The 57,671-nt window shown below is 43.1% G+C and carries 56 protein-coding genes, 1 tRNA gene, 1 pseudogene and 1 riboswitch (2 of these 59 cut by a window edge); of the genes and pseudogenes, 18 read left to right on the plus strand and 40 right to left on the minus strand.

The genetic code is table 11. The features are described 5' to 3' along the window. Positions 1-748, minus strand: partial view of a bifunctional phosphopantothenoylcysteine decarboxylase/phosphopantothenate--cysteine ligase CoaBC gene (coaBC, locus tag HMPREF9243_RS07560; RefSeq protein ID WP_013669165.1) — the 5' portion only. It extends 491 nt beyond the left edge of the window; 748 of the gene's 1,239 nt are visible here — the first part of the coding sequence; it begins with the start codon at positions 746-748; its stop codon lies off the left edge, out of view. A gap of 9 nt (positions 749-757) precedes the next feature. After that, entirely contained in the window at positions 758-2,233 is a 1,476-nt protein-coding gene (thrC, locus tag HMPREF9243_RS07565) for a threonine synthase (protein ID WP_013669930.1), read from the minus strand. A gap of 285 nt (positions 2,234-2,518) precedes the next feature. Between thrC and HMPREF9243_RS07570 the strand changes: the two genes are divergently transcribed. Then, on the plus strand, positions 2,519-3,151 hold the full coding sequence (locus HMPREF9243_RS07570; RefSeq protein WP_013669364.1) for a 50S ribosomal protein L25: 633 nt from the start codon (positions 2,519-2,521) through the stop codon (positions 3,149-3,151). 60 nt (positions 3,152-3,211) lie between these two features. On the opposite strand, the gene HMPREF9243_RS07575 is transcribed toward HMPREF9243_RS07570, so the two are convergent. From HMPREF9243_RS07575 to pyrR, 7 genes are all read right to left on the minus strand, one after another. Beyond that, entirely contained in the window at positions 3,212-4,201 is a 990-nt protein-coding gene (locus HMPREF9243_RS07575) for a YeiH family protein (protein WP_013668763.1), read from the minus strand. A gap of 138 nt (positions 4,202-4,339) precedes the next feature. Further along, positions 4,340-6,229, minus strand: coding sequence for an aryl-sulfate sulfotransferase (locus HMPREF9243_RS07580; RefSeq protein WP_013669561.1), 1,890 nt, complete (start codon positions 6,227-6,229; stop codon positions 4,340-4,342). Positions 6,230-6,231: 2 nt separating this feature from the next. Next, complete coding sequence (locus tag HMPREF9243_RS07585) at positions 6,232-6,540, minus strand: co-chaperone YbbN (protein ID WP_013668698.1); 309 nt, start codon at positions 6,538-6,540, stop codon at positions 6,232-6,234. A 68-nt stretch (positions 6,541-6,608) separates the two neighbouring features. Further along, a complete protein-coding gene (locus HMPREF9243_RS07590; protein ID WP_013670065.1) occupies positions 6,609-7,307 on the minus strand; it encodes a Crp/Fnr family transcriptional regulator in 699 nt (232 codons plus the stop codon). A gap of 84 nt (positions 7,308-7,391) precedes the next feature. Continuing rightward, entirely contained in the window at positions 7,392-8,648 is a 1,257-nt protein-coding gene (locus HMPREF9243_RS07595; RefSeq protein ID WP_013668647.1) for a cation:proton antiporter, read from the minus strand. Positions 8,649-8,906: 258 nt separating this feature from the next. Further along, positions 8,907-9,473 carry an energy-coupled thiamine transporter ThiT gene (gene thiT / locus HMPREF9243_RS07600; protein ID WP_013669867.1) on the minus strand — a complete coding sequence of 189 codons (567 nt, stop codon included), beginning with the start codon at positions 9,471-9,473 and terminating at the stop codon, positions 8,907-8,909. Between the two features lie 53 nt (positions 9,474-9,526). Next, a riboswitch (TPP riboswitch) is annotated at positions 9,527-9,626 on the minus strand. Next, positions 9,625-10,158, minus strand: a complete 534-nt coding sequence (gene pyrR, locus HMPREF9243_RS07605) for a bifunctional pyr operon transcriptional regulator/uracil phosphoribosyltransferase PyrR (RefSeq protein WP_224783429.1) — start codon at positions 10,156-10,158, stop codon at positions 9,625-9,627. It overlaps the preceding riboswitch by 2 nt. A gap of 154 nt (positions 10,159-10,312) precedes the next feature. On the opposite strand from pyrR, the gene HMPREF9243_RS07610 reads away from it, so the two are divergent. The 3 genes from HMPREF9243_RS07610 to HMPREF9243_RS07620 all read left to right on the plus strand — a co-directional run bounded on the left by HMPREF9243_RS07610 (position 10,313) and on the right by HMPREF9243_RS07620 (position 13,012). Then, positions 10,313-11,140 (plus strand): alpha/beta hydrolase, encoded by an 828-nt coding sequence (locus tag HMPREF9243_RS07610; protein WP_013669138.1) that lies wholly within the window; start codon positions 10,313-10,315, stop codon positions 11,138-11,140. A gap of 105 nt (positions 11,141-11,245) precedes the next feature. Beyond that, complete coding sequence (locus tag HMPREF9243_RS07615) at positions 11,246-11,569, plus strand: iron-sulfur cluster biosynthesis family protein (protein WP_013668858.1); 324 nt, start codon at positions 11,246-11,248, stop codon at positions 11,567-11,569. A gap of 132 nt (positions 11,570-11,701) precedes the next feature. After that, a complete protein-coding gene (locus HMPREF9243_RS07620) occupies positions 11,702-13,012 on the plus strand; it encodes a hydroxymethylglutaryl-CoA reductase, degradative (protein WP_013668959.1) in 1,311 nt (436 codons plus the stop codon). 159 nt (positions 13,013-13,171) lie between these two features. On the opposite strand, the gene HMPREF9243_RS07625 is transcribed toward HMPREF9243_RS07620, so the two are convergent. The 5 genes from HMPREF9243_RS07625 to opp3b form a co-directional block, all read right to left on the minus strand. Then, the gene (locus HMPREF9243_RS07625) at positions 13,172-14,335 is read right to left on the minus strand and encodes a hydroxymethylglutaryl-CoA synthase (RefSeq protein ID WP_013669231.1); all 1,164 of its coding nucleotides are present in this window, start codon (positions 14,333-14,335) and stop codon (positions 13,172-13,174) included. Positions 14,336-14,790: 455 nt separating this feature from the next. Then, complete coding sequence (locus HMPREF9243_RS07630) at positions 14,791-15,720, minus strand: ABC transporter ATP-binding protein (RefSeq protein WP_013670088.1); 930 nt, start codon at positions 15,718-15,720, stop codon at positions 14,791-14,793. Beyond that, positions 15,713-16,834 (minus strand): ABC transporter ATP-binding protein, encoded by a 1,122-nt coding sequence (locus tag HMPREF9243_RS07635; RefSeq protein WP_013668540.1) that lies wholly within the window; start codon positions 16,832-16,834, stop codon positions 15,713-15,715. Before HMPREF9243_RS07635 ends, HMPREF9243_RS07630 begins: the two co-directional genes overlap by 8 nt. A gap of 11 nt (positions 16,835-16,845) precedes the next feature. Continuing rightward, the gene (gene opp3C / locus HMPREF9243_RS07640) at positions 16,846-17,883 is read right to left on the minus strand and encodes an oligopeptide ABC transporter permease (RefSeq protein WP_013669512.1); all 1,038 of its coding nucleotides are present in this window, start codon (positions 17,881-17,883) and stop codon (positions 16,846-16,848) included. Positions 17,884-17,885: 2 nt separating this feature from the next. Then, positions 17,886-18,830 (minus strand): oligopeptide ABC transporter permease, encoded by a 945-nt coding sequence (opp3b, locus tag HMPREF9243_RS07645; RefSeq protein ID WP_013669345.1) that lies wholly within the window; start codon positions 18,828-18,830, stop codon positions 17,886-17,888. A gap of 96 nt (positions 18,831-18,926) precedes the next feature. On the opposite strand from opp3b, the gene HMPREF9243_RS10760 reads away from it, so the two are divergent. Next, positions 18,927-19,283: a DUF3899 domain-containing protein gene (locus HMPREF9243_RS10760; protein ID WP_269208284.1), complete on the plus strand. Its 357-nt coding sequence runs from the start codon at positions 18,927-18,929 to the stop codon at positions 19,281-19,283. A 217-nt stretch (positions 19,284-19,500) separates the two neighbouring features. On the opposite strand, the gene HMPREF9243_RS10895 is transcribed toward HMPREF9243_RS10760, so the two are convergent. From HMPREF9243_RS10895 to HMPREF9243_RS07670, 5 genes and pseudogenes are all read right to left on the minus strand, one after another. Further along, positions 19,501-20,118, minus strand: a complete 618-nt coding sequence (locus tag HMPREF9243_RS10895; RefSeq protein ID WP_269208275.1) for an ABC transporter substrate-binding protein — start codon at positions 20,116-20,118, stop codon at positions 19,501-19,503. Positions 20,119-20,204: 86 nt separating this feature from the next. Further along, positions 20,205-21,128, minus strand: a pseudogene (locus tag HMPREF9243_RS10900) (peptide ABC transporter substrate-binding protein); the annotation flags it as partial. Positions 21,129-21,341: 213 nt separating this feature from the next. Then, positions 21,342-22,970 (minus strand): peptide ABC transporter substrate-binding protein, encoded by a 1,629-nt coding sequence (locus tag HMPREF9243_RS07660; protein ID WP_013669917.1) that lies wholly within the window; start codon positions 22,968-22,970, stop codon positions 21,342-21,344. A gap of 251 nt (positions 22,971-23,221) precedes the next feature. After that, on the minus strand, positions 23,222-24,853 hold the full coding sequence (locus tag HMPREF9243_RS07665; RefSeq protein ID WP_013668962.1) for a peptide ABC transporter substrate-binding protein: 1,632 nt from the start codon (positions 24,851-24,853) through the stop codon (positions 23,222-23,224). Positions 24,854-25,137: 284 nt separating this feature from the next. Continuing rightward, positions 25,138-26,508 carry a Sapep family Mn(2+)-dependent dipeptidase gene (locus tag HMPREF9243_RS07670; protein ID WP_013670012.1) on the minus strand — a complete coding sequence of 457 codons (1,371 nt, stop codon included), beginning with the start codon at positions 26,506-26,508 and terminating at the stop codon, positions 25,138-25,140. Between the two features lie 211 nt (positions 26,509-26,719). Between HMPREF9243_RS07670 and HMPREF9243_RS07675 the strand changes: the two genes are divergently transcribed. Continuing rightward, positions 26,720-27,832: a Xaa-Pro peptidase family protein gene (locus HMPREF9243_RS07675; protein WP_013669253.1), complete on the plus strand. Its 1,113-nt coding sequence runs from the start codon at positions 26,720-26,722 to the stop codon at positions 27,830-27,832. 271 nt (positions 27,833-28,103) lie between these two features. Here the strand turns inward: HMPREF9243_RS07675 and HMPREF9243_RS07680 are convergent, their stop codons facing one another. Continuing rightward, positions 28,104-28,451, minus strand: coding sequence for a hypothetical protein (locus HMPREF9243_RS07680; RefSeq protein WP_013668591.1), 348 nt, complete (start codon positions 28,449-28,451; stop codon positions 28,104-28,106). Between the two features lie 207 nt (positions 28,452-28,658). Here HMPREF9243_RS07680 and metK point away from each other — a divergent pair, with 207 nt between their 5' ends. After that, a complete protein-coding gene (metK, locus tag HMPREF9243_RS07685; protein ID WP_013669702.1) occupies positions 28,659-29,870 on the plus strand; it encodes a methionine adenosyltransferase in 1,212 nt (403 codons plus the stop codon). 94 nt (positions 29,871-29,964) lie between these two features. Here metK and HMPREF9243_RS07690 read toward each other — a convergent pair whose 3' ends face one another. Next, positions 29,965-30,432, minus strand: coding sequence for a low molecular weight protein-tyrosine-phosphatase (locus tag HMPREF9243_RS07690; RefSeq protein ID WP_013669751.1), 468 nt, complete (start codon positions 30,430-30,432; stop codon positions 29,965-29,967). Positions 30,433-30,527: 95 nt separating this feature from the next. Here HMPREF9243_RS07690 and alr point away from each other — a divergent pair, with 95 nt between their 5' ends. The 3 genes from alr to HMPREF9243_RS10025 all read left to right on the plus strand — a co-directional run bounded on the left by alr (position 30,528) and on the right by HMPREF9243_RS10025 (position 33,627). Next, positions 30,528-31,685 (plus strand): alanine racemase, encoded by a 1,158-nt coding sequence (gene alr, locus HMPREF9243_RS07695; RefSeq protein WP_013669040.1) that lies wholly within the window; start codon positions 30,528-30,530, stop codon positions 31,683-31,685. A 199-nt stretch (positions 31,686-31,884) separates the two neighbouring features. Then, positions 31,885-32,667, plus strand: coding sequence for a 4-hydroxy-tetrahydrodipicolinate synthase (gene dapA, locus HMPREF9243_RS07700; RefSeq protein WP_231286979.1), 783 nt, complete (start codon positions 31,885-31,887; stop codon positions 32,665-32,667). Between the two features lie 129 nt (positions 32,668-32,796). After that, entirely contained in the window at positions 32,797-33,627 is an 831-nt protein-coding gene (locus tag HMPREF9243_RS10025; protein WP_013669940.1) for an AraC family transcriptional regulator, read from the plus strand. Positions 33,628-33,762: 135 nt separating this feature from the next. Here HMPREF9243_RS10025 and HMPREF9243_RS07710 read toward each other — a convergent pair whose 3' ends face one another. Then, entirely contained in the window at positions 33,763-34,821 is a 1,059-nt protein-coding gene (locus HMPREF9243_RS07710) for a tetratricopeptide repeat protein (protein WP_013669228.1), read from the minus strand. 105 nt (positions 34,822-34,926) lie between these two features. Then, the gene (locus HMPREF9243_RS07715) at positions 34,927-35,475 is read right to left on the minus strand and encodes a hypothetical protein (RefSeq protein WP_013669536.1); all 549 of its coding nucleotides are present in this window, start codon (positions 35,473-35,475) and stop codon (positions 34,927-34,929) included. Positions 35,476-35,707: 232 nt separating this feature from the next. Between HMPREF9243_RS07715 and HMPREF9243_RS10030 the strand changes: the two genes are divergently transcribed. Next, positions 35,708-36,886 (plus strand): HAD family hydrolase, encoded by a 1,179-nt coding sequence (locus tag HMPREF9243_RS10030; protein WP_013669706.1) that lies wholly within the window; start codon positions 35,708-35,710, stop codon positions 36,884-36,886. Here HMPREF9243_RS10030 and HMPREF9243_RS10035 read toward each other — a convergent pair. Next, positions 36,876-37,817, minus strand: coding sequence for a D-alanyl-D-alanine carboxypeptidase family protein (locus tag HMPREF9243_RS10035; RefSeq protein WP_013668966.1), 942 nt, complete (start codon positions 37,815-37,817; stop codon positions 36,876-36,878). The genes HMPREF9243_RS10030 and HMPREF9243_RS10035 overlap by 11 nt on opposite strands. A gap of 120 nt (positions 37,818-37,937) precedes the next feature. Here HMPREF9243_RS10035 and proB point away from each other — a divergent pair, with 120 nt between their 5' ends. Then, complete coding sequence (gene proB, locus HMPREF9243_RS07730) at positions 37,938-38,750, plus strand: glutamate 5-kinase (RefSeq protein WP_013670047.1); 813 nt, start codon at positions 37,938-37,940, stop codon at positions 38,748-38,750. A gap of 24 nt (positions 38,751-38,774) precedes the next feature. Next, on the plus strand, positions 38,775-40,031 hold the full coding sequence (locus HMPREF9243_RS07735) for a glutamate-5-semialdehyde dehydrogenase (RefSeq protein WP_013668886.1): 1,257 nt from the start codon (positions 38,775-38,777) through the stop codon (positions 40,029-40,031). A gap of 254 nt (positions 40,032-40,285) precedes the next feature. On the opposite strand, the gene HMPREF9243_RS07740 is transcribed toward HMPREF9243_RS07735, so the two are convergent. The 12 genes from HMPREF9243_RS07740 to map form a co-directional block, all read right to left on the minus strand. After that, positions 40,286-40,753: a hypothetical protein gene (locus HMPREF9243_RS07740; RefSeq protein WP_013669428.1), complete on the minus strand. Its 468-nt coding sequence runs from the start codon at positions 40,751-40,753 to the stop codon at positions 40,286-40,288. A gap of 1 nt (position 40,754) precedes the next feature. Beyond that, positions 40,755-40,916 carry a hypothetical protein gene (locus HMPREF9243_RS10520; protein ID WP_013669122.1) on the minus strand — a complete coding sequence of 54 codons (162 nt, stop codon included), beginning with the start codon at positions 40,914-40,916 and terminating at the stop codon, positions 40,755-40,757. Between the two features lie 29 nt (positions 40,917-40,945). Further along, positions 40,946-41,701: a CpsD/CapB family tyrosine-protein kinase gene (locus HMPREF9243_RS07745; RefSeq protein ID WP_013669688.1), complete on the minus strand. Its 756-nt coding sequence runs from the start codon at positions 41,699-41,701 to the stop codon at positions 40,946-40,948. A gap of 18 nt (positions 41,702-41,719) precedes the next feature. After that, positions 41,720-42,448 (minus strand): YveK family protein, encoded by a 729-nt coding sequence (locus HMPREF9243_RS07750; protein ID WP_041706185.1) that lies wholly within the window; start codon positions 42,446-42,448, stop codon positions 41,720-41,722. Positions 42,449-42,525: 77 nt separating this feature from the next. Continuing rightward, on the minus strand, positions 42,526-43,275 hold the full coding sequence (locus tag HMPREF9243_RS07755) for a CpsB/CapC family capsule biosynthesis tyrosine phosphatase (RefSeq protein WP_013668941.1): 750 nt from the start codon (positions 43,273-43,275) through the stop codon (positions 42,526-42,528). Positions 43,276-43,290: 15 nt separating this feature from the next. Next, positions 43,291-43,752: an 8-oxo-dGTP diphosphatase gene (locus HMPREF9243_RS07760; protein WP_013669876.1), complete on the minus strand. Its 462-nt coding sequence runs from the start codon at positions 43,750-43,752 to the stop codon at positions 43,291-43,293. Between the two features lie 174 nt (positions 43,753-43,926). Further along, a complete protein-coding gene (locus HMPREF9243_RS07765; protein ID WP_013669296.1) occupies positions 43,927-44,811 on the minus strand; it encodes a DegV family protein in 885 nt (294 codons plus the stop codon). Positions 44,812-44,844: 33 nt separating this feature from the next. Further along, the gene (locus tag HMPREF9243_RS07770) at positions 44,845-45,726 is read right to left on the minus strand and encodes a DegV family protein (protein ID WP_013669535.1); all 882 of its coding nucleotides are present in this window, start codon (positions 45,724-45,726) and stop codon (positions 44,845-44,847) included. A gap of 183 nt (positions 45,727-45,909) precedes the next feature. Further along, positions 45,910-46,878, minus strand: a complete 969-nt coding sequence (locus tag HMPREF9243_RS07775) for a GMP reductase (RefSeq protein ID WP_013669303.1) — start codon at positions 46,876-46,878, stop codon at positions 45,910-45,912. A gap of 169 nt (positions 46,879-47,047) precedes the next feature. Beyond that, entirely contained in the window at positions 47,048-47,551 is a 504-nt protein-coding gene (gene coaD, locus HMPREF9243_RS07780) for a pantetheine-phosphate adenylyltransferase (protein WP_013670105.1), read from the minus strand. A gap of 43 nt (positions 47,552-47,594) precedes the next feature. Beyond that, positions 47,595-49,052: an LCP family protein gene (locus HMPREF9243_RS10040; RefSeq protein ID WP_013669008.1), complete on the minus strand. Its 1,458-nt coding sequence runs from the start codon at positions 49,050-49,052 to the stop codon at positions 47,595-47,597. A 19-nt stretch (positions 49,053-49,071) separates the two neighbouring features. Then, a complete protein-coding gene (gene map / locus HMPREF9243_RS07790) occupies positions 49,072-49,887 on the minus strand; it encodes a type I methionyl aminopeptidase (protein ID WP_013669972.1) in 816 nt (271 codons plus the stop codon). Positions 49,888-50,152: 265 nt separating this feature from the next. Between map and HMPREF9243_RS07795 the strand changes: the two genes are divergently transcribed. The 5 genes from HMPREF9243_RS07795 to HMPREF9243_RS10045 all read left to right on the plus strand — a co-directional run bounded on the left by HMPREF9243_RS07795 (position 50,153) and on the right by HMPREF9243_RS10045 (position 55,116). Then, entirely contained in the window at positions 50,153-50,860 is a 708-nt protein-coding gene (locus HMPREF9243_RS07795; protein ID WP_013668861.1) for a GntR family transcriptional regulator, read from the plus strand. 141 nt (positions 50,861-51,001) lie between these two features. After that, positions 51,002-51,451, plus strand: a complete 450-nt coding sequence (locus HMPREF9243_RS07800; protein ID WP_013669906.1) for a flavodoxin — start codon at positions 51,002-51,004, stop codon at positions 51,449-51,451. 62 nt (positions 51,452-51,513) lie between these two features. Then, the gene (locus tag HMPREF9243_RS07805; protein ID WP_013668686.1) at positions 51,514-51,801 is read left to right on the plus strand and encodes a hypothetical protein; all 288 of its coding nucleotides are present in this window, start codon (positions 51,514-51,516) and stop codon (positions 51,799-51,801) included. Between the two features lie 119 nt (positions 51,802-51,920). Next, entirely contained in the window at positions 51,921-53,585 is a 1,665-nt protein-coding gene (locus HMPREF9243_RS07810) for an ABC transporter substrate-binding protein (protein ID WP_013669638.1), read from the plus strand. 178 nt (positions 53,586-53,763) lie between these two features. Further along, on the plus strand, positions 53,764-55,116 hold the full coding sequence (locus tag HMPREF9243_RS10045) for a polysaccharide deacetylase family protein (protein WP_013669826.1): 1,353 nt from the start codon (positions 53,764-53,766) through the stop codon (positions 55,114-55,116). 94 nt (positions 55,117-55,210) lie between these two features. Here the strand turns inward: HMPREF9243_RS10045 and HMPREF9243_RS07820 are convergent, their stop codons facing one another. From HMPREF9243_RS07820 to HMPREF9243_RS07835, 4 genes are all read right to left on the minus strand, one after another. Next, positions 55,211-56,296: a bifunctional glycosyltransferase family 2/GtrA family protein gene (locus HMPREF9243_RS07820; RefSeq protein WP_013668921.1), complete on the minus strand. Its 1,086-nt coding sequence runs from the start codon at positions 56,294-56,296 to the stop codon at positions 55,211-55,213. A 62-nt stretch (positions 56,297-56,358) separates the two neighbouring features. Then, positions 56,359-56,431, minus strand: a tRNA-Arg gene (locus HMPREF9243_RS07825). A gap of 37 nt (positions 56,432-56,468) precedes the next feature. Continuing rightward, positions 56,469-57,428 carry a glycosyltransferase family 2 protein gene (locus HMPREF9243_RS07830; protein WP_013669895.1) on the minus strand — a complete coding sequence of 320 codons (960 nt, stop codon included), beginning with the start codon at positions 57,426-57,428 and terminating at the stop codon, positions 56,469-56,471. A 7-nt stretch (positions 57,429-57,435) separates the two neighbouring features. Continuing rightward, positions 57,436-57,671 carry the 3' end of a glycosyltransferase gene (locus HMPREF9243_RS07835; RefSeq protein ID WP_013669140.1) on the minus strand. 580 nt of this gene lie beyond the right edge of the window, so only the last 236 of its 816 coding nucleotides appear in the window; its start codon lies beyond the right edge, outside the window; the stop codon is at positions 57,436-57,438.

A 57,671-nucleotide genomic window follows, 5' to 3' on the forward strand; every position in this document is an offset into this window, starting at 1 on the left:
GGGCCGTTGGAGTCATCACTAAGGTCACTTCAGCCCCTAAGAGGGCCGCTACATGGGCCAAAGCTAGGCCCATTTTTCCTGAGGAATGGTTACCGATAAAGCGGACAGGGTCGATGGCTTCCTGGGTGCCTCCAGCGGATACCGCGATCTTCTTTTCTTTAAAGGAGCTATTCTTAAGCACATTCTTTGCTTGATCGGCAAAGGCCTTCTCCAAAGCGACCAAAGCCTTCACTGCTTGCAAGACCTCAATGGGTTCAGGCATCCGCCCTTTGCCTTCATAACCTTCCGCCAAAAAGCCAGAGGCCGGTTCGATAACAATATCTCCCCTCTCTCTCAGGCTGGCGACATTATTAACCGTCGCAGGATTTTCCCACATCTTATTATTCATGGCTGGAACAAAAATCCGTGGGCAATCCATGGCTAATAAGGTAGCAGTTGCCTCATTATCCCCTAAACCCAAGCTCGCCTTAGCTAGGGTGTTAGCGGTAGCTGGTAGGACAACCACCAGGTCAGCCCAGTCAGCTAAATGAATGTGACCGATACTGTCTGGATAGGCCCCCTGTTCAGTTAAGGCGGGGTACTTGGTTAAGACCTCGAAGGTAAAGGGGCGGACAAATTGTTCAGCTGCCTCAGTCATCACTACCCTAACTTCAGCGCCGGACTTGATCAATAGACGCACAAAGTCTGGCGCCTTGTAAGCAGCAATTCCACCGGTCACGATCACAACGATTTGTTTATTTTCTAACACCTTAATCTCCTATCCTTTGGCAATCTCTCTTACCACTGTTTCCATTTCCTCCACTTCAATCACCCGTTCAGGCCGGCTATCCGCTTCAAGGATGGCTTGGATTGCTTGGGGATAGTCCAAGCCATTGGCCGCTTGCACTGCTTCTAAGAGCTCTAAATCACTTAAATGACTGTCGCCCTCATCGATCGATTCTAAAACGGCAGCGGGGAATTTAAAAGGACTAGCTGTCGACACCACAATACTTTCACCCGCTAACTGGTCCTTCACCTTGCCTAGGCAGGCGGAAGCCACGGCCGTATGGGGGTCCATGAGGTAATGGTCCTCTTGGTAAACGCGCTTAATTTCTGCTCTAGTTTCAGCTTCATCACTATAGGCTCCAATAAAGCTATCAAAGGCCGCTTTCACTTCTTGACCTAATTGGTAGTGACCTTCATCCTGTAATGCAGCCATCAAGTCTTTGACCGCTTGACTATCCTGGTCCACGGCGTAATACAAGAGCCGTTCCAGATTACTGGAGACCAAAATATCCATCGATGGAGATATAGTCAACTTAAAGGGGCGACGGCGATCATAAGTTCCGCTAGTGAAGAAGTCATAAAGGACGGTATTATCGTTAGAGGCACAGACTAGGCGGTCAATCGGTAGGCCCATTTGCTTAGCATAGTAGCCAGCCAATATATTTCCAAAATTCCCGGTTGGCACCGTAAAGTTGACCAAGTCCCCTGCTTGAATAGCGCCCTGTTTCAGTAATTGCCCATAGGCATAGAAATAGTAAACCACTTGAGGGAACAAGCGACCGATATTCATGGAATTAGCAGAAGAAAATTGGCTATGGTTGGCTTGAAGTTCCGCTGCTAAGTCCTTATCATTGAAAAGCTCCTTGACTTTACTTTGAGCGTCATCAAAGTTCCCTTTGACCCCAAAGACATAGGTGTTGTCTCCTTTTTGAGTCAGCATTTGTTTTTCCTGAATGCTGGAAACCCCGCCCTTGGGATAGAAGACAATGATCTTAGTCCCAGTCACGTCTTCAAAGCCAGCCATAGCGGCCTTACCGGTGTCTCCTGAAGTCGCGGTTAAAATGATAATTTCTTCATCGCGACCCAAGACTTTTTGGGCAGCCTTCATTAAATGAGGCAGTAGGGATAAGGCCATATCCTTAAAGGCAATCGTTGGACCATGGAAAAGCTCCAAAAGATAGTGGTCTGATAAGCCTACGACCGGTGCAATCCGGTCATCATCAAATTTTTCATCATAGGCGGCTTGGATACAGGATTGTAAAATGTCCTTAGGGAAATCATCAAAATAGAGGCTTAAAATTTGAAAGGCTAGTTCCTGGTAGGACAACTTGCTCATCGTCTCCCAATCTCCTTCGTAATGAGGAATCGATTTAGGAACATACAGCCCCCCATCAGGCGCTAGACCTTGCAAAATCGCCTCTGTTGACCGAACAGAAAGCTGACTATTTCTCGTACTTGTGTATAACATGGATAACCTCCTAGGTAAGCAGATATTATTGCCGTTATTTTACCATACTTAAGCCTTGAGTTGGTCCATTAGGAATTAAAAACTAGAAGTCCTTATTATTCTCTAGACAGCCGAAAAAGCGAATAACAGGAAATATTTTTCAAAAAGACTACAACTCTTGGCCTTTTTATGGTTAAATAGAAATTGAAAAACTATGGATTCTTGATCTATTATGGCCCTTTGTGCTATAATTGAGTAGTTTTTAGGAATTCAAAGAATTCATAAAAGTAATAATCAGGAGGTAGAATGATGAAATTTGTAGCAAAAACGCGTGATGCTGCAGGGACATCCGCTTCAAAGGCTTTACGCCGTGAAGACTTAGTTCCAGGTGTCGTGTATGCTAGTGACCTAGACCCTATCAAAATTTCAATGGAACGCCCAGACGTGGAAAAAATTGAACGTGATTTAGGGACTAACTCAGTTTTCGAATTAGAAATTGAAGGACAAGGAAGCCGTACTGTTTTCCTACGTGAAATTTCTCGCGCAGCGATTAAACCAATCGTTTATAACATTAGCTTACAAGCGATCAAGAAAGGTGAAAAACTTGAGGTTAACGTTCCTGTATCTATCGTTGGCGAAGAGAAGCTAGCTAACCCTGCTGGTGTGGCAGCCATCAACGTCTACGAAGTTACCTTACGTATTGACCCTGCTAAAGCACCAGAATACTTCACTGTGGATGTTAGCGGCTTAGACATTAATGACAGCGTTACTGCCGGAGAAGTTAAATTCGAAGGTATGGAAGACGCTGAATTAATTACCGATCCAGAAGAAGTTATCGTATCAGTCAGCGCTCCAGATGACGAACCTGAAGAAGATGCAGAAGCAGCTGTAGCCGCTGAACCTGAAGTTATCGGCGAAAAAGATTCTGACGAAGAATAATCACTTCATACAAAAAACGCAAGCCCAAGTGGACTTGCGTTTTTCTTTTGCTTTAATTGATTAGAAGAACATTTTAGCTGCAACAAAGACCAGGGCAAAGAGTGCCACTGATCCAGCGAAGCAAACCGCAAAGACTTTTTGACCCTTTTCAAAGACCACTTTAAAGTTCACATTTACCCCTAAAGCAGCCATTGCCATCCCTAAGAGAATGTAGGCCAAGTCAACTAAGTGGCCCACAATAGCCTCTGATAGTCCTGCATAGGTCCCAATCGCTGAAGAAATAATAAAACCTAACATGAACCATGGCCATTGAATCTTGGCATGGCTATTGCCATCACTCCGGCGACTAGCAATATAAGAGAAAATCAAGGATACGGGGGCTAACATTAATACCCGTGATAACTTAACAATCACGGCAATATTTTCTGAAGCAGCACCCCCAGCAGCACCAGCAGCTACCGCATGGGCGATCTCATGTAAGGAACCACCAGCTAGGACTCCGAACTGAACATCGGTTAAGCCCATGACTGGACGTAAGAGCACCATAATCAAGGTAAAAATGGTCCCCAGAATAGCGACCACGGCAACAGAAATCACCTCATCATCCTCATCGGTTTCAATAATGGGTGATAGGCCGAGCACAGCAGCTGCCCCACAGATCCCACAACCAGAAGCAGAGAGGAGGGATAATTTGCGTTCAATTCCAGCAGCCTTAGCCAGACTGTAAATTAAACCAATCGTAAAGGCAATCACCACAATAGCTAAGGTAATGGTTTTTACCCCGTGTTGGGCAAGAACCTCCAGGTTAAGCCGGAACCCCATTAAAATGATCCCCAGGCGTAAGAATTTATTAGAGATAAAGCCTGATCCCCCCTTAGCAATTCCCTTTAATTGGCCAGATGCTTGTAAAACCATCCCAATAATTAAGGCAATCACTAAGTGACCAATTAAGGATAAGCCAGGGAAGCCAGATAGCCATTTAGCAAATAATGATACCAATAATAACAGAATAAATGAGAGCCAAAAGCTCTTCTTTTTTAAAATGTCCATATCTTCCTCCTTAAAATAATAAAAGTACCTCAGAAGTCGCTTCTTATAACGGAAAAGGCTTCCGAGGTAGCTATTTTATTAGACCATAGTTTGGTTAATTTGTCCAAATTTTTTTAAAGAAATTTAAAATGTCTTTCTTTAGCCTTTAATGGTTAGGCCAGTATCATATTTCTTGTCATCGATGATTAATTTGACCTTGTATTCGCTCTTATCGAAACCATATTTTGTTACTACCGTACGAGTTTCCCGGTCATCCTTAGGTAGGAAGGTTCCGGCACACATGGCACCACGATGTCCCTTAGCAGTTGAGATGAAGTAACGACGGGTATCTTCTTGACCTTCAAGAACTAACATGACTAATTGACCCTTTTCAAACATAGCTTCAAAGGTGAACATATCTTCTTCATCGGTTAGACGAACATCGACCTTTTCTGGAACTGGTTCATTGACTTCTTCAGCTGGAATGTCATAGTCCATTTGGGCGGTTTCACCTAAGTAACCAAGAACACGACCAGCACCTAATTGTAGGTCATATTCGCCACCCTTCTTAGAATATAATGGGAATTTCTCAGCCCGGTAGTAGTTAGAACGCACGCTTAATTCATATTCTTTAACACCATGGTTCCATTCAACGGTAATGGATTCTAATTTAGCATCAGGGTCTTCTTGCATAGCAAATGGTCCTAATTCTTTAGATGGATTGCCTTGCCCATCATAGGCAATACCACCGGAGTGGATGAGGTAATGGTCTTCATTGTAGTAAACCACGTTACAAATATATGGTGAGAAGAATTCATAGCCACGTTCTTTACCATATTGCCAGACTTGTTCAATTTCCATGGTTTCGGTATCAATCTTGTAACGGACCCCACGTGAATAAGATTCTTCTGGTGTTAGGTACTTGTCTGGATCTTGAGCCCCGTAGTGGTGGTTGTCAAAGCACATCACGTCCCCGTCAGGAGTAATTAAGTTGGCATGTTGTTCATATTGCCAGTCAAATTCGCCGTCACCCACTGGAGTGAAGAGATACTTGTGGTATTCTTCTGGCCAGCCATCGGGATCAGAAATAATCCAGTTAATTTCTTCAGTATCGAAGTCAATGTTAACCATGGCATTAACGTGACGACCAGATAAGGTTAGGGAATTGGTATGCTCGTCATACCAAACCGCATTGTTGTGGAACCAGTCTTCTTCTGACCAGGAGCCTGATTTTTGAGCGCCGGGTTTTAAGAAATCGATATAGTTAATGGTTCGTTTTACCACACCGGTATCTTTATCCACTACCACTAGTTGGTCTTCCACGGTACTGTTGTCATGGTTACAGCTAAGAGCAATGATATCGCCGTTTGGTAGGACACAGCAGTCGTGGTGGAAGCCGGTTGGTACCCGGTATTCGGTGTATATCTTACCTACTGCTGAGAATTCATACATCCCACTCATGAAGTATGGCATAGAGGTCAAGCGGTCACTGGACATGAGTAAATGACCATTATCTAGCACCTTAACGTCCCAGACCATCGGTACATCTAATTTCAAGCGCACGTCACCCGCATAGTCAACCGCAATGGCTAAGGCATAGTTAGCCGGGCAGAGGAACATGATATTGTCTTGCATATATTCTGGAGTAGTTTCAATCGAATTTACCAGGTCGGTCCCTTCCACTTCGCCCACCGGAATGGTCACTGTATGTTTTTTGGAAGGGGTTTGGTAAGGATAAATTTCCACCTTGTTTTCATATTCAGGATAGAGTCCCACAATCGGAAGAACATGTTCGGTGCCGACAGGGAAGGTTTGGAAGATATCTGCTTCTTCGGTTTTACCTAAGACACGAACAGTAATCGCGGTAGGTTCTTCAGTCTTGAAGAGAACCACTGCGGATAAGGGGTTAATGAGATAGGCATTGTATTTCACTAAGGGATTGTCTAAGGTATACTCGCCCAAGTGAAATTCTTCCAACATTGCCTCTTCGGCTTTTCTTTGCTTTTCAATCAGGTGTTCTTTATAGATATAGGTTGCTGTTTCTGTCATGATTATTCCTCCTCTAACATTTTTTCAATCACTGGTTTTTGTTGTAAGCCCGCTTTTCGGGTGATTTCATTACCGTCTTTAAAATAAACTAAGGTTGGATAGCCCTCGACGCCATATTCTTCTACGATGTCAGTATTTTCTTCAAAACTCACTTTAAGAATAGTCAGGTCATCCCCATGGCTTTTATTAATATCCTCTAGGATAAAACTTAGCATTTTACAAGGGCCACAGGTCTTAGAATAGAAATCGACCAAAACATTGCCCTCAGCAATTTCAGCTTTAAAATCACCTTGTTGGTATTCTTTTATCATCTCAACACTCCTTCATTCAATGTTTGATAGCTATTTGATGATGCAATGGTTAAAACTTTTACTAAGCCTTAACCCATCGCATGAGTCATGAATAATTTCTTGACATCAACTCCTTTACAGGTTATCCAAATTTTCTCTTGATTAATATGGGTCAGGGCCTTCCTTGTCATTTTAAAGAATCCCTCTGCTTCCATAAGGTGTAATTCTTGGTTTAGGCTGGACCGGCTGACCTTGATTAACTTGGCAAAAATTTCTTGAGTGAAGGGTAATTCCATGTCGGGTTTTATATCGCTCCGCCCAATTTCTAGAGAATTCTTGGAGGCAATCCAGTAACAAATCCGTTCACGAATAGTAGGGTAGTTCAAGCAGGAAATGATCCGCTGGGACTCTAAGCCCCGCTCAATCAAGTGGTGGACATAGAGCTCCATACCCAGACTATCTTCAAAAACAATGGCTTTAAATAATTTTGCCGGTATCCAGGTAACGGTAGTGGCGCGTAAGACCACTAAATCATAGGAATAGTTTAAATTCTCGCTAAAATAAAGGTATTCCAATAAGATTGAATTGGTAAAGAAGAGTGAGGTATTTAACTCCTTCCCTTCTGCCGAATAATTCACTGTTTTGAGTAAGCCTTTATCGACAATGCCAATTTCAGTAATCCGTGTTCCAATAGTCTCAATCATATCGCCCTTTTTATAGCTTTCCTGGCGGGTGTGATTAATGACTTTCTCATGGTTGAGACAGTAGTCAATAAATGATGTTGACATTTTCCCATCCCCCTGTATCTTTCAATATGGTTGATTTTCTCCTTTTTTAATACAAGCTGAGGCATGTCCGCTTCACGTCATCACTTAACTAGGCAGTAAGTCTTCTTGCCTTGCCAACTTTTCTTTCTCCTTGCCCGCTTCACCGAGTTTTCGATAAACCATGCCGGCTAGGGGTAGAGAAATAATTTCAATGATTAGGGCAGCGGCTGAAATTGTGATCTGTAAGAGATTAGCTAGCTCAGGATAGACGCCCATTAAATTATATGCAGCAATCCCGGCAAACATAATCGAGACTCCAGAGTGAGGCATCATAATGACTCCCATATACTTTTCCACAACTTTGGGCGCATGACTGATTTTGGCCCCTAGATAGCAACCCAAGTATTTGCCTAGGGCCCTAATCAAGATATAGGCCACCATAAGCATGCCACCGTCAAATAAGGCCGCTGGATTCAAATGAATCGATAGGTTAACAATGAAAATCATTAAGGCATAAGAGTGAATCGGTCCGAGATCCATTTGCAAGCTCGGAACTTTCTCAGGATCAACCACGTTCATAAAGGCACACGACCCGGCAATTCCGGCTAATAAGGACATCATCTGGGTTTCGGTGAAGACCTGCCAGTTCAAATAATTATCTAAGGCATAGATGACCAGCATGGTAAACAGATAAATTAGGAAACTTTGCTGTTTAGAAGTGTTCTTACCCACTAATTTTCCTGCAATCAGACCGATCACTCCACCTAAGAGAATCGGAGCTAAGATCATAATCAGTAATGAGCCCAAGACGGAAGTGGAACTTTCGTTTAGAACTGCTCCAATTACTGAAACTAAGGGGAAGAAGACAATATTAACCATCACTGAATTAAAAGCCGTCATCGATGGCACTGAATCAGATAAGGGGCCAGAACAATCATACTGTTCCACCACTGAGACCGGAGGGGCCGGTGCAGTCGCAATAGCGATCCCCCCAAAGAGTAAGGCAGCAATGATGGGTAGACCTAAGAGGTGTAAAATAAGGGCAAATGCTCCCGTCACCACTGCAAAGGTTACCACCAGGTCAGATATTCCCATGGCGAAGACTTTACTGATGGAATCCTTGATGTCACGGTAAACTAACTTATAGCCCACCATAGACCCCACTAGAATTTGCATCAGTACCATCAGTGATTGGTAGACCTTAGTTGAAACTAATTCAGGGCTTAAGAGATTTAGCCCGTGCTCTCCGAGAAACATGGCCACAATCAACCAACCAATGATAGCTGGGAATTTGATTTTCTTAACCAGTTCTCCGGCAAAATAAGCAATAAGCATTGCCAGTAAAAAACGAAGAACAAACACATAAAACACTCCTTTCCAATATTTCTACTTATTTTTTATTAATTATCAATCGTAAAAGCCTCCTCATTTTATCTGAAAAAATATAGTTCAACATTTCACATGCTTTCTTTTGAAAGTGTTTGCGCGCCAACAATTTCATAAAATCTTTCTTTTTATCAAAAAAGCAGTCTCAGTCAATAAAAAAGACGTCCTCTCAAAGGACGTCTCAGAAAAATAATTACATCTGATCAATTGTAAAAATTATAGGTAAGTTATCACTTAATCTTCTGGATTTAAGAGCCTGGGGGCATTATTAAATAATAAGGCTACCACTAATGCCCCTACTAGCCAGGTAAAGACACCAGTAGGTACATTAACAATGGTCGTATACCACCAAGCATTCATGCCTTCTGGCGCATAAGAAGACCAAAAGGCATAGCCAGCGAACCAATGAATAAAGTATTGGGCGACCATCCCAATAAAGGTTGCTGAAAAGATACCGATCCAAAGGCCTTTTTTATCCCCTTTTAAGCCTGCACTCTTCACCCGATTAGCGAAGAGTCCAGTTAAACCTGCTAACATAAAGGCGAAGAAGTATTCAAGGAAGACTTGGAAGGGAGTTAGAATCGTAGCTTGACCGGTGATTAATTGCAAAAGCCCAAACAGAAAGCCGGCAGCAAAACCGCTCTTTATCCCCCGTCTTAAAGAGATCAAGTAAATGGGAATAACGCCTAAGTTTACCCCAATACCTACTCCATTGGTTGTCGGCAAAAGTCCTAATAAATAAGCTAATACTGCTACCATAGCAATTTCCAATAAAATCCTTACTTGTTTACTTTGTCCCATAATAATTAAATCCTTTCTTAGCACAAAAACAGGTAAGAGAAAATGCCTCTTACCTGTTTTTTCGTGCACTTTCTTCCGCTAGTATTACCTAGTCTCAAGTTCAAAGGGTCTGTAAATTACATCTCAGCCATCAAGGCTCCCCTAGTAGCAACTATTTAATTATATATACTGCATCCTTACTGTCGAGTTCCCGCATCTTCACCCGAATTTTCTCTTGCCGGGAAGTGGGAATGTTTTTACCAACAATATCCGCTCGAATCGGTAATTCCCGGTGGCCCCGGTCAATGAGTGTCACTAAAGAGATCTTGCTTGGACGCCCATGATCCATCAAGGCATCCATGGTCGCCCGAATGGTCCGACCGGTCATGAGCACATCATCACAGATAAAGATATGTTTACCATTCACATCAAAGTCCAGCTGGGATAAGTCTTTGATCAGCTTATCCTTTTCCTGGTCGAGGTCATCACGATAAGCGCGGACATCTAATTCCCCATAAAAGACATCAGCCTCTTCTAACTGATTGATACGGTCCTTAATCCGGTTAGCAATAATAGCTCCCCGGGTTTTAATCCCCACGATGGCTAAATTAGCGGTACCATGGTTGCGTTCCAAAATCTCATAACTCATTCGCGTTAAGGCGCGCTTCATTTCTGCTTCGTTGAGAAGCTCGACTTCTGTTGCCAAGGCATCTCCCCCTTATCCTTTATTCTATTCACATTGTAGCGAAATATTGTGAAGTCTGCAATTATTTCTTAACCTTGAGCATCGTCAGGGGGATTGCACTTGCTTAATCCCCCCGGGTCAAGTATGCTAATAGCACATTAAGCGGAGGTAAATCATGTTCAATGCCGATTATTATTATCTAAAAATGAAAACCCACTACTTAAGCTTGCCCTATTCCGGCAAGAAGCGGCGGGTGCGCGTCCTACTCCCTAAAAATTACCAGCAGGAATCCGCATCCTACCCAGTCGTTTACATGCATGACGGACAAAATGTTTTTTACAGTAAGGAGTCCTTCCTAGGTTATTCTTGGAAGGTCATCCCCACCCTCAAGCGTAACCCCGATTTACCCAAGATGATTGTGGTCGGCATCGACAATGACTCTCAGACTCGGGCGGATGAGTATAATGCTTGGAGCTTCGAAAACCCTAGTGACCCTAAGGCAGGGCCCTTGGGCGGCTTAGGTAATGATTTTAGTGACTTCATTATGAAGGTGGTTAAACCCTTTATCGACCAAAACTATCGGACTAAAACCGATAAAAAACATACAGCCATGATCGGGTCTTCTTTTGGGGCCAATATTACCGCCTATATGGGAATTAAGTATGCCGATCAGATTGGCCGCTTGGGGATTTTTTCCCTAGCCCAATGGATAGCCCAAGAACCCTTTGACCGCTATCTCAAGTCGCAAAGCTTAGACCCCGAGCAAAAAATCTACCTCCAAGTCGGCAGCAAAGAAGGGGACGATACTGACCGTCTCTTTCTCCCAGGCAATATGGCCCAAGCCTATATCGATGCTTCCCTCCACTACCAGGCCTTACTTATAGCAGGAGGTATCCCGGTAGAAAATATTAACTTCAACATCTATGTGGATGAGGAACATAATGAATTTTACTGGGCCAAACACCTCCCCGACTGCCTCCGCTTTCTCAGTAGCGGCTGGTGAAGGTGTGAAAACGTTTTAAAAATTATTTTTAGGCTTTTCCGACTAAACTGCTCACAAATTCTGATATAATCATCCTTACAAGAGTTGTTGTGAGGAGGATATGCCATGAAGTTATTTTTCACCCAGAAAGCCATACAACAGTTACAAAACTTAGATCGTTTCCATAATATCTGCCTAACCACTTCCGATGAAACAGGTCATACCAGCCACAGAGCCTATCGTAGTCTAGTCTTACAAACCAATGCACCAAGTTTTGAAAGTTTTGATGAGGTCCTTGAAACGCATATCGGTCAAATCCATGTCACAACACAAGCCCTCAGCATGTTAGGCAATGATAACCGGATCGATTTTGATGAATTTCGGCAAGTTTTTGTCCTCTTAACCGACGATCAAATGGTCGATGATAATCTCTATTGTATCGATCATTAATACCGACTGGCTATTGATTAATCAAGTAATGACCCATAAACTAGAAGTTGGAAGCACTTGCCAACTTCTTTTTTTATGGAAAAGTACAAAGACTTCCCCCTCACTGATAAACAAAGCACTTAGGAGGTTATTATGACTCAAGTGAATTTACAGGGCTTCTACCGCCTCCCCTTAGAGGAACGTCTGGCCCGCTTAAATGAGCTCCACTATATTAGTGATGCAGAAAAGGATTATCTCAAAAATAACCAGGGTTTGCCCTTAGACCTGGCTGATAACATGGTTGAAAATCTCATTGGAACCTACTCCCTCCCCTTGGGACTGGCAATGAACTTTGTCATCAATCAAAAAGACTACTTGATCCCCATGGCGATCGAAGAACCGAGTGTCATTGCAGCAGCCAGTTACGCCGCTAAAATGGCTAAGGCAGGCGGTGGCTTCCATAGCGAGGTCTTGAACCGGCAAATGACTGGGCAAATGGTCTTCTTAGGCTTAGACCAAGCCAGTCAAGCCGAAACCTGGACTAGTTACATTAAAGACCACCAAGGAGACCTCATCCAAGTCGCTAACCAGGCACATCCTAGCCTCAGCCAACGGGGCGGTGGGGTGCGCCAGTTAGAAACGGCCTACTATCCCAGTGAAAGCGAGCCTTTTTTTGTGGTCTATATGACGGTAGATACCCAAGAAGCCATGGGCGCCAACATGATGAATACCATGCTGGAAGCCTTAGCCAGTCACATTGAAGCACTTAGTCAAAAGGATGAGTCACTACCCCGTCTAGAAAAATTAATGGCTATTTTAAGCAACTTAGCTACCCAATGTCTGGCTAAGGCGACTTGTCAAATCCCTATTGATGCTCTTGCTAAGCCAGGCCAAGATCCACAAGTAGTGGCTAAGCGGATTAGTCAAGCTAGCCAACTAGCCCAAGTCGATCCTTATCGGGCCACAACCCACAATAAAGGGATTATGAATGGGGTTGATGCTCTGGTCCTCGCTAGCGGTAACGACTGGCGGGCGGTGGAGGCAGCCTGTCACGCCTATGCCAGCCAATCCGGACAATACCGGGGCCTGGCCAAATGGGACTACCTTGAAGACCAAGGCCTATTAGCTGGAGAAATCACCCTCCCTCTTGCCTTAGGAAGTGTCGGCGGATCAATCAAAATTCACCCCGCCGCTAAACTCGTCCACCACTTACTCACTCAGCCCAGTGCTAGCGACTTAATGAAGATTGTCGCTGCCCTCGGCCTAGCTCAAAACCTAGCCGCTTTGAGGGCTCTAGTCATTGAAGGTATCCAAGCGGGGCACATGTCACTTCAAGCCCGGTCCTTGGCTATCGCTGTGGGTGCCCAGGGCGATGAAGTGGACCAAGTCAGTCAAGCCTTACAAAAGGCAAAGCATATGGATCGACAAAACGCCAAGGCGATCTTAGATGACCTCCGTCAATAGGCTCGAGATTTAAATAAGAGAAATTTCCGCTAAAAAAGGGACTGTCTGAGGCAGCCCCTTTTAAAATATAAACTCTTTAATCAAAACCTGCTCCAAGCGCAAGACAAGCGTCCACTTCACTAAAGGTCTTGCCTTCTGGCGCGCTTGTCGCACTCTTCCTTATTTACCATAAATGCGTTTATGATCTTTTAGGCCGAGTAGTCGGTAGTCATCTTGTTCGCCGTGGGCTGGAATGCTTTGCTGACTACCGTCACTAAGGAGGTCTTCTTGAAAGAGGGCTTCATATTCAGGAATGGAAAGTTTTTGTCGCTCAGCAAATTGTTGGCGGTGCTTATCTCCTTCCAAGTAGTCTTGGTAATTAGCTTCTAGGTTCATGGAGAAGAATTCGGCCATCGCTCCCGAACCGTAACTATACAGGCCAATGAGGTCACCTGCTTGCAAAGAAGTATCATTTTCCAATAAACTAATCAAACTGAGGTATAAGGACCCTGTGTAAATATTCCCTACTCGACGATTATAGGCCCGACTGGCTTCAAAGGATTCCTCCCACTCCCCTAGTGGTTCATCCTTAGCCTTTTGGGTGAGGTGTTTTAAACCTTTTAAGCCTAGTTTGGTGTAAGGAAGGTGAAAGCAGAAAGCAGCAAAGTCATCCAGCTGGTGGCCGGAAAGTGCCTGGTGGTCAGCCCAAACTTGGTCTAGGGTATTAAGGTATTGGTCATTGGAATAATGTCCATCCACATGGGCCAAGCGCGAATAATTAGGCCGCCAGAAATCCATGACATCAATGGTATAATAGCTAGCATCGTCATTGACACTAAGGATTCGGGGATTGGCAGTAATTAATAAGGCCACTGCCCCAGCGCCTTGAGTGGCTTCCCCTGCAGTGTTTAAGCCGTAGCGGGCAATATCACTGGTGAGAACCAGGGCCTTGGCTTGGGGGCGTTTAGCGATATGGTTGACGGCAGTCTGTAGGGCAAAGGTCCCCCCATAACATGCTTCTTTGACTTCGATACAACGCGCTTTGGGATTGATGCCTAATAAGTGGTGGATATAGATGGCCCCAGCCTTGGATTGGTCAATCCCTGATTCAGTGGCTAGAATCACTAAATCGATAGCCTTCTTGTCTTGGTCGGTCAGAATGCCTGCCGCAGCATTAGCAGCCATAGAAACTGTATCTTGAGACAAAGGAGCAAAGGCTTGCTGGTCTTGGCCTAAACCCAGCAGATACTTATTGGGGTCCGTTTGGCGTGCCTCAGCCAAGTCCCGCATGTCAATATATTGCTTTGGAATATAGAAATTATATTTATCAATACCAATTTTCATACTAGCAGTCCCTCGATTTAATTTATTGTTTTTAGTGTTATTCTTTCAGAAACTTAATTCTATCATAGTTTTAAGGGATATTTATTTTTAAGAGCTTTTTTAAGAAAAAACGAAACTTTTCCCTTTTTAGAGAATAGACCGACTCTGCTTATTCATTAAAGTCAGATCTACTTTATGATATAATTAAGAAAAGTTTGACCTGAGTCATAAAGGAGGAGAAATAATGGCAGTTACTAAAGCACAAAAAGCCCGCAACCGTAAAATTCTCTGGTACATTATCTTAATTGCTGGACTTCTATTCCAAAGCTACCTGCAACGTCACCAAGAAGACTAAAATAGTCATCGGTAAAACTTCGCCATAAACATGACGAAGTTTTTTTGTTCAGAAGCCTTAGAAAAATTTCCACAAAAAAGCTGCAGAAGCCTTTGCCTCTGCAGTTTTTTCATGTTTAGCATTATTTGTAGTTAGCTTTATACTGTTCAGCTTCTTCAGGGCTACAGTAAACATAGTGACCTGGAACGATTTCATGCATGCTTTCATTGCCAGTGAAGTCGGCATGGTCGTATGGGATCCGTTTCCGGTTACGCTCATGAATAGGGTCCGGTTGCGGCACCGCTGATAATAAACTCTTGGTATAAGGGTGTAAGGCATGGTAGTAGAGTTCATCGGAATCGGCTAACTCGACTAACTTTCCCCGGTACATAACCCCTATCCGGTTAGAGATGTATTTCACCATAGACAAGTCATGGGCAATAAAAAGATAGGTTAAATTAAACTCTTTTTGCAGGCGTTGCATCAAGTTAACCACTTGGGCCTGGATTGACACGTCCAAGGCTGAAATAGGTTCGTCAGCAATAATCATTTTAGGGTTGACCGCTAAGGCGCGGGCAATACCAATCCGTTGCCGTTGCCCCCCAGAAAATTCGTGAGGATAACGAGAAGCATGGTCAGCTTTCAAACCAACCACTTCAAGTAATTGCTTGACTCTTTCCTTGGCTTCCGCTTCACTATTACAGATCTTATGAATTTCCAGACCTTCCGCAATGATGTCTTCGACCTTCATCCGCGGATTCAAGGAAGCATAGGGATCTTGGAAGATCATTTGAATGTCTTTTCTAAAGGCTAATTCATCTTGACGCTTCTTAATGGCCGCAATATCCTTGCCTTCAAAGAGAATTTCCCCATCAGTTGGCTGATAAAGGCGCATGATGGCCCGTCCAGTTGTGGTCTTACCAGAACCCGATTCGCCAACCAGACCAAATGTTTCCCCTTCATAAATGTCGAAGGAAATATCATCGACACCACGCACTTCATTCTTTTGTCCCACATTAAAATATTGTTTTAAGTGATGAACTTCTAAGAGAGGTTTTTCTTGCTTAGTCATGGGCGACCTCCTTTTGTGCGGCTTGTTTATGGGCTTGGTCAAGTACGCCTGTGCTGGTACCATTTTCTTCAACTAGTCCCTCTGCCACTAATTGTTGATAGGTTTCAAAACGAGAACTGATTTCTTCAGGTACCGCCACTGCTGGACAATCGGGATGAAGTAACCAAGTAGCCGCAAAGTGGGTATTAGAAACTTGGAACATTGGCGGTTGTTCTTCATAGTCGATAGCCATAGCGTAGTCACTCCGCAAGGCAAAGGCGTCTCCCTTAGGTGGATCTAATAAGTCCGGTGGGGTCCCAGGGATGGAAAGTAGCTTACCCTCCGTATCTAGGGTTGGCATGGAGGTAATTAAGCCCCAAGTATAAGGATGTTGAGGATTATAGAAAATCTCATCAACCGTTCCATATTCCACAATCTTACCAGCATACATCACCGCTACCCGGTCAGCCACATTAGCCACCACACCCAGGTCGTGGGTAATGAAGATAATTGAGGTGCTTGAGGTGGTTTGGAGCTCTTTCATCAATTCTAAGATTTGGGCTTGAATAGTCACATCTAGAGCGGTGGTTGGTTCATCAGCGATCAGAATTTCAGGCCGACAAGCTAGGGCGATAGCAATAACAATTCTTTGCCTTTGACCCCCAGAGAATTGGTGGGGATAATCGCGCATCCGGTCTTTGGCATTAGGAATTCCCACTTGCTCTAAGAGTTCCAAGGCCCGCTTGTTAGCTTCTTCCTTAGACGCATTTTGATGGAGACGAATGGGCTCAGCCACTTGGTCCCCAATCCGCATAACAGGGTTCAAGGAAGTCATGGGGTCTTGGAAGATCATGGCAATGTCTTCTCCCCGAATGGCTTGCATTTCTTTATCGGTCTTTTTGAGTAAATTTTCATTTCTGAAATTGACCTCACCACCATTAACCACAGCATTGTTGGCTAAGAGACGCATCACCGTTCGAACGGTCACGGATTTTCCGGAGCCCGATTCACCAACAATGGCTAGGGTTTCGCCTTTTTTCAATTCAAAACTTACCCCGCGAATGGCTTGGACTTGACCAGCAAAGGTATCGAAACCAATTTCTAGATCTTTTACTTCTAGTACATTTTCACTCATTTGCTCGCCTCCTAATCCGTTGTTTTTGGATCAAGTGCATCTCTTAATCCATTTGCTAGCATATTAAATGAAATCATAACGATACAGAGGACACCCGCTGGATACCACATCAAGTGAGGTAGAAAGCGGAAGGTCTTATAACCATCGTTAATCAGTGTCCCTAAGGATGCTTGAGGGGCTGGAATCCCTAAACCAATAAAACTCAAGAAAGCTTCAAAGAAGATGGCTGAAGGAATGGAGAAGATGGTTTGAATAATAACCACCCCAGCAATATTAGGCAGAATATGCTTGAGGGCAATCTTGAAAGGAGATTCTCCTAGACTCCGTGCCGCTAAAACATATTCACTGGTTTTGATCTTCAGAGTTTCTGCCCGAACTAAACGCGCCATGGTAATCCACTCGGTCAAGGCTAGGGAAATAATAATGGATGAAATCCCTGGACGTAAGACGAGTAATAAGAGGATAACTACCACTAAGTTCGGCACCCCAGACATCACTTCTAAGATACGTTGCATCAAGTTGTCGACCTTGCCGCCCATCCAACCGGAAACAATCCCGTAAGGCACCCCAATTAAGAGGTTCAAGAGTGCGGCAACCACCCCGATAAAGAGGGAAACGCGAGTCCCGTAGAGAATCCGCGATAACAAGTCACGTCCTAAAGCGTCCGTTCCTAGGTAAAAGTATTGGCCTTCAGGAACCCCAGCCTTAGCATAAGCGTCAACCGCTGCGCCAGCCACTTTTGTTTTACCATCGAACCAGGACAAGGCTTCCAAGCCTGGAATCTTAGGAGGTAGGTTGGCAAATTGGGCATTTTGGGCAGCATAGTCGTAAGGAGCTAAAACCGGAGCTAATAAAGCAATGATAGCCACAATAATTAGGATAACCAAAGAAACAACAGCTGCTTTATTCTTCTTTAAGCGCCGCCAAGCATCTTGAATAAAACTCAAGGATGGTGCTGAGATAGTTTCAGCGGATAAATAATCCTCATGGTTAACCGGGCGGAAGCTTTCTTTACTCATTTTAGGGTAAGCTTTGGTATTTTCAGCCATTCTTAACGCCCTCCTTCTGTACTTACACGGATTCGTGGGTCAATAATTCCGTATAAGATGTCGACAATTAATAGGATAACTACCAAAGCGGTAGAGTAGAACATGGTCACACCCATAATGGTGGGGTAGTCATTAGTGGTAATGGATTTAACAAATTGTTCCCCAATCCCTGGGATAGCAAAGATATTCTCCACTACCATAGAACCCGTCATCAAGGCCACAGACAGGGGACCGAGGATGGTTACTAGGGGAATCAAGGCATTCCGTACCCCATGTTTAAAGGCCACCTTGGTTTGACTAAGTCCTTTAGCCCGAGCTAATTCGATATAGTCAGAATTCAAGACATCCACCATCTCAGTACGCACAAAACGCGCTGAGTTGGCCAAGGGCGAAATCGAGAGAGCAATGGTCGGTAAGACTGAGGACCACAGCCCACTATCCCAAAGAGCAATTGGGAACCAGCCCAGCTTAACAGCGAAAATCAGCTGTAAGAGGACAGCGAAAACAAAGTTAGGTATCGATTGCCCTAGGATCGAGAGAAAGGTTAGTCCAGAATCAATCCAAGTATTCCGGTACATGGCTGAAATAACCCCAAAAATAGTCCCAATTACGGTCCCTACCAGTAAAGCTTGGGCCCCTAATTGGATGGAAGGCCAGATTCGGGCACCTAATAATTCAGACACGGGGGTATTATTAAATTGGAATGAAACCCCAAAGTCGCCCTTCAGCATGCCTAAAATATAGCGAATATATTGCACAAATACTGGGTCGTTTAAGCCATAACGTTCATTCATAATATAAATCTGCTCAGGAGAAAGCTTATCTTCATTAGTATAAGGCGTTCCCGGTAAGAGCTTCATTAAGAAAAATGTGATCGTTGCAATTAGAAATAAGGTCAAAACCATAAAGAATATTCTTCTTAATAGAAACTTGCCATATGATTTCATAAATTGCGCCACCTCCTAATTTATGGTAAATTTAATAACATTGAAAATCACAATATAAGGAATGATATCAACTATGAAAAAAATAAAGGCCTTCTCTTGGTCAGTATATTAAGTGTCCTGCCACTCCTTCAATTATTAATTGAGTCTAGCTATCCATGGGCCAGACGCTTAAGTGACAGTTACTTTATACTTTCCGCTTGTTTTTTGATTCCCTCCCTTGCTGGTTGGATATTAAAAGCCGGTACCTTTGATACGTTTCAATCCATGTGGAAGAAATATGGGCCGAGGCTGTGGAAGGCAGCTCCCGATCCATCTCCAGTCAGCACAGAAGATTCTGACAAAGAAGACTATCTGTCGACTCACATCGGACCTTGGTACCGCAAAGGTCTAGCCATAGGAAGTTTTTTCCTAGTTTTATCACTTGTATTCCTATTACTATACTACTTATTTTAGAGAATTGCATCTACTTTTTATGGCTTAAAAGTAGCGTTTTATCTGTTTGAGTGTATAGAAATCTTATCATAGTATTCCTTACGTGATATATTCTAACAAAGACAAAAGAGGCTTGCTAGAGCCTCTTTTTAATTTTGCCTCATTCATCCTTCAATTTTATAGATCAAGCTTGATTAGGTGAAGGACATCTATTCTTCATTAATTAAATTCAGATTGCTTATTCAAAGTAAGCGGTTCTGAAGTCATATTCGAGGTTGACTGGGCGGAAAGTAATGCCTTTAAGATTTGGATTACGTAATTGGGTTTCTACCTCTTGATAGAGAACCAAGACCGCTTTGTCATCAGAGAGAATCTTTTGGGCTTCTTTAAAGTCTTCCCAACGTGTTTTAGGATCGTTAGCATCTTGGTTGCCTGCTCTTTCTACGACCTTATCGTATTCAGGATTCTTATAGTGACCTTGGTTGTAGAAATTATCAGATTTGAAAAGATCATAGAAGTTGCTTGCATCCGCATAGTCAGCTCCCCAACCGGTGATAACAATATCAAAGTTTCCTTCAGCCACTTGACTCATTCGGTTCTTCTTAGGCACGTTAGTAATTTCTACCTTAACTCCTGGCATATTTTCTTCAATTTGCCCTTGGATATATTGGGATTCCTTCTTGGACTTCTCATCATCATCAGCCAGTAAGCGGACAGTCACTTGGTCTTGACCAAGTTCAGACTTAGCCTTTTCCCAATGTTCTTTGGCCTTGCTCTTATCTGCAAATTTTTCATTTCCGTATTCACTGACGAAGTCTTCCCCGGTTTCAGGGTTAGCGACAAAGTTTTCTGGCACAAAGGTTGAAAGTCCCTTAGAACCGTCCCCAATAATTTTTGGGTCAATTCATCATTGTCGATCGCATAGTCAACAGCTTGACGGAAGTTGCGGTTAGCTAAGACCTTGTTCTCATAGTTAAGTTGTAAGTAACGGGTCCGTGCTTTCTCTTGTTGAACAGCGTTCGGATGGTCAGCAAATTGTTTAACAGTTTCACCGGTCAATAGTGAATTATCAACTTTCTTAGAGTCAAAAAGGTTAACGTTCGTTGAGACTTCTTTCATGACTTGGACATCAATATTATCCACTTTGACTTGGTCCTTATTATAGTAGTTTGGATTCTTTTCCAATTTCCATTCCAAGCCTGATCCGTCCCATTCCACCATCTTGTATGGGCCGCTAGCAATCGAGTTTTCGGCTGAGCTACCATAACGGTCACCCTTTTCTTCCACGAATTTTTGGTTAGTTGGGAAGAAAGGTACAAAGGATAAGAGGTGGTCCAAATATGGCGTCGGTTTGGACAAGTTAATTTCAATGGTATGGTCATCCAAGGCTTTTACGCCAATTTCTTCAGGGGCCTTCTTGCCTTCAGCAATTTCTGGACCATTGACAAAGTTCTCTAAGAGATAGGAGTAAGCCGCCCCTGTTTTAGGGTCAGCTAGGCGTCGAATGGCAAAGACAAAGTCATGGGCAGTCACAGGGTCCCCGTTCGACCACTTGGCATCGTCACGCATCTTAACGGTATAAGTCAAACCGTCTTCTGATTTTTCTGGCATTTCCTTGGCTAAGGCTGGTAGGACTTCATTCTTTTCATTTTCCCAATAGAGCCCTTCCTGGACTAAGCCAATATAATTAGCCGCGTTAATATCCATTACAGTCCCAGAATCGAGTGTCGATAGTTCGGTGTTAACAGCATAGTTAATGGTCGAATTTTTCCCACTCTTGTTTCCTGCACTTTCCTGTCCACTGCAAGCTGCCAAGAAAAGGCTAGCAGCCGTGGCAAGGAGCAAAGCACTACGTTTTACTTTCATATTTATCTCCCCTTAAAAATTTATTTAACTAATAAAATACCCTATTAGCGATAAATTGTCAAACTATTTTGAATACTTTTTAAATGAATAAATACAGCTGTTTTTTTGAAAAAGCTTCCTGTTATAAGAAGTGATCACCCTTTATAAGCAGAAAGACAAAAAAGACGCCCTACTTGAAAGTAGTGGCGCCTGTTAAAATCAGCCATTTAGCTGTTATTCATTGGCAGAATTATCAATTGTCGCTGTACGGATGTCAAATTCATTGCCTACAGGACGGTAAGTGATGCCTTGAACACGTGGGTTGCGGAGTTCAGCATCTTGTTTTTGGGATAAAACAATTGTTGCTTCATCAGCGGCTAAGAGACGTTGTGCTTCAATGAAGTCGTTGTAACGCGCTTGAGGGTCATTAGCATCTTCATTGGCGGCTTTTTCTAATAATTGGTCATAGGCTGGGTTAGAGTAGTTGCCATGGTTATTCGAGTGACCAGTCGTGAATAGGTCAAGGAAGTTGGAAGCATCGGCATAGTCAGCCAACCAGCCAGAAATGGCCATATCAAAGTCCCCAGCATTTTGTTGGGCAATCCGGTTTTTACCTGGCACAGTGATTAAGTCAACTTTTAAGCCAGGGAGGTTATTTTGGATTTGACCTTGGAGGTATTCACCCACTTGTTTAGACCCTTCGTCATCGGAAGAGAGTAAACGAATGCTGTAAGAGTCTTGTGGCAGTTCTTTTTGAACTTTTTCCCAGAGTTCTTTGGCCTTTTCAGGGTCATATTTTGGTTCAATGCCAGCGTCCTTGGTGAAATCTTCTCCCGTTTCAGGGTTGTGTACCAAGTCATTAGGCACTAAGGTACTTAGTGGGACGGAACCGTCTGCTTTAATTTGTTCAGCGTATTCCTTATTATCGATGGCATAGTTTAAGGCTTCACGGAAGTCTTTATTGGCTAATAATGGATTTTCTTGGTTCAACTCGATGTAGTAGGTTGAAGCAGTTGGACGGTATTCCAGGTGTGGATGGTCACTATATTGACGGACTAATTCACCACGTAAGAGCGCGTTATCCACTTCCCCATTTTCAAAGAGGTTCACGGTAGTGGAGTCTTCTTTAATGACTTGGACTTCAGCACCATCCACTTTCACTTGGTCAGCATTGTAGTAATCATCATTCTTGACTAATTTCCAATTTAAGCCAGTACCATCCCAGTCTTCCACCTTGAAAGGCCCATTGGCTAAGACATTATCGGAGTTGGTTCCGTAGTCATCACCTTTTTCTTCCACATATTTTTGGTTAAGTGGCGAGAAGGTAGTGAAGGCTAATAGGTGTTCCATGTATGGGGTTGGACGAGATAATTTGATTTCAATGGTGTAATCGTCTAAGGCTTTTACACCTAAATCTTCTACTGGGCGGTCGCCTTTTAACACTTCTTCCGCATTTTCGAAGTTTTCCACTAGGTAAGCATAGGTAGCCCCAGTTTCTGGATTGGCTAAGCGTTGGACAGCATAGACAAAGTCGTGAGCGGTGACAGGGTCTCCATTGGACCATTTAGCGTCATCGCGCATCTTAACGGTGTAAGTTAAGCCGTCTTCAGACTTTTCTGGCATTTCCTTGGCTAAAGCCGGATGCACTTCGTTATTTTCATCTTCCCAATATAAGGGATCTTGCATGTGACCAATGTAATTGGCACTTTGCACGTCCTCTACTCGGGTAGAGTCTAGGGTAGTCATTTCCTGTAATTCAGTCCGACGAATAACATTCTGGTTTTGGCTTTGGCCCTGCCCACAGCCACTAAGTACTAAGGCTGCAGAAGCTAGGACCGTCACAGCGAGTTTCTTAAACTTCATAATAATATTTTTCCTCCCCTAAAATAAATATAATTCGTATGGGATAATATACCTTAAAGAGTCAGAAAAATCAATCATTTCTACCGATTTTTAGTTAAAAAATGTACATTGTAAGCGCTGCCTGCCTTAATCAATGCATTTTTGTATTTCATTCATTACTTGGGGAGAATAAATAAAAACAGGGGCAGTTCCCTGTCTCTTAAAGAGTCAAGGAACTACTCCTGTTGAATGAAGTGTTTATTTGCTTGCCATTATTTTTCAGCGGCTGAATTATCAATTGTAGCGGTACGGTAGTCAAATTCATTACCAACGGCACGGTAGGTCGCCCCTTTGACACGTGGGTTACGTAATTCAGCGGTTACCCCTTGGTTGAGGACAATGACTGCTTCATCTTCAGCAAGAAGCTTTTGAGCTTCTAAGAAGTCATTGTAGCGGGCTTGTGGATCATTGGCATCTTGGTTAGCTGCCTTATTTAACAATTCATCATATTTTGGATTGGAATACTTACCGTCATTATTTGGATTTCCAGTCTTGAAGAGGTCAAGGAAATTAGAAGCATCAGCATAGTCTCCCAACCAACCAGAGAGCACAAGGTCGAAGTCGCCTGATCTTTGGGCAGCAATCCGGTTCTTACCAGGAACAGTAATCAAGTCTACTTTGAGGCCAGGTAAATTATTTTCTAATTGTCCTTGGAAGTATTCACCCACACGTTTGGACCCTTCATCGTCAGAAGACAAGATGCGTAGTTGATAAGAATCTTGTGGGACAGCAGCCTTAGCCTTTTCCCAGAGTTCTTGGGCCTTTTTAACATCAACTTTTGGTTCGATATTTGCCTCATCGACAAAGTCTTCCCCGGTTTCTGGGTTCTTGACTAAGCCCTTAGGCACAAAGGTTGAAATTGGGGTCGACCCGGTTGCCAAGATTTGGTCAGTATATTCTTTATTATCCAAGGCGTAGTCAAGAGCCAGACGGAAGTCCTTATTAGCCAATAGTGGGTTCTTGTGGTTGACACCGATGTAGGAAATTGAGGCCTTAGGTTTGAATTTCAGGTTAGGATTATCCTTGTATTGGCGGACTAACTCACCGGACAAGGTTGTATTATCAACCTCACCATTTTCGAATAAGTTAACTCGAGTGGAGATTTCCTTAATGACTTGAACATCAGCGCCATCGATTTTAACCTTGTCAGCATTGTAGTAGTCTGGGTTCTTGACTAATTTCCAGTTTAGCCCAGTGCCATCCCAGTCTTCCACCTTGAAAGGACCACTGGCGAGGACATTGTCGGAGTTGCTACCGTAAGCATCGCCCTTTTCTTCGACAAATTTCTTGTTCAATGGTGAGAAATTAGTGAAGGCCAGCAGATGTTCCATATATGGGGTTGGCTTGGATAACTTAATTTCTACAGTGTGGTCATCTAAGGCCTTAACCCCTAAGTCTTCCACTGGGCGGTCGCCCTTAAGAACTTCCTCAGCATTTTCGAAGTTTTCAACCAAGTAAGCATAAGAAGCCCCGGTTTCTGGGTTGGCTAAACGTTGGACCGCGTAAACAAAGTCATGGGCGGTAATGGGGTCTCCATTGGACCATTTAGCGTCATCACGCATCTTAATGGTGTAAGTTAAACCATCTTCAGACTTCTCTGGCATTTCCTTAGCTAAGGCTGGAGTGACATTATTATTTTCATCTTCCCAGTACAAGGGGTCTTGCATGTGGCCAATATAGGCAGAGCTCCCTGTATCTTCAACCGTGGACGAGTCTAGGGTGGAGATTTCCTGAGCCTCGGTGAGGTGAACGATCTTCTCATTAGCCTTACTATTTTGACTACAGCCCGCTAAAGCAAGAGCTGAGAGGGACAATAAACTTATAACTAATTTTCTTACCTTCATTTTCTTTACCTCCTCAAAGTAAGTTATCCAAAAATATACGCCTCGAGGAGGAAAAAAGCAATAACTTATAAAAGATTATTTAAAGTTTTTATAAATAAAAGTTAAGGAAATAGTCCGACAAGTCCGACAAATAAGCAATTCGATTAGAAAAAAAGACGGCAAATCCATTAAAGAATTTGTCGCCTTTTTTATGGGAAGGTAGAACTAAGTTTTGGAATAGGGATCTATTAAGGCTTCCTAATTCATTCAGTCAGAAACTTCTATCTCTAGTTTCAATTTCGTGTTTATAAGTCTTCCATTTGTCCTAATTCAATAATGACTTGGGTGTAAAGCCGGAGCAAGTCTGCTAAATTGCCTAAATCAATCCATTCATTGGCTTGGTGGGCAACCGTAGGATCATCAGCCATAGCTGCCCCAAAGCCCACACAATTAGGGATAAATTTACTGTAAGTCACCCCACCACTGACGGCTGGGGCTTGGTCTTCAGAAGGGAAGACTTCTTCAAATTGATTGAGCAGAGTCTGAATAGCTGGTCGCTTAGCATCGACCAAGGTCCACGGCACATCAAAAGTGGTCTCAAACTGAGCTTCTGGAAAATGAGTCTTAACTTGATCATAGAGCTGGTCACTGGTCCAGACATCAGGGTAGCGAATATCGACTTCCATCTGGTAAGCCCCCTTGCCATCAAGAACTAAGGTTCCTAAGTTAAAGGTTAAAGCCCCCATTTTTTCTGTTGCTGAGTCAATCCCTAAGCCAGAGCCATCACTTGACCCAATGCAGTCAAGAAGCTGGCTAGCGTAGTGGTCGCCGTAGGCATTAGCTGCAATGTCTAAGGCCCGGACAATGGCATTGGCCCCTAATTCAGGTACCGAAGAATGGGCCGCCTTGCCTTTGACTTGGATGACAACTAATTCACTATCACTAACCACTTTAGCAGGCCAGCCCTTGGCTCGGCAATAAGTTTCAGCCGCTTCAGGATTATTGGCCTTAAGGGCTATTTGGCAGAAAGAAGCCACCACATTAGCTCCTTCTCCGCCCTTTAGGCTATGGACCAAAGAATCTGCTGGCCATTGTCCGCTAATGGTCCAAGTAAGCGCCCCCTTTTCCCCAATAGACAAGGGAAAATCCCCATCAGGGGTAAAGGCAAAGCTCGGCTCAGGAGCCAGTTGGCGGAAATATTTCATATCATCCATATTACATTCTTCATCCGTCCCGTAAACCCATACCAATTGATTTTTGAGCGGAATATGATAGTCACGGATAATCTTTAAGGCATAGTAAACCAGCATGTCCGCCCGTTTCATATCATCACTACCCCGCCCGTAAAGACGGTTATCCACAATTTTACCAGAGAAAGGATCATCCTCCCAGCCCTCAGCCACATCCACCACATCTAAGTGACAGGCAATTTCTACCCGCTGGCCTTGGCCATTATTTTTAGGTTCAATGGTTAGGACATGCCCCTGGTGGTTTTCCGTCTGAAAGCCATCTGCCTGGGCCTTTTCTTCTAACCACTCCACCGCTTGAGCAATGGCAGGACCATAGGGTGCCTCTTCACTGGCCTGGTCCAAATCTCTGACCGAAGGAATTTGGACTAAGTTTTGAATATCTTTTATTAATGCGTCAACATATTGTGAATAGTCTATTTTTACCATGAATTCTCACTTCCTAATTAGCGCCAAGTCAGGCCTTGTGAAACGCTTACTCTTAATTCCCAGTTTAGCACATCTTACTGACTTTGAATACCTGTAAAGACTAGGCAATTTTATGCTATAATAAGCCAAATAGTCTGACAAGGGAGAATCTTTTTTAGGCTTCAAAGTCTATGATTAAGGACCCATTGTCAAGCAAAAAAGGAGGAAGAAAATGACTAGCAATAGCTACCAACGTTTAGATATTTTACAAGATAATCTCAAATCCCAAGGCATTAGTCGCCTAATAATTAGTGACCCCTACGCCATTTCTTACTACTACAATATTGAATTCGATCCCAATGAAAGAATCTGGTTAATGATCGCCCAGGCTGACCAAGAGCCGGTTTTAATTGCTAATGAACTCTTTGTCTTTGAAGAACCCGATAAGGGGCAGGTGGTTTGGATTAAAGACGGCGATAGTATCGTTGAAGCCTTTGAAAAAACCCAGGTATTCAAGGCCCTAGAAGAAGGTGCAAACGTTGGTGTCGATAAACATCTGATTGCAGGCTGGTTATTGCCCTTAATGGAAGCCTACCCAAGCTTTAACTGGTTACTGACCAGTGATATCGTTGACCAACAACGGGCCATCAAATCGGAAGAGGAAATGGCAGCCATGCGGGAAGTCTCTGCCATCACCGACCGGACGATGAAGCGGGTGATTGAAGAAGTGATTCCTTATGGCTATAGTGAGATTGAGGCTTGCGAACAATTGAAGAAAATCTTTGTCGAAGAAGGAGCCAACCAAGGCCTCAGCTTTGAGCCGATCATTGCCTATGGGCCTAACGGAGCCGATCCCCACCATGTGCCTGACCACTCTAAACCAGAGCTGGGGGACTCCGTAGTCATAGACATCGGCTGCCGCCATAACTATTACTGTTCTGATATGACCCGGACGGTTTATTATGGCCAACCTGCTAAGGAAGCGCTAGAAATCCACCAAATTGTTGAAGAAGCCCAAGCTCGGGGGATTGAAGCAGCTAAAGTGGGACAAGACTTGGCCGAAGTTGATCTAGCGGGACGAAACCATATCGACCAAGCCGGATACGGCCCTTACTTTACCCACCGGATTGGCCACTTCATCGGCCGAGAATGTCATGAAAAAGGTGACGTTTCAAAAGTCAACCAGACCCCTATCCAGGCGGGCAATATCTTCTCGGTAGAGCCAGGTATCTACCTGACCGGTAATACCGCAGTCAGAATCGAAGACTTAGTGATCGCCCATGATGATGGCCCTGAAGTCATCAACCACTACCCTCGTGAGGCACAAATTGTTGAACCCAAATAAAAGGATGTGAGGGCGCCATTAAAGGCTTGAATCGTTGGAAGAAAATACTATAAGCACAGGGAGCTGTGCGTTGGTATTTTCTGAAACGACTTCAAGACTGGCGTACGAGCTCAACTATAAGGATGTGAGGACTCCGTCAGAGACTTGAAGCGGTCGTTCGTCTTGTGACTAGAACAATTTCAAGATAGTAAAACAGAAGGCAAAAAGGAGGCTAGAACCTTAATTCCAGTCTCCTTTTTGCTTGGCATTATATTTAAATGTTATTGGCTTACTAAATAAAGGTAACCACCTGGCGGAAAAAGTTGACCAAGATTGGCATCACTAGGACCGCCACAATAATTGCTAGGATGGCTAAGAGTAAAACAATGAAACGGGAAGCTCCCTTGTTAGGTGACGACCATTGCCATTGGCGGCGTTTTTGCTTTTCAAAGAAAATTTCATTAGTATCTTGGTCATGAAGTTCTTGGTCATCAAAAGATAAGTCACGAAAATCATCACTATTGAATTCGGTGGTTGCTTGGTTGTACAAAGGATCATTCGCTTCACTTTTGCTCTTTGCTTGCTTTTGTTTTTCTTTTTCGTAAGCTTTTTTTGCTTGTCTGTAATCCCGGCGTTTCATCCACACACCACCCTTAAATAAAAGCTGTGACTTTAAACATTAGTATAGATTAGTTTACCTTTAATTTCTTGGAAATTCAACACAGGCCCTATCAAGGCAGGCAGAAAAATTCTCTACTTACACTCTTCCTTGAAATCACTTTCTTAGATACAAATTGACCCTTGTATGCTATGATACTAGAGAAATCAAGAGAACTAGGAGGTTCCTATGTCAAAAGAAAAAAGATTATTTACTAGTGAAAGTGTCACAGAAGGACATCCTGACAAGGTAGCCGACCAAATTAGTGATGCTATTCTGGACGCCGCTATTGCCCAAGATCCTAACAGTCGGGTAGCATGTGAAACCATCGTAAATACTGGCTTAGTTTTTATTTTTGGAGAGATCTCTACTAAAGCCGTCCTGAATTACCAAAAAATTGTTCGTGATACCGTGACTAAAATTGGTTACCGGCGTGGTAAGTTTGGCTTTGACGCTGAGAATTTATCAGTGATGGTGGCCATTGACCAACAATCTCCTGATATCGCCCAGGGGGTTGACATTTCCCTTGAAGCCCGAAAAGAAGACGATAGTTTGGCCGCTGAAGAGGCCATTGAGTCCTTAGGTGCTGGTGACCAAGGGTTGATGTTTGGTTACGCCTGTGATGAAACTGAGGAATATATGCCTCTGGCCATCACTCTAGCCCACCTCCTAACTGAACGTTTGGCCTATGCCCGCCACAGCGGCTTACTGCCTTACTTACGTCCCGATGGCAAAACCCAGGTAACAGTTGAATTGGATGAGGCAGGCAGACCCTTCCGCGTGGATACGATCGTGCTTTCTACTCAACATGCTGAAGAAATTACCCAAAAACAAATCCACCAAGATGTTAAGAAATACATTATTAAACCGGTAATTCCAGCTTCCCTATTGGATCAAAATACCAAGTACTATATTAATCCGACTGGCCGCTTTGTTATTGGCGGACCTAAGGGTGATTCCGGCTTAACCGGCCGCAAGATTATTGTGGATACCTACGGTGGCGCAGCCCGTCATGGTGGTGGGGCCTTTTCCGGAAAGGATGCCACTAAAGTGGATCGGTCAGCCTCTTATATGGCCCGCTATATTGCTAAAAATATCGTTGCTGCAGGCCTAGCTAAGGCTTGTGAAGTCCAACTCGCCTACGCCATTGGAGTCAGCGAACCGGTATCTATCGCTGTCGATACTTTTGAAACCGGGACTGTTTCTGAAGACCGCTTATTAGAAGCCATCCGTGAAATCTTCCCACTGTCCCCATCTGGTATTATCAATAGCTTAGATTTGCGCCGGCCCATCTATCAACCAACTGCTACCTACGGCCACTTTGGGCGCCCTAGTGATAAGGGCTACTTTCCTTGGGAAAAAACCGACCGCGTCCAAGCCCTATTAAAGGCCGTCCAATAGAATTCATTGAATACTTATGCCAAAGTAAAAAGGCTCCTGCTCAATCACTCGAGGGGGAGCCTTTTTATCGCTTTAAAACATATTCTCAAAATGATTAATTTAATTGCTGGGGGTAATTTTCTTTGAGATAGTCACAGAGCCCTTGGATACCTTGGCTGACCTTCTCGAAAGTTAATTCAAATTCACCGGTATACCAGGGGTCATCAATAATGCCGCCTTGGTCGGTAAAATCCATGAGGCGAAAAACCTTTTTGGGGTCAGCGCCTAGCCGCTTGATATCGGCAATATTTTGGTCATCCATCCCGATTAATAAATCTGCCTCTTGAATGATATCTTCAGTTAAGGGGGAGGAAATCAAGTCCTCCCACGAAATCCCTTCCCGCTCCAAGATTTGACGGCTGCCTGGATGGACACCATTACCTATTTCCCAGTCAGAAATAGCTGCTGATTCAACCTGAACCACTCTCTCCCAGTGGTTCTTTTTGACTAATTCACGCATCAAGGCCTCTGCCATGGGTGAGCGACAAATATTACCCAAACAAACAAAACAAATTCTAATCATATAGCCTCCTTCTACGCCTCGACAAATCTAATGCTCCTGACCCGATTTATGCTAAAATATAGCTACGATGAAAAGTCCTTGAAAGGAGAATTTTTATGATTTGTGGCGAACATCGCCCTACTCGGGTTGTTGTTTCAATTCCAAATATTGTTGATAACTACCTACTATTTAAACATGCCTTTAGCCCTAAAGCCAAGACATATGCAGTCATTAAAGCAGATGCCTATGGTCACGGCTCTATTCCTATTGCTAAAGCCCTCACAGAAGCCGGAGCAGAGGGCTTCTGTGTCGCTGTCACTGATGAAGCTCTGGCCCTCAGAGAAGCCGGTATCCAGGCTCCTATCCTCATTTTAGGGATCACCGAGGTTGAAGATGCCTGGCTTCATGCCCAACACGATATCAGTCTGACCATCTCGTCTTTAGCTTGGTTAAAAGCGGCTTACGCCCAACGCCCAACAGACCAAGAATTCCCCCCTTTAAAACTACATCTCAAGGTGGATTCAGGAATGGGTCGGATTGGTTTACGGGATAGTCAGGCGGGCCAGGAAATAATCGACTATATCAGTGACCACCAAGAAGCTTTTGAATTAGACGGAATTTTTACCCATTACGCCACTGCTGATAGCGATCAAGTCAAGGATCAAGACTATGTCGCTAAGCAATCCCAACGTTTTGAAGACTTTATCCAGGCTTTAGATTTTTCTCACCTTAATAAGAAGCCCCTCATTCACCGGTCCAATACGGCACTGGCCCTCTGGTACCCCGAAAAAACCATGGACATCGTCCGCCTAGGGATTGGTTTATATGGGGAAAGTCCCGCCGGCCCCGATTTTGCCCTTCCAGAGGATATGGCGCTAAAACCGGCTTTCACCCTGGAAAGTGAATTAGTCTATGTCAAAAAATTACAAGCTGGCGAATCGATTAGCTATGGAGCGACTTACACCACTGAATCGGATCAATGGATTGGAACCCTTCCGATTGGCTATGCTGATGGGCTACCAAGGTCTTCCTCTGGCTTTGAAGTCTTGATCGCTGGTTACAAGTGCCCAATTGTGGGGCGGGTATGCATGGACCAATGCATGGTCGCTCTCCCTAAAGAACTCCCCCTCCACGAAAAAGTCACCTTGATTGGTAGCGATGACCAAGGCAACCACATTTCAGCCTGGGACCTGGCCTTATATAACCATACTATTGCCTATGAAATTACTTGTGGTATTAGCGAACGGGTTCCACGCACCTATGTCTACTCATAAAGGCAATTGACAAAGCCTTGATAGCGTGCTAAATTAATTGTTAATAATATTCCACACAATTCAATATTAATAATTATTAAACGGAGGGGTTAGATATGTCAATTTATACTGGTTCAGGCGTTGCTTTGGTGACACCCTATGAGGATACGGAAGAAAAAAGGTTAATTTTGATGTATTCAAAGAATTAATCGACTTTCAAATTGACGCTGGTACTGACGCCCTCATTATCGACGGCACAACTGGTGAAGCTTCCACTCAAACCGACGAAGAACAAGTTGAAGTCATTAAGTTTGCGGTAGATTATGTTAATGGACGCGTTCCTGTCATTGCTGGTGCGGGCTCCAATGATACCCGCCATGGCGTCCAATTAACCAAAGATTGTGAAGCAGTCGGTGCGGATGCCATTCTTTCTGTTACTCCCTACTACTTAAAAACCAGCCAACAAGGCCTCATTGAACACTACCACGCCATCGCTGGAGCAGTAGATATTCCCGTGATCCTCTATGACGTTCCAGGAAGAACGGGAATGACCATTCAACCGAAAACCCTTAAAGAATTAGCTAAGGTGGATAATATTGTGGCCTTAAAAGATGCTACCGGTAACTTTAACCATTCTGTCGATAACTTACATGCTGTCGGCGAAACCATCGATTTCTATTCTGGCAATGATGATACTATCGTGCCATTAATGAGTTTAGGCGCAAAAGGGGTTATTTCGGTTTTAGCTAATATTGCGCCAAAAGCAGTCAACCAAATGACCCATGCGGCACTAAAGAGTGACTTCAAAACCGCAAGAAAGATTCAAGCCGACTACAAACCACTGATTGACTTGCTCTTTGCTGAGCCTAACCCTATTCCAATCAAGGCAGCGGTAGCCTTACTTGGTTTTAATGTGGGACCTACCCGCCTACCTTTAACGGCTCCGGGTAGTGAATTAGTCGAAAAAATTAAAGCTGAAATGCATTCCCTAGGCATCATTTAATGTAAGGCCTTCAAATTATACGAAAGGGCTGAGGCAAGAGTCTCAGCCCTTTTATTATCGATTTACTTGACTCGGTATTTATATTAAAATACTTTATTAATAATAGAACACAAAAAGGAGTCTCTCTTTATGTCACTCTTATCAGTTCCCTACCGGATCAAAGTCACTGCTTTAAAAAAAGACAATTTGCTGACCTATAATCGTTCCCTTTATCACCGTCAGGAGATGCTCTTTAGCCAAAAAGCTTTAGAACTCCAAACACCCAACCAAAGCTTAACTCTCCAAAGCCAGCAGGTCGTTTCCCTCCCTGCTAATATCCGGGTCAACTTTAAGACTGATAAGATCGATAAGGACCAGGAACATCTGGGCTTTCTTCTGGCTATTGGTGACCCCTACTTAGAAGCGGTCAGTGATAGCTTTATCGCTACTCCTGAAATTAATCAACTCTTTGCTAAGATGCAGATTTTAAGTGTTGACCGTCATGATTGGAAATACCTCAACCAGGTACTTACTGAAATGAACCAAACCCAATCCTATGCCAAGACACAGCTCCAACAAAAGCGACTTTTCGCCTTAACCTGTCAATTACTGGTGGACTGCTGTCATTTATTTGAGCAAAAACACCTCCACCCCCATATTCGTGACCAACGTTATGAATTAGCCACCGCCATTGCGCAATTTATTGACAGTCACCTGGCTGAAGACTTGCCCTTATCGCTCATTTCCAAGCGCTTTGCTTATAGTAGCTCCACCCTCAATCGTTTATTTGAAGAGTTTTACCATTCCACCCTCCACCAATATATCATCAACAAGCGATTAGAACGGGCCCAGGACTTAATTAGCCAGGGTGAATCGATCCAAAACACTTGGCAAAAGGTGGGTTTTAATGACTATTCTTCCTTCTACCGCGCATTCAAAAAACACTACCACTACCCACCCCACGATCTTCGTAAACATTAAGAAACTAGGCTCAATGCCTCTCTTTTAAGTCAAAGGAAAAGTGCTTCAGGCTAGTCGATCTTCCCTATAGGAAAATCAGACTAGTCTGAAGCACTTTTTATTCTCTATCAATTGATGTTCTCTAACTACATAGGCCTATTCACAGTCCTGGTCACCTTTCAAGCGGTAATCCAGTTCCCGGATCATCTTCACAATATAGTCTTCGGGTGAGTCAACCAAGTCCATATAGAGGCCGTAATAAACATAGGCGGTTTCATAGGAATGTAGGGCCATGGCCCGACTGGCTGCGGCCTTGAGTCCATTCAACATTTCTGCATTCGGATAGTTGATAATACGGTAATCCTTCTTAAACTTTTGCAGGGCTTCGCCTTCAAGGGCCGGCTCCAAGGAACCCATTTCCTCTTCGATAATCGCCAAGCGTTCTTGGGCCCGGGAATTATCCGACCAAGCCAAACTTAAGTAGTATAACTGAGTCGCGGTTTTTAGGTCATCTTTTTTCTCATAGAAATAAGCCAGGTAGGCAAACCCCCGAGAGAAATCTTCCCGTCTTACAGCGTAGCGAAAACCGCTCAAAATCGTCGCAAAGCTCATCCCATATTGTTCCATCAATTGGTAAACCCCTGCCAGGTTAAAAATGGTTTTGGCATTATAAGGGTTCCAAAGCAGGGCTTGCTTGTAGGCTTCAGCGGCCTCCTGCCATTCATTGGCGGCCATCAGCACTTCAGCGTAGGAAGTATAGATTTTGGAATAATCACGTTTGGTTGGACGCAATTCGAGTGTTTGAGGTTCATACCAAGTGAAAATAAATAAGTCGATCCAGTCATTAATCGAATAATATTTTACGTTAGGTTTAGGCTTATACTCAATAAAGTCAGCTTCCATGGCATTGATAAAGAGATTCATTTCAAACTGGGCATCAGTGGCCTTCCCTTCATCAATTAATTCTTTCATATGTTGGATGAAATCATCATCAGTACGATCCGTCAAATCTGTCCATAAACGTAAAATTGGTTCCTCTTCTTCAGGATAAGCATCTAGGAGGACTTTCTCAATCCGCTGACGTAATTCTTCATCCTCTTGTAAATCACGGAAATGATCCTTGACCTTGCTAACAATATAGGTCATATCGTCTTTAAAGTTTCCCGTAAAGTTTTTACTTAAATCATTTAACAGACTTTGCTGTTGTTCGTCCATACTAATCTCCTCAATTTTTCCCATTTTCAGCGTTTATCACTGCTTTATTTCCTTATTGTCGGTTCTGTCATGCTCAAGCTTAGAATTTAATGTAGTCATTATTCCCTATTCATCGTCATGGGGATAACGTCCCTCTAAATGTTCAATCATTTCCTCATAAGGACGTACTTTAACAAAAGAATCAGGTGTAAAGCGAGGTTGGTAGTCCTTAGGAAAATCCTCAAACTCCGCCGTATTAAAGAGATAGGCATTGAGCTGTTCATCATTTAAGGTCCGAAAGTAAGCCATCGGAATCATTTCATCGGTTAACCGGCCATTGCTCAAACGTTTAATATAATGAGAAATATTATTTAAATCATTATAGTAGGCAAAATATAATTCACTCTGTCGCCGATTAACTGGTGTAGAGGCAAATTCAACTAAAATTTTGAGTAGGGCTTGCTTTTCCAAGGGATTTCTGGCATCAAAACCACCATAGCTGGTTCTTAACATGTAAGGTTTATCAATATAAATCTCAGCTAATTTAAATTCATCATCATAAATTTTGAGCACACGTTCCGTTTCTGGTTCATCATTATGCTTCTTATTGACGACATAATAATTTTCGATAAAACCTAGTTCATTGAGTTTCGTGTATAGTTCATCAATTCGCATGATAGAGCCCCCTTCAAAGTCGATTACTTTAATTATAACATAGCTACCTGCAAAGCTATGTCGAAATAATCGATCACGCTTAGTCTTTACCCTTTCTTCAGTCAAGTTTACAGATTTATTATACCATTAATCTTTTTCTCTTAAAGCTAGGTTCCCTTGCCTAACTAGTGTATGATAGGCATAAGCAAAGGGACCTTATGTCCTAACTTTTCACCTTGAAAGGAGACTCCTCATGCCTCAACTTGCCCCCAAAAATTGGGAGCCCCAGCTCTACCAAAGACTTGACCAGTTGATTAAAAATCATCAGCAGCCAAGGGATACTCCCCGAGCTCAAAAAAACTATGTCGTTTTTGACTTTGACCATACCAGCATCTTTAACGATATTGAAGACCATAGCATGGTCTACACTGCATGCCACTTAGCCTATCAACTAAGCCCTACTGAAATGAAAAACTGCTTAAGCCAAAATAAAGCGGCTCTCGACCAAGCTATAAGTGGCCAAGAACCGCAAATCAGCTTTCAAGCGCTTATCGATGATATTATCGCTGACTACCAAAAGCTCTATCCCCAACGAGACGACTATCAGAAAAGCCAAAAACCTCTAGAAGACCGGCTTGAGGCTGACCCCTTATTTTTCAACTTTTTCTGTAAAATACGGACCTTTTACTTGGCTTATAACCAGCGCTTCCCTAAGCAAGCAGGCGCTTCCTGTCCAAGTTTTCTTTATCAAAACTTCACTGAAGCCGACTTTGTCAACCTCGGTAAAAAAGCCCTGGCTTATGGCTTAAGGGCTCCAATTAAAGACTTCACTTGGACCTACTCCTTGTCCGGAGACCCAAGGCAGTGTCTCAGCACTCACTTTAGCCAGGGACTACGTATTCCCAATGAATTGATTAATCTCTACCAGAGCTTGCATACGGCTGGGATCGCCACTTATATTGTGAGCGCTAGTCCCCAAAGTCTGGTGGAAACGGCCGTCAAATATTTCTATCCGATTGACCCACCCGAGATTATCGGCATGTCCTATAAACAGGATGAAGCCGGCATCTACCAAGCCCAATTAGAAAGTCATGCTCCGATTACTAAGGCAGCAGGTAAGGTCCAGGCCATTCAAGAGCTCATCCAGCCCAGACACCAAGCTAGAGAACCTTTGGCGGTCTTTGGCGATAGTATGGGGGACTATCAGATGTTTCAAGCCTTCTCTCCCTCCACCACCCGGGTACTATTCAACCGTTTATTAAATGATAAGACCCAAGATTTTGTCAGCCAGGCCCAAAAAGAATACACCAAGCCTAACCAGGTGTATTTTATCCAGGGCCGGGACAATAATACGGGAGCTTTGCGCCCTTCCCAAGAAACCATCCCCTTTGGTCAAGACCAGGCCTATCTCAGCCAAGCTCTTAATCAGTAGGCAAGGATGGATCCACTTGGTAAGTGAGTTTTTGCCCCTGGCGGGCGGCTAATAGGACTAAATATTCTTCTAAAGTGAGCTGGTAACGCTTAATGTATTGGGCAGTGGGAACCCCTACGTAGCGGTAATGCCATGGCTCAAAATCATAACCCGTGACAGCTTCCTTGCCTTCTAAGTAGCGGAGAATAAAGCCATAGTCTTGCGCATGGTCCCTAAGCCATTGGGCTGAAGCCTCTTTAGCATAGTCCGTTTCCAGCCCCCGCTTAGCTTGAACCCAATCGGTCCCCAAGAGGTCTAGGGCTAAACCAGTGCTGTGTTCTGAGGCATGGGTTGGGGCCACGTAGGCATCAGTTTTAGCCTTAGCTTCCTCTAAACTTGCGCCCCCTGCCTGATACATCTGAATCATGCTTTGCCGGTTCTTTTCCTGGCTATTGACATCCCGATAAGCGGAAACGATAGTCAAGGGATAGCCGGCTTTTTGAGCGGCTTCCATTAAATGATTAAGAGGGTCTTCGATACGCTCATCATAAAGCTGACCATTGGAGGCAGTGGCGGTTTGAATATCCACTGGTTCAGTCAAGGGAAAAAGCGGATTAACCACTTTTAGCCGCCAATCACCTGGCTGGTCTTCGGTCGGAATAGCTTGGATAAGCTCTGTGAGTGAGTATTGAGGATGGTGAGCTAGGACATCTGCTAGGGTCACGCCCTGCATACGTTGGTCCTTTAAATCAGCCACCCCTATCTCTTTCTCAGTTAATTTTTGATTCAATTGGGCCAATTCATCGTCTGGGCTAACTTTTCCCTCCTGCTGGGCTTCGTTGGCAGCTTTAAAACTGGGATAATAAATATCTACTCCAAGTAGGATGATTGCATAAAGTAAAACAAGTCCCAAAATATAGGCTTTAGGGTGATTTTTTAACCAATCTTTCATTTTTTACCCTCCCTTTTTAATTATGCCTAGTATACCACCATGCCGGCTAAATATTAGCGGCTAATTGTAGGAAATTATGCTACAATTATTGGCAATGAGTTAAGAAAGTAGGTAAAGATCTTGCATCGTGATTCTCTTAAAGACGCCAAGCGAATTGTTATCAAAGTGGGTACCAATTCCCTGATGACGTCGACCAACAATATCCGCTACCAACGCATTGACCGCCTAGCTTATGTGATCTCTTCCCTTGCCCAAAGTGGAAAAGAAGTCATCTTAGTCTCTTCGGGAGCCATGGGTGTGGGCTGTGCCCAACTGAATCTCCCCAAGCGCCCCAAAAATATTCCCGACCAACAAGCCGTTGCCGCTGTCGGTCAAGTGGCTCTAATGAATACCTACGCCCGCTTTTTCTCTTATTATCATAAATCAGTCGCCCAAATTCTCATGACTAGAGACGTGATTGATTTCCATGATTCTCTAGCCAATTTGAAAAATAATTTTGCCAGTTTACTCAAGCACCAAATTATCCCTATCGTTAATGAAAATGACGCCATTGCCGTCGATGAAATGGACCATAAAGTACGTTTTGGAGATAATGATAACCTCTCCGCCTTGGTGGCTTCCATAGTTGAAGCTGACCTGCTTATCTTATTAACCGACGTGGACGGCTTTTATGATGCTAACCCGAATACTGATCCCCAAGCCAAACGCTTCTCAACCATCCATGAAGTTAATGCAGACTATCTGGCTATGGCTGGTGATAAGGGATCGACCTTCTCTACCGGTGGGATGCATAGTAAGCTGAAGGCAGCTGCTAAAACCCTAGAAGAAGGTCGTCGTTTAGTCATTATGTCTTCTGAAGAGCCTAGCCAAATCTTTGACCTCTTAGCAGGGGCTGATATTGGCACTGCCTTTATTCCTAAAAACGAATCATAACATTTATCCAAGGAGTGAACAATCATGATTAATTCAGCTGATTTAGTGCAAATGGGCCAAGATGCCAAAACGACAGCCCGTCAACTCAGCAATTTATCCCGGGCTAAAAAAGACCAAGCCCTTATCCAAATGGCTCAGGCCCTAAGAAATGCCTCAGAAAATATTCTCCAAACCAACCAGGCAGAGTGCCAAAAAGCCCAAGAACAAGGACTGAAAGCTGCTTTTGTGGAACGGATGACCTTAAATCCAGACCGCATTGAAGCTATGGCCCAAGGTCTAGAAAAAGTCGCCCAATTAGACGACCCCATCAACCACGTCGATGAAATGTGGGTCAGTGATGAGGGATTAAGGATTGGTAAGCGTCGGGTGCCACTAGGCGTTATCGGTATCATTTATGAATCGCGGCCTAATGTTTCTTCTGACGCGGCTGGTCTCTGCTTTAAAACGGGGAATGCTGTCATTTTGCGTGGAGGTAAGGAGACCATTCAAACCAATCAAGCCATTGTCAATGCTCTCCAAAAAGGCCTTCAAGCTGCCGGCTTACCCCAAGAAGCTATCCAGTTAATCAACAACCCTAGCCACGATTTAGCTGGTCAAATGATGACTATGAATACTAGCATCGACTGCTTAATCCCCCGCGGTAGCAAAAACTTGATCCAAAGAGTTGTCCAAACCGCTACGATTCCAACCATTGAAACTGGCTACGGTAATTGCCACCTCTATGTCCATGAAGATGCTGATTTTGATATGGCCATAAATATACTTATCAATGGTAAAACTCAAAGAGTCTCTGTCTGCAACGCCTTAGAAACCCTCTTAGTCGACCAAGCGATTGCCAAAGATTTTCTTCCCCTAGCTGGTCAGGCACTGAAGGACCACCAGGTTAAAATCCATGGGGACCAAGTCACCGCTGACTATATCGATGGTGTTATCCCAGCCACTGCAACCGACTATGACGAGGAATACTTGGACTATGAAATTGCCATTAAGGTAGTTAAAGGTTACCAAGAGGCCGTTGACCATATTGCTGAACACTCTAGTCACCATTCCGAAGCCATTGTAACCAATGATTATGCCATCGCTAACTGCTTTATGGATGACGTGGACTCGGCCTGTGTCTACGTTAATGCCTCGACCCGCTTTACCGACGGTGAGGTCTTTGGCTTTGGTGGCGAGATCGGAATTTCCACCCAAAAACTCCACGCCCGTGGCCCCATGGGCTTAGAAGCACTCACCTCCTATAAATACACCATCTTCGGCCAAGGCCAAATCAGAGAATAAAAGAGTGCGACAAGCGCAAAAAGAGGTGAGAGCATTGGAAGAAGTGCGCAGTAAATCCTCATAGAGGATTTACAAGGACCTCTGAAATGGAGCTCACCTCGCGCTTGGAACACGTTTAGGAGAGTGCGACATTCACAACCAAGGACGAAGCCTAGCAAACGTTCAAAAAATTAAACAAGCAAAAACGGAGTTGCCCACAATCAGGCTACTCCGTTTTTCTATTATTTATAATTTTCTCCAACTTAAATTCTAGCTTAGGCATTGACTACTGTAACATTGGTTACTGATAGTTCAATGTCATCGAGAAGATAGCTCGCCTTGGTCGGTTGCCCTTGCATAGGGATGTCATCGACTACCATAATGGCATAGTTAGGCGCCCAACTCCCTAGAAAATCACTTGGAATTTCCCAGTCCACTGGCTCGAACTGGAGGTCAAAGTCATCAATTTTAAACTCTAAATGCGCATTCATTTCCGTAATGGTTTTGCCGGTTAAATTAATCATGACAAAGGCCGTACGAGCGGTATGGTTCCGTAAATTAGGTTGGGCCTCAATAGCGAACATATTTATTTGCCCATCCATAAAGTATTCTTGGTAGTTATTGATAAATTCTTGGATTGTTTTTAACACTTGGCTGACATCATTCTTGGCATATTGGGTATTCAAGCGTTTTAATTCTTCGTTCTGCGCATAAGTCAAAGCAGCATGTATCGGTTTAGCCACGTTATCTACCTCCATTGGTTAAATTTTTCTTACTCGATTCTTTGCCTTTACTATAGTCCATTTTTTCTTGGTCACTTAGGCAAGGAGCCTTAACTTGGGAATGACGCCAGTCCCAAAGCTGCAGTCCAGCTAAGCTCAGTAAAGTTAAAGCTAATTTATTCATCTTATCGATCTCTCCCAATTGATTAAGAGCTAGGACTGTAAATCCTCACTATCAATATCTTCATCACGGTAGCCATAGCCATAATAGGCATTCATCCCTTGGCCATCTGCTCCATTATAGATGGCCCCAATCACATTAGCATCAACGCTTTCCAAGAGGCGCTTGGATTTTTGAATATCCTGGTAACTAGCCACACCCTCTCGCAAGACGAAGACACTGGCATCTGTTCGGCTGGCAATAATTTGGGCATCAGTCACTGGTAAGAGTGGGGGCGCATCAATGATAACCAAGTCAAAGACAGCCGTCACATCCTCCAATAAGTCACTCATCCGTTGAGAACTCAAGAGCTCGGCCGGGTTAGGCGGGATAGGACCAGCTGGTATCACATAAGTGTTCACTTCAGCCACATATTGGGCGACATCCATGTAATCGACATCGCGGTCAGTAAGATAAGTTGTCAAACCCTTGCGGCTATGGATATCGAAGGTTTTATGCACTGTAGGCTTACGTAAATCGCAATCAATCATCAAAACGCGTACCCCATCCAAATGCGCCATGGTCGTCGCCACATTGGCTGCAATGGTGGATTTTCCTTCCCAAGGGCCTGATGAGGTAAACATTAGCGTCTTCAAATGATAAGCATCAATAGCAAATTGGATATTGGTACGAATCGTGCGAAACTGTTCTGAAATCACATGATTAGGATCGGCAGCCGTGATTAAACTCACGCCACGCCGTTGCTCCTTATTTTTCTTGTCAATTTTTCGTTGTTTGAAATTAAACATAAGACTTGATCACCTTTACTAAATTCGCCGTTTGGTCTCATCATTGTCATCCTGGCTTCTGTAACGACGTTTAAAGCGGGTCACCTCAATGGACTCCTCACTCATTTGCGGTAAGACGCCAATTAAGGACCAACCCATTTCTTCAACCACAGCTTGACTCCGTACCGTGTCGTCGTTAAGCACCCGAATCGCTTGGATGACTAGACTGATTAAGCCTCCGAGTACAGCTCCTAAGAGGAGATTCAACCCGTAATTGGGACTAACCGGTTTCTCATTATAGCTGGCTGGGCTTAATAAGGTTACTTTGTCAACAGCGAGGACTTGGGGTAGTTGTTGGATAAATTCTTTACTAATATCGGAGGCCAAGCCTTGCGCTTGACTAGCATTGTCATCTGTCACAATGACGTTAAAGACTGCCGATTGTTGATCAGCTTCTAAATGGATATTCTCACTCAAAGTTTCAACGTCCCTTTGATGAGCTTGGGCCACTGGTTGTAAGATAAGTGGCGTATGGAGCAGGTCGTCGTAGGTTTTTAAGCCCGCTTTCTTTTCGTCCGCCTTGTCCTTATCACTGTCCTTAGGGGTGACCACGATTTGAGTTTGTGAGGCGTATTCTGCCTCTGCCCATAAGAAATTATAAGCACTGGCCACCACGATCCCAAGCAGGATCCCTAAGAAGATAAACAGCCACTGCCGCTTAAGCCCCCGGAAAAAAGAAGCCAATGATCGTCCTTTGTACTGCTTCATGGTTGTCACATCCTCATTTCTTTAAAATAATCATAGCAGCCTTTCTAATTGATTAAGAAAAGGCCCGTTTTAACTTTCTAGAAGAACCAGAAACGCTTTTTCTTTTTAATTTGAAAATGGTCGATTAAAGGATCCCCATTAATCAAAGCCCTGGCATTCTGCTGGATATCAAAGCTAATGCTCTGTCCATAGCGGTTTTCCAAAGCAGCAAAAGCTTGGCGTAATTGGTAGTCGTCACTAGCAGTGGAGAAACTTCCTAGCAGGTGGGCCAAACCGGCTTCCAATAAGTAATGGCACTGTTTCTTTACTTGCTTGCCCTGGCGGCCTAGTAAATTTCCCGCCGTCAAGGCCGTGTAGCAACCCTGGTCAACCCACTGATAAACTTGTTCAATATCGCGCATGAGGGGCTGGTTTTCCTCAATTTGGACTAAGACTGGGCGGATATCATGCTTCAACCATTCGAAAAGTAAGGGTTCAAAGTAGCGCTGGGGATCCTCTTGATTTAATTTAACTAGAACATAACGCTGGTTGAGATCAACATAGAGAATATCTTGGGATAAGTCATCCCAGGAAATTGCCTGGGCTAAGTCAATAATCTGACCCGGGTAAACCATTAAGGCAATCCCTCGCCGGTCTAAGTCCTCTTGAAAAGCTTCGGCGGCCTGTACTAAGTCCCCCCCAGTAGCTGCTGGATCAGTCGGATAGGAAGCAGTGGCTAGGACATGGGTCACACCACTTTGCCAAATGGTATTAGCCATGGCTAATTGCTCTTTATTAGAGTCTGTATGATCCACTTTGGCAATGTGACAGGCCATATCCACTAACATCTAGCATTCTCCTTTTTATTGACGGTTATCCTCATAAGCCAGTAGCTGGCTGTTTTCATCGTATACTACCTTAATATCAAACAGCTCATCGCTAGTCATTAAGGGCTCTAAGAATAAGCGGTCGCCTTCCCACAGCGGGAGGTCTAAGACTTCATCTTTAGGGATCCAAGCCATAACCCCTTCATCATTCTCCCTGACCTCATCACTAGCTAGGGTTCCCATATAAACAAAAATATACATCGGCTCATCATCGGCATAGATAAAGGTAACGACACCGCGAAATTCTGCTGCTTCAAGTTCCCAGCCGGTCTCTTCTTTTACTTCCCGCTTAGCACATTCTAAGGGAGCTTCTCCTAGTTCGAACTTTCCCCCAATGCCAACCCATTTACCCTGGTTGATATCATGTGCCTTCTTGATACGGTGTAACATTAAAAAGCGCTCATCACGCTCCAAATAGACTAAACTGGTTAATTGCATCCTTCCACCCCTTCTGTCTTACTTATTATAGCGTGTTAAGCCCTATTTTAACAGTTATCCACTAAGATATCTTCAAAGAGATCTTAAAATTAGGCAGCCAAGTACTTTTTTCAGCAGAGTGTTTAATAAAAAAAGTCTCCCAACTTGATGGTTAAGAGACTTGATGATTTATGCTTATTTAGTGAGTAAATAATTCTTTAAACTTGGTAATACGGCTGTGGCTAGGGTACCTGTCCCCCCGTGAGTCCCCACTACTGGGGTTAACCAATCAAATTCAATGTCAATGTCTGGTAATTTCTCGCGGATTAAATCAGCCAGCTCTTTAGCCCCTGATTCATCATCAGCATGGGCAATGGTCCCTTTATAGCCCTGAGAATATTTCTTGGCTTCTTCGATAAAGGCATCAGCTAACTTCATTAAGGCCTTACGTTTGGTCCGCACCTTGGCTAAGACGGAAATATTTCCTTCTTGGTCAAATTCAATCAAGGGAACGATTTTTAATAAAGACCCCAGTAAACCTTGAGCCCGTGAAGCTCTGCCGCCTTTAACTAAGTTATTAATATCTCCTACTAAAGCCCAGATGGTAGTGTGTGCATTTAGCCATTTAATCTTAGCCACCACTTCTTCAGGCTCAGCGCCAGCTTCCACTAAATCTAAAGCCTGACTCACCAGGTAACGCAGAGGCGTTGCTGCCCGACCTGTATCAATCACATAAGTTTTAATTTGGTCTTCAAATTCACTAGCTACCGATTGCCCGGTTTGGCTAGTCCCACTTAACACAGCACTCAAGGGAATAAAGAAGACGGTATCGTAACCCTTGTCCACTAATTCTTCATAAATTGCATAGAAGTCTTGGGGGCGGGGTTGAGAAGTCTTAGGTAGCTCTTTGGCATTTTTCAAGCGATGATAAAATTCCGGTAAGATGCTACGGTCTTCACTCTCAATAAAAGTCTCTCCTGAGGAAAAATGGAGCTGTAAAGAAACATAGTAAATATCGGGATGATTAAGCAAGCGATCATTGAGTGTCGCCGTAGAATCGGTTAAAATTGCTGCTTTCATTTAAATAACCTCCTTATTTAAGCTTTGCTTATATTATAACTTAAAATTTTCAACCTTGGGAAGCACACAAAAAGCGACACTATTACAACCCAAGTGGGTGCCAATTACAGGAGGAATCAAGCCATAACGGATAGGATATCGGCTTTCATCCTTGGCAATCATTTGTTCGAACTCCTCGGCTAAAAGACTATCTGGAGTAGTGATGAGAGCTAATTCTAAGCCCTCTGGATAAGCAGTCATCTCTTTTTCCATTAATTCCTCCATCCGTTTGAGGGCCTTCTTTTGGGTACGGACTTTTTCGACCATTTCCAAGGCACCATTGCGTTCGATTCGGACAATGGGGAATATCTTCAATAAATTGCCTAAGAGCGCCATTCCCTTACTTGCTCGCCCCCCTTTGACAAGGTTATCAAGATTTCCAACGATGACATAGACCACCATAGCCTCATCCAACTGCTTCAAAAGGTCAACAATCTCAGCTAGCGATAATTTCCCAGTCTCGATCAAGTCTAAAGCGACTTCAACCAAGTAAGCTAGGGAAATGGAAGTCTGCCGAGTGTCCATCAAATAAACAGATAGACGGTCTTGGTAATCTTGGGCCACGCTTTGACAATTTGAAAAGGTTCCACTCAAAGCCGAAGGGAAGGTCATGATTAATACCTCATCATAACCCTTGGCTACTAGGTCATCCATCACTTGAACCACTACCCCCATGCTGGGTTGGGAGGTTCTTGGTAAAGTTTTCATGGATGCCAAGCTGTGATAATAAGCAGTCACTTGGTCGCTATCGCTGGTGTCAGTCATTGTTGAACCATCAGGTAAATTAATTTGTAAATAGACTTGGTAAACATCTGGGTGTTTGGCTAAAGATTCCGGTAAGGCCGCTGTACTATCGGTAATAATTGCAGTTTTCATAAGGTTTTCCTCCTTAATTAGATAAAGCTTCTCATGTGCCTTTCATTTTTAGCGCAGCAGAAAAATAGTGTCCACGTACTTCAGACAAAATAGTGATATCTCCTGGTAATAAGGTCATCATTAGGCTGATCAAGCAATAAAAAGGGCCGAAGTTTTTCTCCAGCCCTCAATTTCAATATCGTATTAATCTCCATTATAGATGCTTGGAATGACCACGTAGTCCACTGTGCGTAATGCACCTAAATCCCTACCACCTGCATAAGAAATACTACTTTGTAAGTCTTCTTGCATTTCTTTCAAGGTTTTGAAGATGCTGCCGCGGCTTTCAATTAAAATTTTCTTGCCTTCGACATTCTTATATTCTCCCTTTTGAAATTCGGAAGCAGAGCCAAAATATTCCTTATATTTTTGTCCATTTTGAATGACTTCTTCACCTGGTGATTCTTCATGGGCTGCTAGTAAGGAGCCAATCATCACCATCGAAGCGCCAAAGCGGAAGCTCTTAGCAATGTCACCATGGGTACGGATACCCCCGTCAGCAATAATTGGCTTACGGGCTGCCTTTGCACAAAGGCGAATGGCGGCTAATTGCCAGCCAGCTGTCCCAAAACCAGTTTTAATTTTAGTAATACATACCCGACCTGGTCCCACACCAACCTTAGTAGCGTCAGCGCCAGCATTTTCTAAGTCACGGACGGCTTCTGGAGTGGCAATATTACCTGCAATAACAAAGGCATTAGGCAATTGTTTCTTGATATATTTAATCATATCAATAACCGTATGGGAGTGACCATGGGCAATATCAATAGTGATATAATCTACCTTTTCACCTGATTCTTTCACTTCATCGATAAAGTCATATTCTTCAGGCTTAACCCCAACACTGACAGAAGCATAAAGTCCTTTTTGGTTCATACGACGGATGAAATCTAAACGTTTTTCCGGTTCAAAACGGTGCATAATGTAGAAATACCCATTAGCAGCTAGTTTTTCGGCTAAGGATTCATTAAGGACCGTTTGCATATTAGCAGGGACAACCGGAATCTTGAACTTATGAGGTCCAAATTGAATACCCGTATCACATTCCGACCGGCTCTGTACAATACATTTAGCAGGGATTAACTGGACTTGCTCATAATCAAAAGTTTGCATTTATTCTCTCCTAATTTCACTAAATCATTCAAACTATTAAAATAAACCTTTAACATTGTAACACCAAGCCATTAAAAATCAAGGTTAATCGGCTATTTTAACAAAAAATATTCGTTTTATAGAGGTTTTTAACTAAATTTCCCCTTATTATAATCGCCAAATCCGAACATTAATCTTTTTCGTGTTCTTTCTTGAATTTAGCAATAATAGCTTGATTGACACATTCAGGCACTAAGGCAGACACATCGCCACCAAAATAGGCAGTTTCTTTGATGAGGCTAGAAGAAACGAAACGATATTTTTCGTCCGACAGCATGAGTAAGGTTTCGACATCATCCGCTTGCAGTTTATTCATCAAGGCAATGTTAGTCTCATACTCAAAGTCTTTGACATTGCGAACGCCACGAATGAGGGCACAGCAATTCAGAGATTTGGCTAAGTCAATAGTCAACCCCCCCGTAAGACGCATGACTTCCACATTATCCAACCCAGCTAAGGCTTCTTTAGCCAGGTCTAATTTTTCTTCATCGCTAAAGAGGGCTTGTTTAGTGGTATTCACTGCTACAGCAACATAGAGGGTATCAAAAATACGACTAGCGCGTTCAATCATATCGACGTGTCCTTTAGTCATTGGATCAAAACTACCAGCGTATAGTGCATTTCTAATGCCCATGAACGACTTCCTTTCTTTTATCGGTTTTCAATTTTTCATTCAATTAATAGCTTCCCGGAGCTGCTGGAGCGGGCACTGTGTTTTCTGGTGCCACTGCTCCCCCTCCTGTTGGCGGTTGTGGGGCTCGGTTGGCTCCTAGACCTGGAGCTTGGGGAGCCGGAGCTTGAGGGAGAGGTGCGGGAGCTTGAGGCTGGGGAGCGGGAGTCGGACTAACCGGTGCTTGTGGCTGATAGGCAGGCTGCTGACTTTCAGCTTGAGGCAAACCATTTTCGCTTGGTCTCACCGTGTCCCCTGAAGCATCGTCAACTTGCGGTTGATTTTGGGCCTCATAATTTAGCCCTTCTTCTCCAAATTCTTTTTCAATCAAACGGTCGAGTTTATCTTTCTCATAAACGCCCGGTTTAATGGCCATTTCTTCGTCTTCAAGAATGCCATTACCATTTAAATCCGAAACAGGGAAATAGACTGGCGGAATATTAAAACTTACCGGGTAAACAATGGCCGACTGGGTCGGTTCCAGTTCCAGTAAGGCCCGAATCCGATTAGACATGCGGATGCGATCTTCTTCCTCAATCGCTAAATACCAACCAAAAGTTAAATTCAAATCTAACCAGTCATCAAAGACTAAGTGGATAGGATTCTTAAGGGCTTGTAAATAATTCTGTTGGAGGGCCAGCATGTCATTGGGCCGTAAATCAGTCCGCAAATTATCACCGAGGGTATTTAAAATTTCTTCATAATTAAAGACCGTATCCATGGATAAGAGTCGGTCAATAACAGCTTGAACCAATTGTTGTTGGCGTTTTTGACGGCCAATATCCCCCTCAGGATCCATTTTACGCATCCGTACATACATCATGGCTTCCTTACCAGATAAGGTCCGGGTTTCACCTTCAGTAAAGCTGACTCCATCTTGTTCAAAAGTCATGGGTGACGTAATTTCAATACCGCCCATGCCATCAATAATATCAATGAAACCTTGCATATTGACTTCAACATAATGGTCAATAGGGACATCAAGGAAACGTTGGATGGAATTAATGGAGTCCTCCATGCCCCCATTCATATAAGCATGGTTCAATTTATTGAAGTCATTAGTCTTTCCTTGGGGAGCCAGGGTGTCGCGGGGGAGGCTTAGAATGGTTGATTTACCTTGTTTGGGGTTGATAGTAATCACCATCATGACATCTGAACGCCCATCCTTAACATTTTCATACATTAAAGCGCCATTATCGATCCCCTCGAGTAAAATATTTACCGGGTCGCCATCCCTGAGCGATATCCGACTATCACGCATATTTTCCCGGTCAACATTCTGATAGATGGCCCCAGAAAAATTAAAGAAGTTAAAGGCCAAGCGAATAATAAAGACGACTACAATAATTCCTAAAACCAGGCCCAGTCCCTTAAAAATTTTCCTTGCTTTACCTTTATTCTTATCATCATCCGGTTGATGGTGGCGGTAGCTCCGTCGATTTTCTTGAATAGACGATTGCTTCATATTTTCACTTCCTTAGCTTTTAATTTCCTCGATTAAAATCAATTTGCAAGGAGTCGATGCCTAAGTCTTCGTCACCAGCTTCTGCTTGTTGCATGGTCAAAATCTTGGGTTTATCTGCAGTGACTACTAGAGTATGCTCATATTGGGCACACCAGGAACCATCCACTGTGCGCGCCGTCCAACCGTTACTATCCACCTTGGCTTGGTAGCCACCCATAGTAATCATGGGTTCGATACAGATGGTCATGCCTTCACGAAGGCGTTGACCACGTCCAGGACGACCATAATGAGGAATTTGCGGATCTTCGTGCATGGTGGGTTGAATGCCATGACCGACAAAGTCACGAACAACACCAAAGCCTTCTGCTTCTGCATAACTTTGAATAGCATGACCGATATCCCCAATCCGGTTACCAGCCACAGCCTGCTCAATTCCCAAGTAAAGGCTCTTCTTGGTGACATCCAAGAGGTGTTGGACTTCAGAATCGACCTCGCCAATCTTAAAGGTATGGCAAGTATCGGTAAAGAATCCATCCAGCGAGAGGACAGTATCTACCGAACAAATATCGCCAGCTTTTAAAATGGTCTTTTTATCCGGGAAGGCGTGGCAAATTTCATCATTGGTTGAGGTACATGATGCATAAGGATAACCCTCAAAACCAATTTCTTCAGGAATAGCTCCTGCTTGACGAGTACGTTTTTCAATGAAATCATTAATATCCATGGTAGAAATACCAGGTTCAATAATATCGCGTAATTCTTCCATAATGCTTGCCACTAAACGGCCAGCTTCTGCCATAGCTTGAATTTCGCGTTCAGATTTGATGGTAATCATTGATTTCTTCCTTTCATAAATTATCATAGCTAAGTATACAATAAAAGCCTTAAAATAGATGCTTATTTCTCGGCCTTAAGGGATTTATTAACAATTTATGAAATAAATTAGTTTTTTTCAAGTTTTTCTGGTCTTTTTTAAACAAATCATATACAATATCTTAAGCAAGATATGATTAGCTATGTCAATATAGTAATATTTTCTACTGATACTTTATATCCTGCAATCAAACTTTTTTTGAATACCATAGATGGGGAGATGAATTATGGGAAAACAACAAAAGCTTGAGCAAATCGCCTACCTATATATGAAAGACCAAATTATCCAAGGCAATTGGCCAAATGATCATCATATTGTGGAAGCAGCTATTTCAGAAAAATTAGATATGAGCCGTAGCCCAATCCGTGCTGCCCTAGCCATATTAGCAGATGAAGAGATTGTAGAAATGCGGCCCTACCGAGGATTTTTTGTCAAAACCAGTTTAGAGGATGTCGACTTGGTCGCTTTCCGTTTGCGTTATTTTGCAATTTGCTATTTCCGCTTAATGGACCGTGCCTTAAAGCACAAAGCCAGCGCCAAAGACTTGCCAGCTGATCTTGACCAAAACTTAAATAATTTAATCGCTGCCTTTGAAAGTGATAATTATTTAGACTGCGTCCAATGGGAATGCGCGATTATTAAGAGCTTGCTCAATTTATCCCAACATGACTTCTTAGTGGAAGAATCCATTAAATGTTACGCTTCTGTTTTGGAAAGAGTCCATAACCACTTACAAGCTGGTGATAACAAAGCACATTGCGCTTACCAAGCTAGAAATATTATTTACATTCAAGATATTATTTTCCTAGCCAAACGTAATGAATTTGACGAAACACGTACCTTAATTGAGTTATTGACTCTACACCAATATCAATATTTCAATGACCAAGAAAAAGCGGTCTTTGACCAAGCTTCGCCTTACGCCATGAAATAAAGTCAACCAACCAATAACCTCTTTTAACAAGGAGTTATTGGTTTTTCTTTCATTTGATAAGCTTAAACTAGCGCTGTTTAGTCGTTTTTGCTATACTTGATGGGATTATTAGTCAAATGAATAAATTAAAGGAGAATAAGAATGAAAGCCTTAATTGCTTATGCCAGCATGACTGGTAACACAGAAGAAGCCTGTGACGTTATGGCTGAAGCTTTGGAAGATTTAGGGGTGGAAGTTGATATGGATTCCTCCTTAAACCTATTTGGCGAAGACTTTCTCGATGTGGATATCTGTGTTGTAGGCACCTATACTTACGGCTCAGAATTACCAGATGATGTCGTCGACCTTTATGAAGATTTAGAAGATTTAGATTTAACTGGCAAGGTTTTTATCAGCCTGGGGTCCGGAGACCACGATTACCCGGATTATTGCCAATCCGTCGATGACTTCTATGACCAATTCCTACAAACGGGGGCTCAAGCAGCTTGTCCAGCTATTAAAATTGAAATTGATTGTAATGCTGAAGACATTGAAACCATTGAAGCCGGCGCTCAGGCAGCGGTCAACTTAGTTAAGCAAAAACCACATTAAACCAATGTCCTCCTAGCCAATAAGACAGCAAACTAGTTTATTGAGGAACGGAAAGGAGCACTATGAATAAAGTACCCAAAAAGAATCGTTCAAAATTTATTGATGATATCGAAAACCTTAATATTGATGAAACCTTGGAGAACTTAGATAAGGGATCTCCTCACTTGAATTGGGGCTACCTATTGATCGGCCTAATCGTTCTCTTTCTCTTAGTTTGGGGCGTCTTAGAAATCTTCTCACCTAATGAGACAGAAGCCCACTTTCAAAGCCAAACTGAGCAAATTAAGGAACTCGAAAATAGAGTCAACCACTTAGAATATCGCATCAAACAACTCGAAGATAAGGAATAAGGCTGGGAGTGAAAACCCAGTCTTTTTTATGCTTTTTAAGCTTTCCTTAAACTGGGAGAAATTGCGAGTACATCTTAGTCATGCTAGAATATGAACATCATGGAATAAAGAGGTATATTATGCAAAAGAAAATCATTCCCTTACTCCTCCTAGGAGGCTCACTAGTTCTGGTGGGCGGTTGTGATCAAATCCGCTTCACTGACCCTAAAAAGCCGGAAACAAAGACCGAGGAAAAAGTGGAACCGCAAGCCCAACATCCCCGTGAAGCCTTGGGACTTACGACTACTCATAAATTAAAATCCCTAAACCCCAATAAGCTGCAAACGGCTTATGAACTTAGCGCCATGAATATGGTGGGCGAAGGTCTCTTCCGCTTAGAAAAAGATGGTTCTATCCGACCAGGGGTAAGTAACGGAGAGATTGAGCGTAATGATAGGGATGTCATTATTCATTTAAAAACAGAGGCCCAATGGAGTAATAATGATCCCGTAACTGCCAGCGATTTCGTCTATGCCTGGCAAGAATTAGTTAATCCTGACCACCATAATTTTTATGCCTATAAATTGCTAGCCTTAATTGATAATGCCTCCACCGTATTAAGTGGTCAAGTAGGTATCGATCAACTCCATGTTCAGGCTTTAGATGACCACCGGCTAAAAATCACCTTAAAAGATCCGGACATGGATGATAACAGTCTCAAACAAGCCCTAGCCTTTCCAGCCCTCTTCCCCCTACCGAAGAACTTTATTGGTCAAATTAACTATGACCTCTACGGGCAAAAATCAGTCAATACTTTGAGTAATGGCCCCTACAATTTAAGCGCTTGGGAGAGCGGTTGGGATACTTGGACCTATGACCGCAATGAAGAATACCATAATTGGACGGACTATCCCACTGAAAAACTCAGTGTCCAATATGTCAAAAATACTGAAACAGCTAAAAAATCCTACCAACAACGCTTAACGGATATTTTGATTAGTCGCACACCGGAAGAGAATTGGACCGCATTAAAGCGTCCTTTTAGCCAAAATCTCCTCTACCATATTAATCAAGCCGGAAAGAAGAATATTCTTAATGACCAGCGCCTAAGAGATCTCTTGGCACAAAATATCGACCAGCAGGCCTTGGTTAAAAATGTGCCTGCCTTACAAGCGACTGACTCCCTAGATCCTCAAAGCGGGGGCCAGCGACAAACAAAGGCAGCCGAAGATAATGAGGCTAAGATTAAAGCGCTCTTAGAGGATTATCAATTTGAGGCCATTGAACTGGACTTGATTACCGACGACAATGCCCTGTCGCAAAAAATCGCCAAGGAATTACAAAAGCAATGGGAAAGTAAAATCCCTCACCTGGTTATTAATATCTTCCCCTTGTCAGAAAAAGTTTTGATGGAGCGGTTCCAAAAAGGAGATTTTGACCTTTACCTCAGTCAACAACAAGCCTACGATAATTATTCCAATAGTGAGTTCTACCTCCCTTATACGGCTCCAAACTACCAAAAAGCCTGGGGAGATGATCTGGAAGCTTTCCAAGCGTTAATGAAGCAGAGCGCTAGTGGCAAATTATCTGATGAAGACAGAAGTCAAGCTGACCAATTGATCCAAAAACATCAGATCGCAAGCCCTATTCTTAAAGGCGATTACAGCTATCTCTCAAGAGAAGAAGTCATCAACCAAGCGCCTTACTCAGACAAAGGTTTTCTCTTTGACTTTAAAAATATGGCTTATGAGAAGAGCTCCCAAACCATTCCAATCAAAGCGGATAAGAAAAAAGCTAACAAATAATGTTCTTCCTGAAATAAAAGGCGAAATTAGACATGAAATCTAATTTCGCCTTTTTGGTTTTTGTTTCATTTACTTAAATTTCTTTAATATTTTTTGCCTTATTTTTCATAATTTTTTCATATTTTTTAACGGCATATGGTTATAATATAAAGCATTAATTAAAAAGGAACGTATTATCATGAAAGCTAAATCAAAAGTTCTTATCCTTGCTTTACTTAGCATTATTTTATTAACCTTAGGCCTATTTTCATATCGTCACCACCTAATCAATAAAAAGCACCAAGCCCAAAGTACTATCACCATGGATGCTCTCTTTATTGATGACGATCATGCCTATTTAACCCCTGAGATTGACGAGGATATGATCCAGGCGGCCAAAGATAATGCCAATAAATTAGCGCCCGAGAAGAAAGAAAAAGCTCTTAAAGAAATTGCCCTCGTCGAACAAAAGCTAGCAGCTATCCAAGCCGTTGACCAAATCTACCAACATGATGATTCAGAGGCTTTTGTGGTTGGCGATAAAGTGAATCCTCGTGATATTCTAAATAATAGCGTTAGCTTGGCTGACCTCAAAAAGCTAGCTCCCCATTTTGATTTCTCAGTGGGTGATGCCCTATCCGATGAATTAAAAATTCATTATAAAAACGCCTTAGAAATTGTCCAATTAGATGATAAACTCCAATCAATTCTTAATGACCTGCCCACCAGTTTTCAAGCTGATCAAATTAACGCTAACTTAAAGAAATTTAACGAAATTAGTCAAATCCTCGAGGATACTGCGATAAATATCGAAGGTCAACCCCGTCTCAAGAATAGCCTCCAAGCAATCACTAATAAAACAAAAATCTACGCCAAGAGCCTGATTCAAGCCAATCCCCCTCTCAAAGACGATGTCTTAAATCAACTATTAAACCAACCCTTGCTGGGCCATTACCTGACCGGTAGTTCGATTGACCACCGTAAGTTGATCGCCCTAACCTTTGATGATGGCCCTTCCGAAAATACTGGAGCTATCCTAGATATTCTCGATCAATATGGGATCAAAGCCATGTTTTTCCAACAAGGCAACCATGTTAAAGAGTACCCTCAAGTGAGTCAACGAATTTTAGCTGAAGGTCATAAACTTGGCAACCATACCTATGACCACCCTTATTTCTCTAATTTAAGAGATAAAGAGGTTGTGGACGAAATTAGCCAAGGTGAAGCTGCCATTAAAGAAGCCACCGGCATCAGTCCTAAATATATCCGTAACCCCCACGGCGCTCAAAGAAAACGCATTGCTCGCTTAAGGCCAGACTTAACCGGTATCTATTGGGATATCGATTCTGAAGACTGGAAGTCCATGGATACTAAGCAAATCACCCAACGTGTCTTAAGTCAAGCCCACAACCATGCCGTTATCCTCCATCACGACACCATCAAAGCAACTGCCGAAGCCATGAAAAAGTATATCCCAGAACTGAAAAAACAAGGCTACACCTTTGTTTTTGCTGATCAAATACCGGAAACAAAGAATTGGATTAATAACTAAAATAACCGCGACCAAGAAATGATCTGGTCGCGGTTATTATTATAAGAAGGGAATAAATCAAAGCTTTGAAGACACTGCAATTCATATTTACAATTTATTTACTTTTAAAAATAAAATGCTTTTGAATAAAATAACTTAACAGGAAAAGTAAGGAATCAACAAATACTTTAATGATGGTAGTTGCTTTCGATTGAATGACAGTGCTTATTAGAGACACTAAACCTCCGGATAAGAACATCTGCACGATGACCAAGCTGACATATTTGATAAAGCTTTGTTTGGATTCTTGCTTGAAAACGAGAAAGCGATTCAAGGTGTAGTTAAAGACCGATGAAATGGTCCGGGCAATGATTGTCGCTAAGTAAATGGTCAGAGTACTTGCAGCGTGCGGCAAGAGTACAGAAAAGAGATGGAATAAAAGGATATCTACCACAAAGGACGAGACCGAAGACAGGATGTATTTCCAAAAATAGGTCTGATTAGCCATGTATTCTAAAAAGACGCTGTAAATAGCAATGGAATCCTTGATCGGGTTAAAATGACTCCCCTTATTATCATCATGATAGATGGTCTCAATAGCCACTTCCTTAATTGGAATTTTTTGCTTAGCGGCATCAATGATCATCTTTAATTCATATTCAAAGCGGTCGCCTGAAATCTCCAAAAGTCTGGCCAAATAAGTTTTAGGAATCACTCTTAACCCCGTTTGGGTGTCGGTTAAGGAAATGCCGGTAACCATTTTTAAAATATAGCGAGTTAAGCGATTACCAAATTGACTCTTCCACGGCACTTCATTTTGAAAATCTCTAACGCCTAAAACTAAGGCACTGGGGTCTTGCTGAAAAGCTCCAATACATTTCATCATATCGGCATAGGTATGCTGTCCATCTGAATCAATAGTAATGACTCCTTGGCAGTCAGGCAAATAGTGAAGAATATAGTCAAAAGCCGTTCTCAGCGCACGCCCTTTGCCATAGTTTTCCTCATGTTTTAAGACAATGGCACCAAAGTCTTCATGCGCTTGCTTAAAATAGGAATCATAGTCAGCAGAAGACCCATCATTAACGATAATAATTGTAAAATTATCTGAATCTTGTCTGCGAATCGACTCTAGAAGTTCAATTAACTTCTCATTCGGTTCTAAAGCAGGAATAATAATTGTAATATCACTGATTGACACGTTCTAATCTCCTTATTAACTACCTATAGCAGATAACAACGACCTTTTTGACTATAATAAAACACCCCCGAGAAGAATCGAACTTCCGACACATCGTTTAGGAAACGATTGCTCTATCCACTGAGCTACGAGGGCAAATTGAATCAATCATATCGAGTGGCTACTTAGAAAATTACTTTCCTAAGTACCACTGATACATTCTAGCATAAAGTTTGGGATTTAGGCGGAATAATTGCCAAGCTAAGCGCTTTTTCCAGTCAATTTCCTCATTTTCCTCGAAATAAGGGCGGTAATGGTTGACAGTTTCTAACAGTTCCTGATGAGAACTCCCTACTTGCTTGAAGGGACTGACTTGAGCCATTTTATAGGCTGTAGATAGGAAGCCATCAAATAGGCGCGCTCCTGCCTTAGCAGTAAGGTCTGGAAAGTTGACCTGAACGTCATCTAACATGCGCGCCCTTTCCGTCACATTGTCCATTTGCTTGGGATTAAAGGACTGAGCGACAATACTTTCCTCGTTCTCATAATAATTAATCCCTACATATGAAGTCGTCATAATCCTGGTCGCCCTTTTCATGGTCGCATAGGATACCGCTGTATCTTCATATAATTTACCTTCAGGAAAACGGACATCACGGAAAAGCTGTCTCGCGTATATCTTATTCCAAGCATAAAAATCGATCCCGGAATAATCTAGCATGGCTTCGATCCCTGCTTGGCTAGAGGTCAAAAGCATCTCTTTTGACTCTTTTACCGTTTGGGATTTTACTCCAATGCGTTTGACATTAAAAATAAATAAATCGGGGCGTTCTTCCTGATAACTAGCCATAAAGTGTTCAAATAGGTCAAGCTCATAGCAATCATCACTATCCAAAAATGCCAGATAGTCTCCGCTAGCTACTGCGATACCGGTATTTCTTGCTCCTGATAAGCCCTTATTAGCTTGGTGGATCACCTGGATACGGGGGTCTTTTTTAGCTAACTGGTCAGCAATATCCCCACTCTTGTCAGGAGAACCATCATCCACCAGAATAATTTCCAAATGCGGGTAGCTTTGATCTAAGACACTGTTTACCGCTCTCTCTAGTGTTTTTTCGACTTTATAAACCGGAATAATGACCGAAATTAACATCAGAAACCTACTTTCTTAGTATTTTCTTGTAGAGGTTTTGGCGTAGGGAATTAGGAACTAAATTAAATACTGCCTGCCCGCCCATACGGATTAGCCAATCAAGCGGACTGGCCAGGCCAACCTGGTAGATTTTTTGGTAGGCCTTACTACCATCGACAAAATAGTCCCAGCCGCCCCGTCTTTTAAACATATTCTGGTCTGCACGCGCATAAACTAGGGTATCGTCCAAATTGGCAGCCTTAA

The organism is Aerococcus sp. Group 1 (genome assembly GCF_000193205.1).
Taxonomy (GTDB): domain Bacteria; phylum Bacillota; class Bacilli; order Lactobacillales; family Aerococcaceae; genus Aerococcus; species Aerococcus urinae_A.

What these genes read in the sequence shown, in the direction of transcription:
- map (WP_013669972.1), bottom strand. Translation starts at nt 49,887, where the DNA reads ATGATTACCATCAAATCTGAACGCGAAATTCAAGCTATGGCAGAAGCT.
- HMPREF9243_RS07765 (WP_013669296.1), bottom strand. Translation starts at nt 44,811, where the DNA reads ATGAAAGCAGCAATTTTAACCGATTCTACGGCGACACTCAATGATCGC.
- HMPREF9243_RS07770 (WP_013669535.1), bottom strand. Translation starts at nt 45,726, where the DNA reads ATGAAAACTGCAATTATTACCGATAGTACAGCGGCCTTACCGGAATCT.
- HMPREF9243_RS07795 (WP_013668861.1), top strand. Translation starts at nt 50,153, where the DNA reads ATGGGAAAACAACAAAAGCTTGAGCAAATCGCCTACCTATATATGAAA.
- HMPREF9243_RS07810 (WP_013669638.1), top strand. Translation starts at nt 51,921, where the DNA reads ATGCAAAAGAAAATCATTCCCTTACTCCTCCTAGGAGGCTCACTAGTT.
- HMPREF9243_RS07745 (WP_013669688.1), bottom strand. Translation starts at nt 41,701, where the DNA reads ATGTTTAATTTCAAACAACGAAAAATTGACAAGAAAAATAAGGAGCAA.
- HMPREF9243_RS07660 (WP_013669917.1), bottom strand. Translation starts at nt 22,970, where the DNA reads ATGAAGTTTAAGAAACTCGCTGTGACGGTCCTAGCTTCTGCAGCCTTA.
- HMPREF9243_RS07615 (WP_013668858.1), top strand. Translation starts at nt 11,246, where the DNA reads ATGAAGTTATTTTTCACCCAGAAAGCCATACAACAGTTACAAAACTTA.
- HMPREF9243_RS07585 (WP_013668698.1), bottom strand. Translation starts at nt 6,540, where the DNA reads ATGATAAAAGAATACCAACAAGGTGATTTTAAAGCTGAAATTGCTGAG.
- HMPREF9243_RS07710 (WP_013669228.1), bottom strand. Translation starts at nt 34,821, where the DNA reads ATGGACGAACAACAGCAAAGTCTGTTAAATGATTTAAGTAAAAACTTT.
- HMPREF9243_RS07715 (WP_013669536.1), bottom strand. Translation starts at nt 35,475, where the DNA reads ATGCGAATTGATGAACTATACACGAAACTCAATGAACTAGGTTTTATC.
- coaD (WP_013670105.1), bottom strand. Translation starts at nt 47,551, where the DNA reads ATGGGCATTAGAAATGCACTATACGCTGGTAGTTTTGATCCAATGACT.
- HMPREF9243_RS07630 (WP_013670088.1), bottom strand. Translation starts at nt 15,720, where the DNA reads ATGACTAAGCAAGAAAAACCTCTCTTAGAAGTTCATCACTTAAAACAA.
- HMPREF9243_RS10520 (WP_013669122.1), bottom strand. Translation starts at nt 40,916, where the DNA reads ATGAATAAATTAGCTTTAACTTTACTGAGCTTAGCTGGACTGCAGCTT.
- HMPREF9243_RS10045 (WP_013669826.1), top strand. Translation starts at nt 53,764, where the DNA reads ATGAAAGCTAAATCAAAAGTTCTTATCCTTGCTTTACTTAGCATTATT.
- HMPREF9243_RS07675 (WP_013669253.1), top strand. Translation starts at nt 26,720, where the DNA reads ATGACTAGCAATAGCTACCAACGTTTAGATATTTTACAAGATAATCTC.
- HMPREF9243_RS07625 (WP_013669231.1), bottom strand. Translation starts at nt 14,335, where the DNA reads ATGAAAATTGGTATTGATAAATATAATTTCTATATTCCAAAGCAATAT.
- HMPREF9243_RS07575 (WP_013668763.1), bottom strand. Translation starts at nt 4,201, where the DNA reads ATGGACATTTTAAAAAAGAAGAGCTTTTGGCTCTCATTTATTCTGTTA.
- HMPREF9243_RS07635 (WP_013668540.1), bottom strand. Translation starts at nt 16,834, where the DNA reads ATGAGTGAAAATGTACTAGAAGTAAAAGATCTAGAAATTGGTTTCGAT.
- thiT (WP_013669867.1), bottom strand. Translation starts at nt 9,473, where the DNA reads ATGGGACAAAGTAAACAAGTAAGGATTTTATTGGAAATTGCTATGGTA.
- HMPREF9243_RS07610 (WP_013669138.1), top strand. Translation starts at nt 10,313, where the DNA reads ATGTTCAATGCCGATTATTATTATCTAAAAATGAAAACCCACTACTTA.
- HMPREF9243_RS07805 (WP_013668686.1), top strand. Translation starts at nt 51,514, where the DNA reads ATGAATAAAGTACCCAAAAAGAATCGTTCAAAATTTATTGATGATATC.
- HMPREF9243_RS07830 (WP_013669895.1), bottom strand. Translation starts at nt 57,428, where the DNA reads ATGTTAATTTCGGTCATTATTCCGGTTTATAAAGTCGAAAAAACACTA.
- HMPREF9243_RS07775 (WP_013669303.1), bottom strand. Translation starts at nt 46,878, where the DNA reads ATGCAAACTTTTGATTATGAGCAAGTCCAGTTAATCCCTGCTAAATGT.
- HMPREF9243_RS07670 (WP_013670012.1), bottom strand. Translation starts at nt 26,508, where the DNA reads ATGGTAAAAATAGACTATTCACAATATGTTGACGCATTAATAAAAGAT.
- opp3C (WP_013669512.1), bottom strand. Translation starts at nt 17,883, where the DNA reads ATGGCTGAAAATACCAAAGCTTACCCTAAAATGAGTAAAGAAAGCTTC.
- alr (WP_013669040.1), top strand. Translation starts at nt 30,528, where the DNA reads ATGATTTGTGGCGAACATCGCCCTACTCGGGTTGTTGTTTCAATTCCA.
- HMPREF9243_RS10025 (WP_013669940.1), top strand. Translation starts at nt 32,797, where the DNA reads ATGTCACTCTTATCAGTTCCCTACCGGATCAAAGTCACTGCTTTAAAA.
- HMPREF9243_RS07665 (WP_013668962.1), bottom strand. Translation starts at nt 24,853, where the DNA reads ATGAAGGTAAGAAAATTAGTTATAAGTTTATTGTCCCTCTCAGCTCTT.
- metK (WP_013669702.1), top strand. Translation starts at nt 28,659, where the DNA reads ATGTCAAAAGAAAAAAGATTATTTACTAGTGAAAGTGTCACAGAAGGA.
- HMPREF9243_RS07590 (WP_013670065.1), bottom strand. Translation starts at nt 7,307, where the DNA reads ATGTCAACATCATTTATTGACTACTGTCTCAACCATGAGAAAGTCATT.
- HMPREF9243_RS07570 (WP_013669364.1), top strand. Translation starts at nt 2,519, where the DNA reads ATGATGAAATTTGTAGCAAAAACGCGTGATGCTGCAGGGACATCCGCT.
- HMPREF9243_RS10035 (WP_013668966.1), bottom strand. Translation starts at nt 37,817, where the DNA reads ATGAAAGATTGGTTAAAAAATCACCCTAAAGCCTATATTTTGGGACTT.
- HMPREF9243_RS07750 (WP_041706185.1), bottom strand. Translation starts at nt 42,448, where the DNA reads ATGAAGCAGTACAAAGGACGATCATTGGCTTCTTTTTTCCGGGGGCTT.
- HMPREF9243_RS07800 (WP_013669906.1), top strand. Translation starts at nt 51,002, where the DNA reads ATGAAAGCCTTAATTGCTTATGCCAGCATGACTGGTAACACAGAAGAA.
- opp3b (WP_013669345.1), bottom strand. Translation starts at nt 18,830, where the DNA reads ATGAAATCATATGGCAAGTTTCTATTAAGAAGAATATTCTTTATGGTT.
- thrC (WP_013669930.1), bottom strand. Translation starts at nt 2,233, where the DNA reads ATGTTATACACAAGTACGAGAAATAGTCAGCTTTCTGTTCGGTCAACA.
- HMPREF9243_RS07580 (WP_013669561.1), bottom strand. Translation starts at nt 6,229, where the DNA reads ATGACAGAAACAGCAACCTATATCTATAAAGAACACCTGATTGAAAAG.
- HMPREF9243_RS10040 (WP_013669008.1), bottom strand. Translation starts at nt 49,052, where the DNA reads ATGAAGCAATCGTCTATTCAAGAAAATCGACGGAGCTACCGCCACCAT.
- HMPREF9243_RS07680 (WP_013668591.1), bottom strand. Translation starts at nt 28,451, where the DNA reads ATGAAACGCCGGGATTACAGACAAGCAAAAAAAGCTTACGAAAAAGAA.
- HMPREF9243_RS10030 (WP_013669706.1), top strand. Translation starts at nt 35,708, where the DNA reads ATGCCTCAACTTGCCCCCAAAAATTGGGAGCCCCAGCTCTACCAAAGA.
- HMPREF9243_RS07735 (WP_013668886.1), top strand. Translation starts at nt 38,775, where the DNA reads ATGATTAATTCAGCTGATTTAGTGCAAATGGGCCAAGATGCCAAAACG.
- HMPREF9243_RS07760 (WP_013669876.1), bottom strand. Translation starts at nt 43,752, where the DNA reads ATGCAATTAACCAGTTTAGTCTATTTGGAGCGTGATGAGCGCTTTTTA.
- HMPREF9243_RS07755 (WP_013668941.1), bottom strand. Translation starts at nt 43,275, where the DNA reads ATGTTAGTGGATATGGCCTGTCACATTGCCAAAGTGGATCATACAGAC.
- HMPREF9243_RS07620 (WP_013668959.1), top strand. Translation starts at nt 11,702, where the DNA reads ATGACTCAAGTGAATTTACAGGGCTTCTACCGCCTCCCCTTAGAGGAA.
- HMPREF9243_RS07690 (WP_013669751.1), bottom strand. Translation starts at nt 30,432, where the DNA reads ATGATTAGAATTTGTTTTGTTTGTTTGGGTAATATTTGTCGCTCACCC.